The 55,155-nt window shown below is 68.7% G+C and carries 55 protein-coding genes, 2 pseudogenes and 2 riboswitches (2 of these 59 only partly in view); of the genes and pseudogenes, 25 read left to right on the forward strand and 32 right to left on the reverse strand.

Going from position 1 to position 55,155, the window contains the following annotated elements; translation table 11 throughout:
- Positions 1–530, forward strand: the 3' portion of a protein-coding gene (locus tag FXO19_RS10220) for an alpha-ketoglutarate-dependent dioxygenase AlkB (RefSeq protein WP_149195052.1). It extends 52 nt beyond the left edge of the window; 530 of the gene's 582 nt are visible here — the last part of the coding sequence; its start codon lies beyond the left edge, outside the window; the stop codon is at positions 528–530.
- A 174-nt stretch (positions 531–704) separates the two neighbouring features.
- Positions 705–1,217: pseudogene (locus tag FXO19_RS10225) on the forward strand (DNA-binding protein); the annotation flags it as partial.
- 187 nt (positions 1,218–1,404) lie between these two features.
- On the opposite strand, the gene FXO19_RS10230 reads toward FXO19_RS10225, so the two are convergent.
- Positions 1,405–2,100: an aspartate/glutamate racemase family protein gene (locus FXO19_RS10230; protein WP_149194991.1), complete on the reverse strand. Its 696-nt coding sequence runs from the start codon at positions 2,098–2,100 to the stop codon at positions 1,405–1,407.
- A gap of 141 nt (positions 2,101–2,241) precedes the next feature.
- Positions 2,242–2,874: a glutathione S-transferase family protein gene (locus FXO19_RS10235; RefSeq protein WP_149194992.1), complete on the reverse strand. Its 633-nt coding sequence runs from the start codon at positions 2,872–2,874 to the stop codon at positions 2,242–2,244.
- A 110-nt stretch (positions 2,875–2,984) separates the two neighbouring features.
- Here FXO19_RS10235 and FXO19_RS10240 point away from each other — a divergent pair, with 110 nt between their 5' ends.
- Positions 2,985–3,944 carry a helix-turn-helix transcriptional regulator gene (locus FXO19_RS10240; protein WP_149194993.1) on the forward strand — a complete coding sequence of 320 codons (960 nt, stop codon included), beginning with the start codon at positions 2,985–2,987 and terminating at the stop codon, positions 3,942–3,944.
- A 351-nt stretch (positions 3,945–4,295) separates the two neighbouring features.
- Here the strand turns inward: FXO19_RS10240 and FXO19_RS10245 are convergent, their stop codons facing one another.
- From FXO19_RS10245 to gcvP, 3 genes are all read right to left on the reverse strand, one after another.
- On the reverse strand, positions 4,296–4,919 hold the full coding sequence (locus FXO19_RS10245) for a hypothetical protein (protein ID WP_149194994.1): 624 nt from the start codon (positions 4,917–4,919) through the stop codon (positions 4,296–4,298).
- A gap of 121 nt (positions 4,920–5,040) precedes the next feature.
- The gene (locus FXO19_RS10250; RefSeq protein WP_149194995.1) at positions 5,041–7,161 is read right to left on the reverse strand and encodes a catalase; all 2,121 of its coding nucleotides are present in this window, start codon (positions 7,159–7,161) and stop codon (positions 5,041–5,043) included.
- A gap of 440 nt (positions 7,162–7,601) precedes the next feature.
- A complete protein-coding gene (gcvP, locus tag FXO19_RS10255; protein WP_149194996.1) occupies positions 7,602–10,490 on the reverse strand; it encodes an aminomethyl-transferring glycine dehydrogenase in 2,889 nt (962 codons plus the stop codon).
- 53 nt (positions 10,491–10,543) lie between these two features.
- Positions 10,544–10,634: riboswitch (glycine riboswitch) on the reverse strand.
- Positions 10,635–10,732, reverse strand: a riboswitch (glycine riboswitch).
- 340 nt (positions 10,733–11,072) lie between these two features.
- Here gcvP and FXO19_RS10260 point away from each other — a divergent pair.
- The gene (locus FXO19_RS10260; RefSeq protein WP_149194997.1) at positions 11,073–12,371 is read left to right on the forward strand and encodes an alpha/beta hydrolase family protein; all 1,299 of its coding nucleotides are present in this window, start codon (positions 11,073–11,075) and stop codon (positions 12,369–12,371) included.
- A gap of 161 nt (positions 12,372–12,532) precedes the next feature.
- On the opposite strand, the gene FXO19_RS10265 is transcribed toward FXO19_RS10260, so the two are convergent.
- Entirely contained in the window at positions 12,533–12,853 is a 321-nt protein-coding gene (locus tag FXO19_RS10265; protein ID WP_149194998.1) for a hypothetical protein, read from the reverse strand.
- A 409-nt stretch (positions 12,854–13,262) separates the two neighbouring features.
- A complete protein-coding gene (locus tag FXO19_RS10270; protein ID WP_149194999.1) occupies positions 13,263–14,165 on the reverse strand; it encodes a LysR family transcriptional regulator in 903 nt (300 codons plus the stop codon).
- Between the two features lie 126 nt (positions 14,166–14,291).
- On the opposite strand from FXO19_RS10270, the gene FXO19_RS10275 reads away from it, so the two are divergent.
- The 5 genes from FXO19_RS10275 to FXO19_RS10295 all read left to right on the forward strand — a co-directional run bounded on the left by FXO19_RS10275 (position 14,292) and on the right by FXO19_RS10295 (position 19,258).
- Positions 14,292–14,843: a carboxymuconolactone decarboxylase family protein gene (locus FXO19_RS10275; protein WP_149195000.1), complete on the forward strand. Its 552-nt coding sequence runs from the start codon at positions 14,292–14,294 to the stop codon at positions 14,841–14,843.
- 67 nt (positions 14,844–14,910) lie between these two features.
- Positions 14,911–15,375, forward strand: a complete 465-nt coding sequence (locus FXO19_RS10280) for a nuclear transport factor 2 family protein (RefSeq protein WP_149195001.1) — start codon at positions 14,911–14,913, stop codon at positions 15,373–15,375.
- 42 nt (positions 15,376–15,417) lie between these two features.
- Positions 15,418–16,035 carry a glutathione S-transferase family protein gene (locus tag FXO19_RS10285; RefSeq protein ID WP_149195002.1) on the forward strand — a complete coding sequence of 206 codons (618 nt, stop codon included), beginning with the start codon at positions 15,418–15,420 and terminating at the stop codon, positions 16,033–16,035.
- 93 nt (positions 16,036–16,128) lie between these two features.
- On the forward strand, positions 16,129–18,165 hold the full coding sequence (locus FXO19_RS10290; RefSeq protein ID WP_149195003.1) for a 2Fe-2S iron-sulfur cluster-binding protein: 2,037 nt from the start codon (positions 16,129–16,131) through the stop codon (positions 18,163–18,165).
- Positions 18,166–18,322: 157 nt separating this feature from the next.
- Positions 18,323–19,258 carry an MBL fold metallo-hydrolase gene (locus FXO19_RS10295; RefSeq protein ID WP_223115472.1) on the forward strand — a complete coding sequence of 312 codons (936 nt, stop codon included), beginning with the start codon at positions 18,323–18,325 and terminating at the stop codon, positions 19,256–19,258.
- Between the two features lie 201 nt (positions 19,259–19,459).
- On the opposite strand, the gene FXO19_RS10300 is transcribed toward FXO19_RS10295, so the two are convergent.
- Together FXO19_RS10300 and FXO19_RS10305 are read right to left on the reverse strand one after the other, a co-directional pair.
- Complete coding sequence (locus FXO19_RS10300; RefSeq protein WP_149195004.1) at positions 19,460–21,889, reverse strand: TonB-dependent receptor; 2,430 nt, start codon at positions 21,887–21,889, stop codon at positions 19,460–19,462.
- A gap of 87 nt (positions 21,890–21,976) precedes the next feature.
- Positions 21,977–22,264 carry a TIGR02391 family protein gene (locus tag FXO19_RS10305; protein ID WP_149195005.1) on the reverse strand — a complete coding sequence of 96 codons (288 nt, stop codon included), beginning with the start codon at positions 22,262–22,264 and terminating at the stop codon, positions 21,977–21,979.
- A gap of 198 nt (positions 22,265–22,462) precedes the next feature.
- Here FXO19_RS10305 and FXO19_RS19580 point away from each other — a divergent pair, with 198 nt between their 5' ends.
- The 3 genes from FXO19_RS19580 (at position 22,463) to FXO19_RS10320 (ending at position 24,563) form a co-directional block, all read left to right on the forward strand.
- Positions 22,463–22,594, forward strand: a complete 132-nt coding sequence (locus FXO19_RS19580) for a hypothetical protein (protein ID WP_425481461.1) — start codon at positions 22,463–22,465, stop codon at positions 22,592–22,594.
- A gap of 278 nt (positions 22,595–22,872) precedes the next feature.
- Positions 22,873–23,307 (forward strand): VOC family protein, encoded by a 435-nt coding sequence (locus tag FXO19_RS10315; protein WP_149195006.1) that lies wholly within the window; start codon positions 22,873–22,875, stop codon positions 23,305–23,307.
- A gap of 38 nt (positions 23,308–23,345) precedes the next feature.
- Positions 23,346–24,563: a multidrug effflux MFS transporter gene (locus tag FXO19_RS10320; protein ID WP_149195054.1), complete on the forward strand. Its 1,218-nt coding sequence runs from the start codon at positions 23,346–23,348 to the stop codon at positions 24,561–24,563.
- A 272-nt stretch (positions 24,564–24,835) separates the two neighbouring features.
- Here the strand turns inward: FXO19_RS10320 and FXO19_RS10325 are convergent, their stop codons facing one another.
- The 7 genes from FXO19_RS10325 to FXO19_RS10355 form a co-directional block, all read right to left on the reverse strand.
- Complete coding sequence (locus FXO19_RS10325; protein WP_149195007.1) at positions 24,836–26,800, reverse strand: M2 family metallopeptidase; 1,965 nt, start codon at positions 26,798–26,800, stop codon at positions 24,836–24,838.
- A 41-nt stretch (positions 26,801–26,841) separates the two neighbouring features.
- On the reverse strand, positions 26,842–27,528 hold the full coding sequence (locus FXO19_RS10330; protein ID WP_149195008.1) for a YrbL family protein: 687 nt from the start codon (positions 27,526–27,528) through the stop codon (positions 26,842–26,844).
- A gap of 11 nt (positions 27,529–27,539) precedes the next feature.
- Entirely contained in the window at positions 27,540–28,073 is a 534-nt protein-coding gene (locus FXO19_RS10335; protein ID WP_149195009.1) for a hypothetical protein, read from the reverse strand.
- A gap of 151 nt (positions 28,074–28,224) precedes the next feature.
- The gene (gene minE, locus FXO19_RS10340; protein WP_149195010.1) at positions 28,225–28,488 is read right to left on the reverse strand and encodes a cell division topological specificity factor MinE; all 264 of its coding nucleotides are present in this window, start codon (positions 28,486–28,488) and stop codon (positions 28,225–28,227) included.
- A 3-nt stretch (positions 28,489–28,491) separates the two neighbouring features.
- Positions 28,492–29,301, reverse strand: a complete 810-nt coding sequence (gene minD, locus FXO19_RS10345; RefSeq protein ID WP_149195011.1) for a septum site-determining protein MinD — start codon at positions 29,299–29,301, stop codon at positions 28,492–28,494.
- 108 nt (positions 29,302–29,409) lie between these two features.
- Complete coding sequence (gene minC, locus FXO19_RS10350; protein ID WP_149195012.1) at positions 29,410–30,204, reverse strand: septum site-determining protein MinC; 795 nt, start codon at positions 30,202–30,204, stop codon at positions 29,410–29,412.
- A 2-nt stretch (positions 30,205–30,206) separates the two neighbouring features.
- Positions 30,207–30,803, reverse strand: coding sequence for a GNAT family N-acetyltransferase (locus FXO19_RS10355; protein ID WP_149195013.1), 597 nt, complete (start codon positions 30,801–30,803; stop codon positions 30,207–30,209).
- 253 nt (positions 30,804–31,056) lie between these two features.
- Here FXO19_RS10355 and FXO19_RS10360 point away from each other — a divergent pair, with 253 nt between their 5' ends.
- The 6 genes and pseudogenes from FXO19_RS10360 (at position 31,057) to FXO19_RS10380 (ending at position 36,008) form a co-directional block, all read left to right on the forward strand.
- Positions 31,057–32,262, forward strand: a complete 1,206-nt coding sequence (locus tag FXO19_RS10360; protein WP_149195014.1) for a sensor histidine kinase — start codon at positions 31,057–31,059, stop codon at positions 32,260–32,262.
- A gap of 38 nt (positions 32,263–32,300) precedes the next feature.
- Positions 32,301–32,942, forward strand: coding sequence for a response regulator (locus tag FXO19_RS10365; RefSeq protein WP_149195015.1), 642 nt, complete (start codon positions 32,301–32,303; stop codon positions 32,940–32,942).
- An 82-nt stretch (positions 32,943–33,024) separates the two neighbouring features.
- Positions 33,025–33,093, forward strand: a pseudogene (locus tag FXO19_RS19585) (DNA-binding response regulator); the annotation flags it as partial.
- A 569-nt stretch (positions 33,094–33,662) separates the two neighbouring features.
- Positions 33,663–34,874, forward strand: a complete 1,212-nt coding sequence (locus tag FXO19_RS10370) for a polyketide cyclase (RefSeq protein ID WP_149195016.1) — start codon at positions 33,663–33,665, stop codon at positions 34,872–34,874.
- A gap of 85 nt (positions 34,875–34,959) precedes the next feature.
- Complete coding sequence (locus tag FXO19_RS10375; protein ID WP_149195017.1) at positions 34,960–35,316, forward strand: DUF423 domain-containing protein; 357 nt, start codon at positions 34,960–34,962, stop codon at positions 35,314–35,316.
- Positions 35,317–35,333: 17 nt separating this feature from the next.
- Positions 35,334–36,008 carry a DNA-3-methyladenine glycosylase family protein gene (locus FXO19_RS10380; RefSeq protein ID WP_149195018.1) on the forward strand — a complete coding sequence of 225 codons (675 nt, stop codon included), beginning with the start codon at positions 35,334–35,336 and terminating at the stop codon, positions 36,006–36,008.
- A 227-nt stretch (positions 36,009–36,235) separates the two neighbouring features.
- Here FXO19_RS10380 and FXO19_RS10385 read toward each other — a convergent pair whose 3' ends face one another.
- The 6 genes from FXO19_RS10385 to FXO19_RS10405 form a co-directional block, all read right to left on the reverse strand.
- Entirely contained in the window at positions 36,236–37,039 is an 804-nt protein-coding gene (locus tag FXO19_RS10385) for a M15 family metallopeptidase (protein WP_149195019.1), read from the reverse strand.
- A gap of 330 nt (positions 37,040–37,369) precedes the next feature.
- Entirely contained in the window at positions 37,370–37,504 is a 135-nt protein-coding gene (locus FXO19_RS19595; RefSeq protein WP_255516376.1) for a hypothetical protein, read from the reverse strand.
- An 85-nt stretch (positions 37,505–37,589) separates the two neighbouring features.
- Positions 37,590–37,769 (reverse strand): DUF4177 domain-containing protein, encoded by a 180-nt coding sequence (locus FXO19_RS10390; RefSeq protein WP_149195020.1) that lies wholly within the window; start codon positions 37,767–37,769, stop codon positions 37,590–37,592.
- Positions 37,766–37,954 carry a type II toxin-antitoxin system antitoxin gene (locus tag FXO19_RS10395; protein ID WP_149195021.1) on the reverse strand — a complete coding sequence of 63 codons (189 nt, stop codon included), beginning with the start codon at positions 37,952–37,954 and terminating at the stop codon, positions 37,766–37,768. The genes FXO19_RS10390 and FXO19_RS10395 overlap by 4 nt, the downstream gene beginning before the upstream one ends.
- Complete coding sequence (locus FXO19_RS10400; RefSeq protein WP_149195022.1) at positions 37,951–38,226, reverse strand: hypothetical protein; 276 nt, start codon at positions 38,224–38,226, stop codon at positions 37,951–37,953. Before FXO19_RS10400 ends, FXO19_RS10395 begins: the two co-directional genes overlap by 4 nt.
- 7 nt (positions 38,227–38,233) lie before the next feature.
- Positions 38,234–39,103, reverse strand: coding sequence for an SPFH domain-containing protein (locus FXO19_RS10405; RefSeq protein ID WP_149195023.1), 870 nt, complete (start codon positions 39,101–39,103; stop codon positions 38,234–38,236).
- Between the two features lie 141 nt (positions 39,104–39,244).
- On the opposite strand from FXO19_RS10405, the gene purT reads away from it, so the two are divergent.
- Both purT and FXO19_RS10415 read left to right on the forward strand, forming a co-directional pair.
- Positions 39,245–40,444, forward strand: coding sequence for a formate-dependent phosphoribosylglycinamide formyltransferase (purT, locus tag FXO19_RS10410; RefSeq protein WP_149195024.1), 1,200 nt, complete (start codon positions 39,245–39,247; stop codon positions 40,442–40,444).
- A gap of 111 nt (positions 40,445–40,555) precedes the next feature.
- Positions 40,556–40,843: a hypothetical protein gene (locus FXO19_RS10415; RefSeq protein WP_149195025.1), complete on the forward strand. Its 288-nt coding sequence runs from the start codon at positions 40,556–40,558 to the stop codon at positions 40,841–40,843.
- Positions 40,844–40,977: 134 nt separating this feature from the next.
- Here the strand turns inward: FXO19_RS10415 and FXO19_RS10420 are convergent, their stop codons facing one another.
- The 3 genes from FXO19_RS10420 to FXO19_RS10430 are packed head-to-tail and all read right to left on the reverse strand — an operon-like array spanning position 40,978 to position 43,585.
- On the reverse strand, positions 40,978–42,234 hold the full coding sequence (locus tag FXO19_RS10420; protein ID WP_149195026.1) for an endonuclease/exonuclease/phosphatase family protein: 1,257 nt from the start codon (positions 42,232–42,234) through the stop codon (positions 40,978–40,980).
- A gap of 56 nt (positions 42,235–42,290) precedes the next feature.
- Positions 42,291–43,010: an arginyltransferase gene (locus FXO19_RS10425; RefSeq protein ID WP_149195027.1), complete on the reverse strand. Its 720-nt coding sequence runs from the start codon at positions 43,008–43,010 to the stop codon at positions 42,291–42,293.
- On the reverse strand, positions 43,007–43,585 hold the full coding sequence (locus FXO19_RS10430; RefSeq protein ID WP_149195028.1) for a phosphatase PAP2 family protein: 579 nt from the start codon (positions 43,583–43,585) through the stop codon (positions 43,007–43,009). Before FXO19_RS10430 ends, FXO19_RS10425 begins: the two co-directional genes overlap by 4 nt.
- 146 nt (positions 43,586–43,731) lie before the next feature.
- Here FXO19_RS10430 and FXO19_RS19250 point away from each other — a divergent pair, with 146 nt between their 5' ends.
- On the forward strand, positions 43,732–44,406 hold the full coding sequence (locus FXO19_RS19250; protein ID WP_187775727.1) for an EF-hand domain-containing protein: 675 nt from the start codon (positions 43,732–43,734) through the stop codon (positions 44,404–44,406).
- A gap of 113 nt (positions 44,407–44,519) precedes the next feature.
- On the opposite strand, the gene FXO19_RS10450 is transcribed toward FXO19_RS19250, so the two are convergent.
- From FXO19_RS10450 to FXO19_RS10465, 4 genes are all read right to left on the reverse strand, one after another.
- Entirely contained in the window at positions 44,520–45,680 is a 1,161-nt protein-coding gene (locus FXO19_RS10450) for an RNA polymerase sigma factor (RefSeq protein WP_149195029.1), read from the reverse strand.
- Positions 45,681–46,010: 330 nt separating this feature from the next.
- Positions 46,011–46,421 carry a putative signal transducing protein gene (locus FXO19_RS10455; RefSeq protein ID WP_149195030.1) on the reverse strand — a complete coding sequence of 137 codons (411 nt, stop codon included), beginning with the start codon at positions 46,419–46,421 and terminating at the stop codon, positions 46,011–46,013.
- 4 nt (positions 46,422–46,425) lie between these two features.
- Positions 46,426–47,322 (reverse strand): acyl-CoA thioesterase II, encoded by an 897-nt coding sequence (gene tesB, locus FXO19_RS10460; RefSeq protein ID WP_149195031.1) that lies wholly within the window; start codon positions 47,320–47,322, stop codon positions 46,426–46,428.
- Positions 47,323–47,532: 210 nt separating this feature from the next.
- Positions 47,533–48,111, reverse strand: a complete 579-nt coding sequence (locus FXO19_RS10465; protein WP_149195032.1) for an N-acetylmuramoyl-L-alanine amidase — start codon at positions 48,109–48,111, stop codon at positions 47,533–47,535.
- A 65-nt stretch (positions 48,112–48,176) separates the two neighbouring features.
- Here FXO19_RS10465 and FXO19_RS10470 point away from each other — a divergent pair, with 65 nt between their 5' ends.
- The 4 genes from FXO19_RS10470 (at position 48,177) to FXO19_RS10485 (ending at position 52,550) form a co-directional block, all read left to right on the forward strand.
- Positions 48,177–48,638, forward strand: a complete 462-nt coding sequence (locus FXO19_RS10470; RefSeq protein ID WP_149195056.1) for an MOSC domain-containing protein — start codon at positions 48,177–48,179, stop codon at positions 48,636–48,638.
- Positions 48,635–49,165 (forward strand): hypothetical protein, encoded by a 531-nt coding sequence (locus tag FXO19_RS10475; RefSeq protein ID WP_255516378.1) that lies wholly within the window; start codon positions 48,635–48,637, stop codon positions 49,163–49,165. The genes FXO19_RS10470 and FXO19_RS10475 overlap by 4 nt, the downstream gene beginning before the upstream one ends.
- 196 nt (positions 49,166–49,361) lie before the next feature.
- Positions 49,362–51,605 carry a bifunctional 23S rRNA (guanine(2069)-N(7))-methyltransferase RlmK/23S rRNA (guanine(2445)-N(2))-methyltransferase RlmL gene (gene rlmKL, locus FXO19_RS10480; protein ID WP_149195034.1) on the forward strand — a complete coding sequence of 748 codons (2,244 nt, stop codon included), beginning with the start codon at positions 49,362–49,364 and terminating at the stop codon, positions 51,603–51,605.
- 84 nt (positions 51,606–51,689) lie between these two features.
- Complete coding sequence (locus FXO19_RS10485) at positions 51,690–52,550, forward strand: pirin family protein (protein ID WP_149195035.1); 861 nt, start codon at positions 51,690–51,692, stop codon at positions 52,548–52,550.
- Between the two features lie 233 nt (positions 52,551–52,783).
- Here FXO19_RS10485 and aqpZ read toward each other — a convergent pair whose 3' ends face one another.
- From aqpZ to FXO19_RS10500, 3 genes are all read right to left on the reverse strand, one after another.
- Complete coding sequence (gene aqpZ, locus FXO19_RS10490) at positions 52,784–53,527, reverse strand: aquaporin Z (RefSeq protein WP_149195036.1); 744 nt, start codon at positions 53,525–53,527, stop codon at positions 52,784–52,786.
- 204 nt (positions 53,528–53,731) lie between these two features.
- Positions 53,732–54,193 (reverse strand): hypothetical protein, encoded by a 462-nt coding sequence (locus FXO19_RS10495; RefSeq protein ID WP_149195037.1) that lies wholly within the window; start codon positions 54,191–54,193, stop codon positions 53,732–53,734.
- A 106-nt stretch (positions 54,194–54,299) separates the two neighbouring features.
- Positions 54,300–55,155 carry the 3' portion of a pirin family protein gene (locus FXO19_RS10500; RefSeq protein WP_149195038.1) on the reverse strand. Its footprint extends 11 nt past the window's final position, so the window shows 856 of its 867 coding nt (coding positions 12–867); the start codon falls outside the window, past its right edge — the gene reads right to left on this strand; it ends in the stop codon at positions 54,300–54,302.

Here is a 55,155-nt window from a genome sequence, read left to right on the forward strand (position 1 = left end):
GCGTCCGCTACTGGCCCGCCTTTGCCGGCGCGGCCGACGCCGATGCCTGGTTCCGCACCCTGTGGCAGCATGCCGACTGGCACAGCGAGCGCCGCAAGATGTACGACCGCATCGTCGACGTGCCACGCCTGCTCGCCGGCTATCGCACCGACGCCCTGCCGCCGGCACTGCCGTTGGCCGAGATCCTCGCCCGCGTGCAGGCCGTCGTGCCGGCGCCGTACAACGCCGTTGGCCTGAACTTCTATCGCGACGGCAGCGACAGCGTCGCCATGCACAACGACAAGCTGCACACCATCGTCCCCGGCCAGCCGATCACGCTGCTCTCGCTCGGCCACCCGCGCCGCATGCTGATCCGCGCCAAGGCCGGCGACCGCGGGCGCCTCGCCGTCGATCTCGCCCACGGCAGCCTGCTCGGCATGAGCCATGCCTCCCAGCTCACCCATGAGCACGGCATTCCCAAGACCGCGCGACCGGTCGGCCCACGCATGAGCATCGTCTTCCGCGTGCGGCCCGAGGCGCATCTGCCCTGACGCGGGAGAAGCCATGCCCGACAACTCCGATGCCGGGACCAATGCCGACCGACTCGCGCGGTGCTACGGGCGGCGGTCTGCAGGTGGCTGAGCCATCGAAATTCGCTTCGTCTTGACCTGCCCCCTGCTAGAGCTGGCCTGTGTTCACAATCGCAAGCCGGCAAGGGAGGCGTCATGCCCGAGAAGAAGACCATCGAGCGCGCGAAGAAGGACAAGCGCGAAGGCAAGTCCGCCAGCACGCAGGCGGGAGAGTTCGTGCGCGAGGAGATCGAGCACGTCCGCGAGGGCAAGCACGGGGCCAAGTCGACCAAGCAGGCGGTCGCGATCGGCCTGTCCAAGGCGCGCCGCGCCGGGGTGAAGGCCGGGACGCCGAAGTCGGCGTCCAAGGCGACCAAGAAGAAGGCCGCCCAGGACCGCGCCAAGGCGAAGTCCGGCGACAAGCCCTCGCCGACGCGCTCGCGCGGCGCCAAGAAGGCGCTGAAGACCGCGAGCAAGAAGACCACGGCCAAGAAGGTCGCCGGCAAGAAGGCGCTGTCGAAGCAGGCCAAGAAGGCCGCGTCCAAGCGCAGCGCCAGCAGCCGGTCGAAGGCGGCGAAGAAGGCGGCCAAAACCAAGGGCCCGAGCGTGCGCAAGGCCGCGGCCAAGAAGGCGGCGAAGACCAGGAGCAAGCAGGCCCGCAAGACGGCCGCGAAGAAGTCGACGAAGAAAGCAACGAAGAAGTCGACGAAGAAGTCGTCGAAGACGCGCAAGCGGTCGGGCTGACGGCGGCGCAGGCTGCGTCCGCCGGTATTCGCGGCGCAGGCACAGGCGGCCCGGCTGTCCGGCGGGCGATGGGCATCGCCTCCGGCTCAACCCATCCTACGGGCTGCCACCTTCAGGCGCTCCACGTGGCCCGGCGCAATGCCGCCCGCGCCAGCATCCGGGTGGAGTCCAGCGTCGGCAGCGGTGAATTCGAATCGTCCATGATCAAGGGGATTTCGGTGCAGCCGAGCACGACGGCATCGCAGCCCCAGTCCTTCAGGCGCGCGATGACCTGCCGGTGGTAGGCGACCGCTTCGGGCTTGTGGATGCCGTAGACCAGTTCCTCCATGATGATCCGGTCGATTGCGTCGCGCTCCGAATCGTCGGGGCGCATGTACGCCAGTCCGTACGCCGAGAGCTTCTCCGGATAGACATCGCCGTCGACCAGCCACCGCGTCCCCAGCAGGCCAAGGCGGTGGAACCCGCGTTGCGACGCCTCCGCCGCCACGACCTCGGCGATGTGCAGCCAAGGCAACGGCGACCGCGACTCGACGAGGGGAAGCGCCTGGTGGATGGTGTTGTCGGGGCAGATCAGGAAATCCGCGCCGATCTTCGCGAGCTTGTCCGCGGAACGAAGCATCAGTTCGCCCACGCCGTCCCAATCGCCCCGGTCGAGGAAACGCACATAGTCGGAAAGTGGCGGCGTGTGCACGGAGACCTCGGGATGCGCGTGGGCACCCAGCAGCTCCGCGCCTTCCACGCAAATGGTCCGGTAGCAGAGGGCGGCCCCTTCGGCAGAGCAGGCAACGATACCGATGTGAGCAGGCATGCGGCTTGAACTCCAGGTCAAGGCGGATTGTCAGGACATCGTACGGTGTTGATCGCCATGCACCGGCGGTCTCGTACGAAGGCGTTCGCCGACCATCCGCCTCGAGCAGGGCTTGGCATCCGGACAAGCCCTGTGTATCGCTCAGGCGGCGGACGCGGCGCTCCAGGTCTTCACGTAGGCCGGCCGCTGCTGGAAGCGCTGCAGCCATGCCTTCACGTGCGGATGCGCGTCGACGGATACGCCGCAATAGGTGCTGTAGGCGACCACGCTGGCGACGATCATGTCGGCCAGCGAGTACGCATCGCCGAGCAGGTTGGGGTGCTCGGCCAGGCGGGCGTCGAGGCGCGAGAGCAGCTTGCCGAATTCGCCCTGCGCGTGCGCGGCCAGTGGCGGGTGGTGCAGCGCCGGGTCGGCGTGCGGGCTTTGCGCGTGGTTGAGGATGTTGATCATGGTGCCGTAGGTCACGTAGGCCCACGTCGTCCACGACAGGGCGGTCAGCCGTTCGGGCGTGTCGGTAGCGGGCCACAGGCCGCGCTCGACGCCGTAGCGATCGCCCAGCCACTGCATGATCGCCACCGCCTCGAACATCGGCGTGCCGTCCACCACCAGGGTCGGCACCACGCCGTTGGGATTGAGGGCCAGGTACTCGGGCTTCTTCTGGTCGCCGGCGGCCAGGTCCAGCATCACCAGTTCGTGGGGGACGTCGAGCTCGGCCAGGGCGCAGACCACGGGGGTGGCGCTGGACATGGGGGCGGCGTAGAGGGTGAGCGACATTGCGGATGTTCCCTTGGTTGATCGGTCCCGCGGGATGCGTCTGACCGTTGCGACAAGCTAGCAAGCATTGAGGACAGATTCTGTCCTCGACCTGGGCTAGTCTTGTCCCCATGCTCGACACATCGGCCCGCCTGCTCCGCCTGCTCACGCTGCTCCAGGTCCGCCGCTTCTGGTCCGGCGCGGAGCTGGCCGAACGCCTGCAGGTCACGCCGCGCACCGTGCGCCGCGACGCCGACAGGCTGCGTACCCTCGGCTACCCGGTGCGCTCCAGCAGTGGGCTGGCGGGCGGCTACCAGCTTGGCGCCGGGGCCACCCTGCCGCCGCTGCTGCTGGAGGACGACGAGGCGCTGGCGGTCTCGCTGGGATTGCGGATGGCCGCCACCGGCACCGTCGCCGGCATGGAGGAAAGCGCGGTGCGTGCGCTGGCCAAGCTCGAGCAGGTGCTGCCGACGCGGCTGCGCAAGCGCGTTCGCGCGCTGCATGCCGCGGTCGCGCCGCTCGGCATGGCAGGCCCCCGGGTATCGTCCGAGGTGCTGACCACCCTCGGCGGCGCGTGTCGCGGCGAGCAGCGCGTGTCGTTCCGGTACCGCGCCCACGACGGCGAAAGCAGCGAGCGCGATCTCGAGCCGCACGGCCTGGTCTGCACCGGCGCGCGCTGGTACCTGGTCGGTTGGGACCTGCAGCGGCAGGACTGGCGCACGTTCCGGGTCGACCGGATCGAGGCGCGGATCGCGACCGGGCAGCGGTTCGTGCCGCGGCAGATCCCGGGCGGCGACCTGGCTGCTTACGTGTCGCGCACGGTCTCGTCCAACCCTTATCCGGTAAGGGCGCGCATCGTGCTGCACGCGCCGCTGGCGCGGATGGCCGAGGAAATCCCGCCGACGGTCGCGCGGCTGGAACGCATCGACGACGAGCGCTGCCTGCTCGAGGCGGGAGCGCACTCGCCGGAAGTGCTGGCGTATCACATCGCGCTGCTCGGGGTGGAGTTCGAAGTGCTGGATCCGCCCGAACTGGCCGAACATCTGGCCGCCATGGCGGGCCGGCTTGCGCGCGCCGCCGCACGCGCCTGATCCGTCCGTGCAGGTCGCGCCGACGCGTCTGCGTCAGGGCTGTTCGAACGCGACGGCCATGCCGCGCTTCCTCGGTCGCCTCTCCGTAGGAGCGCGCCATGCGCGCGATACCGCGGGTGTCGGCCGGATCCGGGGGATGCCGCGATTCCGGACCGGCAGGCGCTCCGGTCACCGAGATTCGCGGGCGGCGAAATGCCCGCGGCATCGCGCGCATGGCGCGCTCCTACGGAGGGTGGCAGGCCCGGGTCCGGAATGCATCGTCTCCCGGATGGGAATGCGCTTCCCGTGGATCGGGAGAAGCACCAAAAAAAGCGGCGGCCATCGGCCGCCGCTTCCAACAAGGACGCCATGTCAGTCGTCCTTGCCCTTCCCTTTGTTTTTGCCCTTGCCTTTGCCTTTGTCTTGCCCGGGTCGATCGGCGGGCTTGTGGTTCGTGTGCGATGCCGGGTGCGCGCCGGACCTGCCAGCCCTTGCACGCTGGTCCGGGCCGCGTTCGGACCAGTCCACCCGGACCGGGCGGTCGATCTCCACCGGATGCCCCCAGCGGTCGTACGTGCGGGCGGTGCCGCGCTTGAGCGCGTGGAACTCCGATGAACCGGGTTTGATGCCCAAGCGCTGGGCGACCGCGCCCCAACCCTGGCCGGGATTGCGGTCGTACTCGCGCACCACGTCCAGGCACGGCATCCCCAGCGCGTGCGCGATCGCACAGGCGTAGTAGACATCGCCCGGAGCCCAACGACGCTCATCCAGCAGTTCGAGCACTAGCGGGCGCGGCGCGCCGTAATGGGTCGTCATCTCGTCGATGAAGGGGTCGCGATAATGCCTGCCGTAGTCGTTGATCTCACCCAGGCGGTTGTCGACCCACACATCGCCGGTCCTGACGTTGTAGCCAACGGTTTGTGCACTGGACGCCGCCGGCAGGCCGAGGCCGATCGCCAACGCGGCGGCCAGGGTGGCATTTCTGATCGTGTGCATGGGACGCCTCCTGCATGACGGGAATACGGGTGCAGTCTCGTTGCGTCGGCATGAATACGGGCTGATGTCCGCGGGCGTCCGTTCATCTCGAGAAGCCGGCCGTCGAAGGGCGCTCGTATGGCTACGGCAGCATCCGCACCTTCGGCTCGCGCGCCCACTGCCGGGTCTTGGCCGTGGCGATGAACGCCTCGATGTCGGCGGCGTCGACCACGCCCGGGTCCTTGCCGACGTTGCCGGCCTTGAGCAGCGGCTGTGCGCCGGTGTCGGCGGCGATCGCCTTGAGGTGGGCGAAGGCATCGCTGACGAAATCGACGGCCGCCGATTCCTTGACCAGTTGCTTGCAGCCGTCGGGCGAGAGCACCACGGCCACCGCATCGAACACGATCGACGGGGTGCCGGCCAGCTGGCCGTCGGCGGGCAGCTTCTTGCCGTCGCTCAAGGTGGCGCCGCCGACCTTCGGCGCGACGATCTTGGCCAGCGCGCCGGCGCGCTCGGCGGCCTTGCGCAGCGCCTTGACGGTGGCGGCGTCGGAGCCGTCGTGCACCAGGATGCCGATCGTGCGTCCCTTCAGTGTGTGCTTCATGCGGCCGATGATCTGCAGCGCGGGCGAGGGTTCCATGTCCTGCGGTGCGACCGCGGCCGGCGGCGCCGGGGGCAGGGCATCCATGCCCAGGCCGTCGGCGACGCGTTGCGCCAGGTCGGGATCGATATGGCGCAGGTGGCCGACCATGCGCTCGCGCACGTGCGGCGTCTCCACCTTCGACAGCTCGAACACCAGGGCGTAGGCGATATGCGTCTGTTCGACCGGCGTCTGGCTGCGGTAGAACAGCCGCGCCTGGGTGTAGTGGTCGGCGAAGCTCTCGGGGCGGATCCGGCCCTTGGCGCCGTCCTCGGCCGGGGTGGCGTGGCTGCGGAATCCCGCCGGCGTCTCGCGCGGCGTGTCGTCCTGCAGCGAACTCGGTTCGTACGCCACCCGGCCCTTGGGCACGAAGGTCTGCATGTGGCCGTCGCGTTGCATGTTGGCGAACGGGCACTTGGGCGCGTTGACCGGGATCTGGTGGAAGTTGGGCCCGCCCAGGCGGATCAGCTGGGTATCGAGATACGAGAACAGCCGCCCCTGCAGCAGCGGATCGTTGCTGAAGTCGATGCCGGGCACGATGTTGGCCGGACAGAACGCCACCTGTTCGGTCTCGGCGAAGAAGTTGTCCGGCCAGCGGTCCAGCACCATGCGGCCGATGACGGTCACCGGCACGATCTCCTCGGGGATCAGCTTGGTCGCGTCGAGGTGGTCGAACGGAAGCGCGTCCGCCTGCTCCTGGGTGAAGATCTGCACGCCGAACTCCCACTCGGGGAAGTCGCCGGCCTGGATCGCGTCGAACAGGTCGCGGCGCTGGAAGTCGGGATCGGCGCCGGCCAGCTTCATCGCCTCGTCCCAGGTAGTGGACTGCAGGCCCAGTTTCGGCCGCCAGTGGAACTTGACGAAGGTGCTTTTGCCCGCGTCGTCGAGCAAGCGGAAGCTGTGCACGCCGAAGCCCTCGATCATCCGCAGCGAGCGCGGGATGGTGCGGTCGGACATGATCCACATGATCATGTGCATCGACTCGGGGGTGAGCGAGATGAAGTCCCAGAAGGTGTCGTGCGCGGTGGCCGACTGCGGGAAGCCGCGGTCCGGCTCCATCTTGACCGAGTGGATGATGTCGGGAAACTTGATGGCGTCCTGGATGAAGAACACCGGGATGTTGTTGCTCACCAAATCGAAGTTGCCTTCCTTGGTGTAGAACTTCACCGCGAAGCCGCGCACGTCGCGCGGCGTGTCCACCGAGCCCGCGCCGCCGGCCACGGTGGAGAAGCGGCAGAACACCGGCGTCTTCTCCCCGACCTCGGTCAGCATGCACGCGGTGGTGTACTGCTTCAGCGACCTGGTCAGCTCGAAGTAGCCGTGCGCGGCCGAGCCGCGCGCGTGCACGATGCGCTCGGGGATGCGCTCGTGGTCGAAGTGGGTGATCTTCTCGCGAAGGACGAAGTCCTCCAGCAGGGTGGGGCCGCGTTCGGTGGCGCGCAGCGAGTTCTGGTTGTCGCTGACGGGAATGCCCAGGTTGGTGGTCAGCGGCGGGTGCTCGCCGCGCCCCTGCTGGTGCAGTTCGTCGCCCTGGCCGCGGCTTTCCTTGCTCGCGGCGGCGCGGGCGAGCTTGGCTTTCACGGTTGATTTTTCGGGTTTGCCGGACGGCTTCCTGGCGGCCATGACGGGGCTCCTCGGTGCGCGTGTGGACGGGAGCGTGCGCGCAAGTGCGACGCAGCACCGTTCAGGCTGCACGCATCGTCGTGAATGCCCCGTCGAACTTTGCAGAGAAGTGCCGTGCGATGCGTCGCAGTCCGGCCATCTCGCAGGCCCCGCTACGGATGAATGCGCCGGGCCGCACCTCGCGGGAAAATGCCTGCGTGCAGGGCATCGGCCACGGTATTGCACGTGGTCCGTAGGAGCGCGCCACGCGCGCGATGCCGCGGGTGCCGGCAGGATCCGGTGGACGCCGCGATTTCGAACCGGCAGGCGCGCCGGTCACCGAAATCCGCGGGTGGCGCCGTGCCCGCGGCATCGCGCGCATGGCGCGCTCCTACGGGGCACCGGCGCTGGCCCGGCGGCATTCGCGCCTCGCGCTGGCGAGGCGCGCGGGAAAGCCGCGGTCAGGCCGCGGCGTCTGCTTCCTTGTAGGCGTCGACCGGGATGCAGGCGCACATGACGTTCTTGTCGCCGTGCACGTTGTCGACGCGCGCCACCGGCGGCCAGTACTTCGTCGTCTTCAGCACCGCCAGCGGGAATGCGGCCAGCTCGCGCGGATACGCGTGGGTCCATTCGCTGCCGGCGACCATGGTCGCGGTGTGCGGCGCGTTGCGCAGCGGGTTGTCGTCGCGGTCGAGCTTGCCGTCCTCGATCGCGCGGATCTCGTCGCGGATCTCGATCATGGCGTCGATGAAGCGGTCGAGCTCGTGCAGCGACTCGCTCTCGGTCGGCTCCACCATCAGCGTGCCCGGCACCGGGAAGCTCAGCGTGGGCGCATGGAAGCCAAAGTCGATTAGGCGCTTGGCAACGTCCTCGGCGGAGATGCCGGTCGCGTCCTTGATCGGGCGCAGGTCGAGGATGCACTCGTGTGCGACCAGGCGATTGCGGCCGCTGTAGAGGGTGGGGTAGTGGTCGGCCAGCCGCTTGGAGACGTAGTTGGCGTTGAGCATCGCCACCTGGCTGGCCTTGCGCAAGCCCTCGCGGCCCATGAGCGTGATGTACATCCAGCTGATCGGCAGGATGCTGGCGCTGCCGAAGGTGGCCGCGCTGACCATGCCGCCGTTGCCGACCCCGCCGGTGCGCGCGCCGCCGGTGCCGAACGCCGCCGGCAGGTACGGCGCCAGGTGCGATTTCACCGCGCACGGGCCCACGCCCGGGCCGCCGCCGCCGTGCGGGATGCAGAAGGTCTTGTGCAGGTTGAGGTGGCTGACGTCCGAGCCCCACTTGCCTGGCTGCGCCAAGCCGAGGATGGCGTTGAGGTTGGCGCCGTCGGTGTAGACCTGGCCGCCGTGGGCGTGGACGACCTCGCAGATCTCCACCACGTCCTCCTCGAACACGCCGTGCGTGGACGGGTAGGTCATCATGATTGCCGCCAGGCGGTCCGAATACTGTTCGGCCTTGGCGCGGATGTCGGCCACATCGACGTTGCCGTCCTTGTCGCAGCGGGTCACCACCACCTTCATGCCGCACAGCTGCGCCGAGGCCGGATTGGTGCCGTGCGCGGACTCGGGGATCAGACAGATGTCGCGCTGCCCCTCGCCGCGCGCCTGGTGCCAGGCGCGGATCGCCAGCAGGCCGGCGTACTCGCCCTGGGCGCCGGAGTTGGGCTGCAGGCTGATGTTGTCATAGCCGGTGCAGGCCACCAGCATCGCCTCCAGGCCTTCGATCAGCTCGCGGTAGCCCTGGGTCTGCGCCGGCGGCGCCAGCGGGTGGATGTTGGCGAACTCCGGCCAGGTGACCGGAATCATTTCGGCGGTGGCGTTGAGCTTCATGGTGCACGAGCCCAGCGGGATCATGGTGCGGTCCAGCGCCAGGTCGCGGTCGGCCAGCGTGCGCAGGTAGCGCAGCAGCTCGTGCTCGGAGTGGTGGGTGTTGAACACCGGGTGGGTGAGGAAGTCCGAGGTGCGCAGCAGCGCCGCCGGCAGCGCGTCGGGCGTGGCCGCGTCCAGTGCGTCCAGGTCGCCCAGTTCGACCCCGAACAGGCCGGCCAGGCGGCTGACGTCCTCGCGGGTGGTGGTCTCGTCCAGGCTGATGCCGAGGCTGTTGGCGTCGATGTGGCGCAGGTTGATGCCGGCCTCGCCGGCGTGCGCATGCACCTGGCCGGCGTCGATGCCGGTCACGTGCAGGGTGTCGAAGAAGTCGCCACCCACTTCCACGCCGGCCTCGCGCAGCACCGCAGCCAGGATGGCGGCGAAGCGATGGGTGCGACGGGCGATGCGCACCAGGCCGTCGGGGCCGTGGTAGACCGCATACATCGACGCCATCACCGCCAGCAGCACCTGCGCGGTGCAGATGTTCGAGGTGGCCTTCTCGCGGCGGATGTGCTGCTCGCGGGTCTGCAGGGCGAGGCGATAGGCGGGGTTGCCCTCGGCGTCGATCGACACGCCGATCAGCCGGCCCGGCATCGAGCGCTTGTAGGCGTCGCGGCAGGCCATGAAGGCCGCGTGCGGCCCGCCGAAGCCGAACGGCACGCCGAAGCGCTGGGTATTGCCCACCACGATGTCGGCGCCCCATTCGCCCGGCGCCCGGAGCAGGGTGAGGGCGAGCAGGTCCACCGCCGCGCAGACCACGCCCTGGCGCGTGTGCACCGCATCGGCCAGCGCGGCGTAGTCGTTGGCGCGGCCGAAGGTGTCCGGGTACTGCAGCAGCACGCCGAAGACATCCGCTTCGGCGGCCTTGTCGTCGTCGCCGATCAGCAGCTCGATGCCCAGCGGCTCGGCGCGGGTACGCAGCACCTCGACGGTCTGCGGGTGCACGCCGGCCGAGACGAAGAACACCTGCGACTTCGCCTTCGACATGCGCCGCGCCAGGGTCATCGCCTCGGCCGCGGCGGTGGCCTCGTCCAGCAGCGAGGCGTTGGCGATCTCCATGCCGGTGAGGTCGGCGCACATGGTCTGGAAGTTGATCAGCGCTTCCAGCCGGCCCTGCGAGATCTCCGCCTGGTAGGGGGTGTAGGCGGTGTACCAGGCCGGATTCTCCAGGATGTTGCGCAGGATGACATTCGGGGTGTGGGTGCCGTGGTAGCCCTGGCCGATGAAGCTGCGGAACACCCGGTTGCGATCGGCGACCTGGCGGATGCGCGCCAGCGCCTCCTCCTCGGTCACCGACTCGGGCAGGTCCAGCGGGTCGCGGGTGCGGATGGACCCCGGCACGATCGCATCGGTGAGCGACTCCAGCGAATCGAAGCCGACCGCCTCGAGCATCTGCGTGATCTCGGCGTCGTTGGGGCCGATGTGGCGCGCGATGAATGCGTCGTGCTGCTCGAGCGAGCGGAGGGATGTGGACTGGGACATGGCTTCAGACTCTGGCGGGCGCGGAAGGGCCGCGTGCGGCTGCACGCAGGGCGCCCCTCTGTCCTTTTGCCTGAGAGTTCGGAGAGGGGACGAACCCCTCCCATGCACCTTCGGCGCCGGATCGAACCGGTCTCTCCAGAGTTGTCCCCGCCGGCGGTACGTGAGCCTGAGCGATTACGGGCGTTGCGCCTTCGGCAGCGGGCATCCGGTGGGCCGGGGCCAGCTTCTCCCGTCGGGGGGTGTTGCGGGAACGATTATAGGCGTTCCGGCGGATGCCGCGCCGGCTCCCGCCATTCATCAGTCGCGCGGCGCTCCCCCCGTAGGAGCGCGCCACGCGCGCGATGCCGGCGCGCCGGCATCGCCCGGGCTCGTTGCCAGTCCGGCCGAAGACGCCCGCGATCACCGCCATGGGGCCGTGCCCACGGCTTCCGATCCCGCTTCGCGGCGATCCGTCGCCGTCTCCGGCGTTTTGTCGCCGACCGGTGGCGCGGCGCGGGCAGGCCGTGACAGGCTGCGGACGTCACCGCGAGAGAGGTCGCCAGCTTGAAAGGCATACGTTCGAAGCGATCTTGGTTCGTTGCCATGGCGCTCGCAGGCGCACTGCTTTCGGGGCAGGCGCTGGCATCGGACCCGTCGCCGCCCTGCGAGGTCGGCAGCTATCGGCTGGACAACGGCGACCTGCTCGACATCGGCCCCGGTGCCGAGGGCCAGCTACGGTGGCGCACCACGGACGGCCGCACCGGGGCGCTCTCGCTGCAGGACGATGGCACCTGGACCAGCACCCTGGGCTGGACGGAGCGGCCGGACGGCCACCGCGTGAGCTTCACCGACTGCGGGCGCGGCGGCATTCGCTTCGACCAGACGTCCGGGCAACGCGTGCCGCTGCAGCAGACCGATACTCGCTTCCAGGGCAGCGGCGTCACGCTCGCCGGGCGCTTGACGCTTCCCCCCGGCAACGACCCGGTGCCGCTGGTGGTGCTGGTGCACGGCGCCGAGCGCGACTCCGCGCTGGCGCGGTACTCGCTGCAGCGCGAATTCGCCAGCGCTGGCATCGGCGTGTTCGCCTACGACAAGCGCGGCACCGGCGCCTCGGGCGGCCGCTACACCCAGGACTACCTGACGCTGGCGGTCGACGCCATCCACGCCATGCGCGAGGCGCGGCGCCTGGCCGGCGCGCGCGCCGGGCGCGTCGGCTACCAGGGCGGCAGTCAGGGCGGCTGGGTGGCGCCGCTGGCGGCGCGCATCGAACCGGTGGACTTCGTCATCGTCAGCTTCGGGTTGGCGGTCTCGCCGCTGGAGGAGGACCGCGAGGCCATCGCCTTCGACATGCAGCGCGGCGGCTTCGGCCCCGTGGTCACCGCCGGCGCCATGGAGATTGCCGATGCCACCGCGCGGGTGATCGCAAGCGGCTTCACCGAAGGCTACGAGCAGCTCGAAGCAGTGAAGGCGAAGTACGGCGATGAACCCTGGTATCCGTCGGTGCGCGGCAACTTCACCTGGTACCTGCTCGGCAACGACGAGGCGACCGTGCGCAAGGAGGCCCCGCAGCTGGTGTACGGCATCCCCGCGCACTACGACCCCATGCCGGTGCTGGAGACGCTGGACGTCCCGCAGCTCTGGGCGCTCGGCGGCCAGGACCGCGACGCCCCGCCGGGCGAGACCCTGCGCCGCCTGGCCGCGCTGCAGCGCGACGGCAGGCCCATCGTCACCGCACTGTTCCCCGACGCCGACCACGGCATGTACGAGTTCGAGACGGGACCCGACGGCGAGCGCGTCTCCACCCGCCAGCCCGAGGGCTACTTCCGACTGATGGCCGATTTCATCCTCGACAGGCCGCTGCAGCCGGACTATGGGGCGGCTGAGTTGTCTTCGCCCCCTTAGCGCTATCCGCTATGGCCTACGGGATGCCGTTCGGCTCGGGATGCCGTTGCCTAGTAGGGCGGGGAGGGCAGGTGCACGTCCAAAAGGGCGGCTCGATCCAAAGTAGATGGCCGGCCGGAGTGTTCATCTCCTCCGTCGCTTTGTCTCTGCGCCGGGCCGCATCAACGGCTCTGGAACAGTCGGATCGGACGGATCCCATGCCCGCGTTCAGCCGCATCAGCCAGCAGCGCCAGTTCGGCCAGCTCGCGCCGGTACAGGTCGAGATAGGCGTCCTCCACGGGTGCGGTGACGTGGACGAACGCGAACGGGTCGCCGTCGGCCGACGACATGCGGCCACAGCGGCTGCGCAGGCGCCGGCCGAGGCTCGAACCATCCGCCAGCATGACCTTGTCGAATTGCGACAGCGCACCCTCGAAGTCCCGCCGGTACTGCTCTGCCATCGCGTAGACGCGCACGCGCAGTTCATCCGCGTCGCGCGTCATGGCCCCCCTGCAGGCGGAGGCAGACGCGGCCTTCGGACAGCAGGCGCTCGACCTTCGGCCAGCCATCGTGCAACTGCTGCAGCAGCGCCAGCTTGGCCTGCGCCTGCGAGCGCTCGGGCTCGGCCAGTGCTGCGACTGGCTACTCGCAGCGCCAAGGTCGGGCAACCGGCGTCGTCTGGGACGAGTATCTGTTGAGCGTGACGGTGACCCGGGGGCCTAGAGCGAGATCGATTTCAAGAACATCGACGCACTGGATCCGGCAATGGCGCTGGAGCGATTCGATCTGAGGCGGAAGGTGAGCAAGAGCGGGTGTTCTCTGCAGTGGAGGCGTGGCGGTGACCGTTTTCGACTCGAAACGGTCACTCAACGCCAGAATTAGGCCGAGCCGCGAACCGGTGCGGGGACCGCGTTAGTCGGCCGTGGCGAGTCTTTCCCGCAGTCGGGGTGTCGCGTAATCAAGGAATGCGCGCAGCTTCAATGGCAGGCGGCGTTGGCCGGTATAAACGAGGCTGGCGGGCATTGCCGGCGGCTCGAATTCGCGCAGTGCGGTCTGCAACTGACCGCCGCGTTTCCATTCCTCGATCTGGTAGGAAAGCACGCGCGTGACGCCGACACCGGCGATCGCCGCATCGATCGCTGCTTCCGCGGTGTTCACCACCAGCGTCGAACGCACCGGCACCGCGATCTCGGTGCCATCCACCGGGAACCTCCACACTTCGGTTGAATTGATCGCGTCGAACGTGACGCACCGATGACCGGCCAGGTCGCGTGGCACGTTCGGAAGCCCATGCGCGGAAAAATAGTCCGGGTGGGCGCAGACCACGCGGCGGATGGCGCCGATGCGCGTCGCCGTCAGCCGGCTGTCGGGTAGCTCGCCGACGCGCACGGCGAGATCGATGTGCTCTTCGAGCAGGTGAGCGATGCGATCTCCCTGGATCAGGCGCACGTCGATCTCGGGATAGGCCGCCAGGAATTCGACGACCACCGGCAGCACGTGCATTCGGCCCATCACGAGCGGGGCGGTGATCACCAACTCGCCTCGTGGCTCGGAAAACTCGCCCGCCGCGGCCCGTTCGGCTTCGGTCACGTCTTCGAGGATCCGCTTGCACGCGACGAGGTAATCGCGCCCGGCGTCGGTCAGCGTGAGCCCCCGGGTGGAGCGATTGAGCAGGCGCGCCTTCAGGTGCGTTTCGAGGTCCGACAGCTTGCGGCTGACGGTGGCCAGCGGCATGCCGAGCCTGCGGCCGGCGGCGGACAGGCTGCCTTCCTCCACGACGCTCTTGAACACGCTCATCGTTTCCAGACGGTCCATGTTTATTTCATATTTCGGAAGATTGGTTCCAATGTTTACATGCTAGTGCCGAAATGTGGAAGTGCTTAGGCTCTTTCTCCGACGGGCCCCACGACCGTTTCCCACTACCCCCAAGGAGAGCCAGACATGTCTCGTATCGCCATCCCCGCCGACATCGGATCCGCCCCGGCCGCCGCCCAGCCCCTGCTGCAGGCCGTGAACCAGCAGCTCGGTTCAGTGCCCAACCTGTTCCGCCTCGTGGCCATCAGCCCGGCCGCGCTCGAGGGCTACCTCGGCATGTCCGGCGCCCTCGGCAAGGGCAGCCTGCCCGGTCCGACCCGCGAGCGGATCGCCCTGGCCGTCGCCGAGATCAACGACTGCTCGTACTGCCTGTCGGCACACACTTATCTCGGCAAGCACCTGGCGAAGCTGGACGACGCCGAGCTCGCCGCCAACCGCAGCGGCACCTCGAACGATCCCAAAGCCGCCGCCGCGGTGCGCTTCGCCGCGAAGGTGGCCCACGCCCGCGGCCACATCGGTGATGAGGACGTGCAGGCCGTGCGCATGGCCGGTTATAGCGACGAGCAGATCGTCGAGATCGTCCAGCACGTCGCGCTCAACACCTGGACGAACTACATCAACGAGGTGGCCAGGACCGAGGTCGACTTCCCGGTAGTCGCCCCGCGCCAGGCGGCCTGATTCCCGAACGAGGTTGCCGGCCGTGATTCGCGCGACCGGCGTCCTCCCTACCGCCGAGGAGTCGACCATGGATAGACCCCCACTGCCACCATTCACCCGGGCCACCGCCGCGCAGAAAGTGCGGCTGGCCGAGGACGCCTGGAACACGCGCGAACCCGCTCGTGTCGCACTGGCGTACACGACCGACAGCCGCTGGCGCAATCGCTCGGAGTTCCTGCAGGGCCGCGACGAGATCGAGTCCTTCCTGACCCGCAAGTGGCAACGAGAGCGCGAATACCGGCTGACGAAGGAGTTGTGGGCCTTCCACGAGAATCGCATCGCCGTGCGCTTCGCCTACGAGTGGCAGGACGCGCATGGTGCCTGGTTCCGCAGCTACGGCAACGAGAACTGGAAATTCGACCCGCACGGCCTGATGCGCACGCGCATCGCCAGCATCAACGACCTGCCGATCAGCGAGGACGAGCGCCTGTTCCGCTGGCCGCTCGGCCGTCGCCCCGACGACCAGCCGTCGCTCGGCGAACTCGGGCTCTGATCGATCACCCCGCAATCCACTTCCCACCCAAGGACCATCGACATGGCAATCAAACTCTATCGCCACCCGCTTTCCGGCCACTCGCATCGCGCGCAACTGCTGCTCTCGCTGATCGGCCTGGAAACCGAACTGATCGACGTGGACCTGAGGAACGGCGCGCACAAGCAGCCCGGGTTCCTGCGCCTGAACAGCTTCGGCCAAGTCCCCGTCCTGGATGACAACGGCGTGGTGGTCGCCGACTCGAACGCCATCCTCGTGTACATCGCCAAGAAGCATGGTGGCGGCCAGTGGTTGCCTGAAGATCCGGCAGGCGCGGCGCGCGTCCAGCGCTGGCTGTCGGTGGCCGCAGGCCAGATCGCGTTCGGCCCTGCTGCTGCGCGCGTTGTGACGGTGTTCGGGGCGAAGTTCGACGCGAACGACCTGATCACACGCAGCCACGCCCTGCTCAAGGTGGTCGATGGCGAGCTGCAGGACCGCGACTTCCTGGCAGGAGACAAGCCGACCATCGCCGACGTGGCTGCGTATTCCTACATCGCACACGCGCCGGAGGGAAACGTCGCGCTCGACGCATACGGCAACGTCAATACGTGGTTGAAGCGCATCGAGCAGCTGCCGGGCTTCGTCGCCATGCAGGCGACGAAGGTGGGGCTTGCGGCGTAAGCGTCGCCCCACCGACCTGCACGTGGCAGGCGCACGCCGGCCTGCCACGCAAACCACCCCCTGTGCTCACCGATACCTGACGAGTCACTGGCAATGTCGGCCGAACTGTCTCCCTCTCCCTTCCACGAAGGCGAACTCGCGATCCAGCGCCAACTCGGCGTGGCCGAGCGCATGGACGCATTCGCAAGGAAGGTGGTGCGCGACCACATGCCTGACCAGCATCGGACCTTCTTTGCGCAGCTGCCCTTTCTCGTCGCTGCGAGCGTCGGCCGCCAGGGCTACCCCGCGGTCACGCTGCTGGCGGGCACGCCCGGCTTCGCGCATTCCGCCGACGCGAAGTTCCTGCAGATCGATCGCATGCCCGACCTCTCGGACCCGGTCGGCGAAGGCTGGCTTCCCGGCGAACCCGTCGGCCTGCTCGGCATCGAACTGCACACGCGGCGCCGCAACCGAATGAACGGCACCCTGGCCCGTAACGAACACGGGATGATCGGCGTGACCGTCGGTCAATCCTTCGGCAACTGTCCGCAATACATCCACGCACGCGACATGGCATTCGTCCGCGACCCCGCGCAGGCCTGGCAGGGCGACATCGAATCCGGGCAGGACCTCGATGAGGCGGCGCGGAGGATGATCGCGGCCGCCGACATCTTTTTCGTCGGCAGCCATACCGAACACGGAGAGCAGGGCAAGCGCTCGGTGGACGCTTCCCATCGCGGCGGCAAGCCGGGTTTCGTCAGGATCCAGGGCAACCGGCTGACCATTCCGGACTTCGCCGGCAACCTCCACTTCAACACGCTCGGCAACTTCCTGCTCAACCCGAAGGCAGGCCTGGTGTTCGTGGACTTCGCCAACGGCGACATGCTCCATCTGTCCGGCGATGTCGTGCTCGATTTCGACGCGGAAGAAGTCCGCACCTTCCGGGGCGCGGAACGGCTGTGGCACGTGGACGTTCGTCGCTGGACCAGGCGGAAGGGTGCGTTTCCGCTGCGCGGCCGCGACGGCGAGGCGTCGCCGAACACGCTGATGACCGGCTCGTGGGAGGAGTCCGACGCGCGCCGCGAGGCCGAGCGGATACGCGAGCAATGGCGGGACTTCCGCATCGTCGAAATCGTGCAGGAGTCATCCGTCGTCAAGTCGTTCTGGCTCGAACCCATCGACACATCGGGGCTGTGGCTGCACGAGGCCGGCCAGTACCTGCCGGTTCGACTGCAGCTGCCCGGTGACGAGCGCCATACCTCACGCGTGTACACGGTGTCGGTCGCCCCGTCGGACGGCATTTACCGCATCAGCGTCAAGAAGCAGGGTGTCTTTTCCGCGCACCTGCATGACCGCTGCCGCGTCGGCGACGTGATCCAGGCGCGGGCACCACGCGGCGAGTTCGTCGTCGATGCGCTGGAGCAGCGGCCCCTGGTGCTGATCTCCGCCGGCATCGGCATCACGCCGATGATGGCGATGCTCAGGCACGTGGTCCACGAAGGAGTGCGGAAACGCCGCGTGAGGCGAACCTGGTTCATCCACGGCAGCCGCAGCGTGGCCGAGCGCGCGTTCACCGGCGAGCTGAGCCGGCTCGCCGGATCCACCAACGGCGCAGTGCGCGTCGTCCAGGTCCTGAGTGACCCCGGCGGTGGCATCGAAGGAATCGATTACCACGTGAAGGGCCGCATCGACATGGGACTGCTGCAGGCGGTGCTTCCATTCGGCGACTTCGATTTCCATCTGTGCGGGCCGCCGAGCTTCATGCAGTCGGTCTACGCACAACTGCGCAGCGCCCACGTGCCGAATGAACGCATCCACGCCGAGGCGTTCGGGCCGGCCGGCATCCGCCGCGACAACGAGGCCGGTATGCCGCCTGCGGCAACCGATGCGGTCAGCGTGCTGTTCGCGCGTTCGGGCAAGGAAGCGCGATGGACACCGGACTCCGGAAGCCTGCTCGAACTGGCCGAGGCGCGCGGACTCAGCCCGCCGTACTCCTGCCGCTCGGGCACCTGCGGGAGCTGCAAGCACGTGCTCGCGCAGGGCTCGGTCACTTACCCACGCAATCCGTCCACCCCCTGCGGCGACGACGAACTGCTGCTGTGCCAGGCGCTTCCGGCGCAAGGCAGCGAACCGCTGATCATCGAGGCATAACCGAACAAGGAGACACCATGTCGAACATCATCGACTTCATTCTGGGCATTGCTTCGCGCCCATTAGGTCGGCGTGCCGCTTGCCCCCCAAGCGGAAGCGGATGCGCTGCAAGAATCGATCCATCCCTGGTGATCGAATCGCTCGCCATGCCCCGGCAATGGAATACGGGAGCCGATCTGGCGGATGCGTACCAGAGCGGATACTGGCAGCGGCAGGGGGAACGGGCATGAACAACGACGACCGTGTGTCCAGGCACCGCATCTCGCGTCGGCGGTTCCTGTCCGGCAGCGCCGGCCTGGCGGCCTCCGCCCTGCTTCCGGGCAGTCACGTCTTCGCAGCAACCAATGCGGAAGGCTTGCGCATCCAGCGACTGGCATGGGCGGGCATCCGTCTGCAGCTCCCGCAGGCGACGTTGTTCATCGATCCGCTGGTCAATCCGGATGCGTGGGGATCCACACTCAAGGATCCGCTGATTCCCGTCGGCGATGCCGTTGGCGACACCTATGTCCTCATCACCCACGCGCATCCCGACCATTTCGATGCGAAAGCCGTAGGGGAAGCGCTGGGCAATGGCGGCGCCCTGGTGTACCCGGCCGGAACGAACCCGCTGCCGATTCCACGAGGCGCCCGTGCACGGCCGAGCGCGCTCTGGGAGCCACAGCTGCTCGGCGACTTCACCGCCACTCCGGTGCCGGCCTCGGATGGTTATGGCGACCCGCAGGTCTCCTGGGTGGTGTCGGCGGGAGGTCGGCGCATCTTCCATGGCGGGGATACGCTCTGGCATGGACACTGGTGGCGGATCGGCCGCCAGTTCGGCCCATTCGATGCGGCATTCCTGCCGGTCAACGGTGCGCGCTTCGGATGGCGCAAGCCGGTCAGCGGCCACCCGGGTGTGTTGACGCCCGAGCAGGCGTTGGCGGCTGCGACCATCCTGGGTGCGCGCCGTCTGGTGCCCATCCACTACGGCGTATCCGGCCTGGAGGAATATGTAGAGGTCGAAGACCCGATCGAACGGTTGCGCAAGGCGGCGCGCGAGACGTCCGTCGGAATCCAGGTAATCGCGCCGGGCGCATGGATGGGCTGGAGGCAATGACAAGGATGCCGCCCTTCGTTAGCACGATCGCCTTCGTGGGTTGACGCCCTTGGGGAAGTCTGCCTCAACAGCCCGTTGGTGATCTCGTTCGTATTCGTGTGCGCCAACATGCCCCGCGCCGATGCTTACATCCACTTGTTGACGGAACGAAACGGGCGGCGCCTGGCCGCCGCCCCGGTGGATGCTCTTGTGACTCAAGAGTTACTCAAAGCGCATGTCCAGACGCATGCCTATGGTGCGGCCATCCCCATAGATTTCGTTGAGCGGCTGGCTGCTGGATGTGCGGCTGCGCGCGGAACGATAAGTAACGTACTCCTTGTTCAACAGATTGTTCGCGAACAAGCCCAAACTCACGTCGTCATTCAAATGGATGCGGCCGGACAGGTTGATCGTGGTATAGCCCGCGGTGCGATCCTCGTCGCGAACGTTGAAATGCGACTTGAACGGTCCGTAGGTCGCCACGTCGATGCGGGCGGAGGCGTCGCGATCGAACAAATTGAAGCCGTGGTCCAATGCCAGGTAGCCGTTGTACTTGGGCACCATGGTCATGTCATCGCCGGCTTTGGCGCCAAGTGCGGGTACATCGTCTAGCATGGTCGAATCGGTATAGGCGGCGTTGAAGGTCAGTGTCGTGTTGTTGCCAAGCCAGGCTTGGCTCTCCAACTCGACCCCGCGCGAGCGTGCATTGGCGGCATTCGCGGTGAACGAGAATCCACAGGTTGGCATGTAGATGCTGGTGCGTACGTCGGTCCAATCGATTTGGTAGATCGCAGATGCTATGCGCAAACGGCGATCCCACAGATTCCCTTTGAAGCCAAGCTCGTAGTTGTCGATCTTGTCGCTGGTGTAGCGGTCGCGATGCGACGGCGCGAATTCATCGTCAAGGCAAGCGTTGGGCAGCGGCCCATTGTTGCCACCTGGGCGATAACCTTCCGAATACAGCGCGTACAGGTTCATGTCGCTGTTCGGTATCCAGGCCACGCTGAGCTTCTTGCGATTGCCAGATTCCTGTCCGCCCGTAGTGGCGGTGTTGGCTTCAGGTCCGATCCAGATGCCACTCTGCGTGTAGCTGGTGGCATCGTCCAGCCTGAAGTAGCGGATGCCGCCGGTGATCTCGATCCGTCCCGAACCGGCATCGAACGAGTAGCTGAGTTCGCCGAACGCAGCTTCTTCCTTGCTGCTTACGTGGTGATAGGTCAGGTTGTAGTTCTTGCTGGGATCTCCATACAAAATCCGACCCAGGTCGCCAACGTTGTGGATTCCTTGCGCCGCCCATGCTGGATCGAACCATGCCCAGTCGTTCCAGTCGGAGAATAGCGCGATGCCCTGCGGGGTGATTTCGTGGTACTGCCACTGCGCGTTCGGGTTGTAGCCCTCCCAGTCGCGGTCCTGGAACAGGCCAACGGTCCAGTCGAACCCACCACGGCGTTCGTTGCTCTGGAAGCGAAGTTCGTGGGTGACCCGGTTGGTCTTGTTGTGGTTGATGATCCAGGTCTTCATCATGTCGGCCATGTCCAGGCGTGACCAATTGTCCAGGGAGTCGTCCTTGATCTCGCGCCAAGAGCCGACATAGCTGGCCGATGCGATGCCGAACAGATCGTCATGCTCGAACGTCAAAGAAAACAGATCGGTGCCTGACTTGGACCACGGATCCATGATCTCGTAGATGGTGTAGCGCGATGGCGCATCGACTCCGGGATTGCCATCAGTGAAGCACGCGGGGCGCTCCCAGGTGGCGTCGCACGAGACGACGTCGTAGTCGACGTCGTAACCCCAGGGGGAATCTGGATTCTCGGTGAAATTGGGGACGTAGTATCCGCCCGGTTGCGAGCGGTCCGCGAGACGGGTCCCTTCGGTCCGCGACTTCTGGTTGATATACCCCAGGTTGAAGCGAGTATCCTCGGTGGGCTCCCATTGCAGTTGCATCCGCAGCAGTTCCCCGCTGATGCTCCGCTGGGTTCCGGTGGCGGCGTTGACGATCTTGCCCGGTGTCCTGTAGGTGCTGCCAGCCACACGTAGCGCCAACTTGTCCTCGATCAACGGCGCATTTGCGCCGAATTCAAATCGCTTGGCGAGTCCAGGCACGTCGCTTTCGTTGCTCGCACGCAGCGTACTGAAGATCTCGAAATCGTTGACGCGCGGCTTGTTGGTGATGATCTGCACCGTACCGCCGATGGCGTTGGACCCCCATAATGTCCCCTGTGGTCCGCGAAGTACTTCCACGCGGTCCACATCGAAGATGTTCGACGACTCGAACGGCACGCCGTCGACGAACTGGCTGGTGGTATCCGGGGATGGCGAATTGCTTCCGCTCAGGCCTCGCAGGATTAGCTGCCCGGTCGCACTGGCGCCACCGGCGATCGTTCGATAGATCTCCTCGACGCTGGTCAGGTTCCTGGAAGTAAGCTCCTCGGCCGAGATGGCAGTGATATTCATCGGCACTTCCATGATGGATTCCGTGCGCTTGCGTGCGGTGACAACCACGGCGTCCAGCTCTTTTGCTTCCAGTTCAGGGGAGCCTTGGTCCGTTTGCTGCTCTTGGGCGAATGTTGTACCGCTCAGGACAATGGCGGAGGACAGTGCGGTGGCCAGCGCACTGCGGCGAAGGCTGCGATTATGACGGGTTGGCATATTCGAGATTCCCCGGAGTTGATAGACATTACGCGATGTCGCTTCCCCACATCGGCAAGCCGAGATTAAGGCGATATTTCACGTTTGTCACCTAGACAATATTCCGGTTGTCCAAGTCATGGACGAGCGAATGAGCCTTTGGTTGCGTATGCCTGCATATGCATCAGCGATCATTTCCATGAACTTTTCTGAGAATTCCGGCCTGACTCTCAAGGGCTCGCTAAAGATCAGCCTTGGCCGGCCTAACGAAGACGCCTCTGTGGCGATGGCGTTGCCATCTGCCTCGAGGCCCGTTTGGTGGCGGATAAAGCCGGACAGCGCGAGCATCCCATCGAGCATTGCATTGCGGTAATCACCTTCCAAGTAGTGGCGCATGGACCGAAGAACGGGGTCAGGTTGAGCCACGCCTGATTCCTCGGAACACGGTCCTCGCACGGAGGTGTTCGATGCAGAAGCGTCAGTGGTTCGCGGCGGAGCTCAAACGGGAAGCGGTGTGGTTGCTCGAGACGGGTGACCGACCGGCGGCGGCGATCGCTACCTCGCCCTTCAGCTGCCGCAGGGCTGAGGGCGGGGATGCATTCTGCGGGAGCTGACCATCGCTTCGGCGCAACCGGCGACGTGGCGCTGTTCGAGATCGAGGATCCTTACGCCGTAGCGGTGCTCGCGGTCCGCCACCCGCGCGAGGACGATTACAGTATCCGCTGAAGCGCTGCACTGAGCTTGCGATCAGGACGCGGGCATGGCGCGCGCCGACAGAGCACGGCAGACCCCCGGGGCAGGGTCGGCGCGGTTCGGGCGCGGGCATCGCGCGCATGGCGCGCTCCTACGGGCGGCGGCAGGCCGCGGGCAACGTCGGCGCGCTCGGGGTGCGGGCTTCGCGTATATGACGTTTGCCCGCGGGAGGCGGGGCCTGCCTGCCGAACGTTCCGTTTTCGTCGCAAGGCTTAAACTGTCCCGCCCTCGATCGCATGATGGTTGCCGCTATGACCAGACCACCGTTCCGCCCCCTTCGCATCGACCACATCGTGCTGCGCGTGCGCGACGTTGCGCGCATGCAGGCGTTCTATTGCGACGTGCTCGGCTGCACGGTCGAGAAGCGGCAGGAGGCGATTGGGCTGCTGCAGCTGCGCGCCGGCGATGCGCTGATCGATCTGGTCGATGTCGACGGCAAGCTCGGCCGTACCGGTGGCGCCGCACCCGGCAGTGAGGGTCGCAACATGGACCATCTGTGCCTGCGCGTGGATCCGTTCGACCGCGCGACGATCGTCGCCCACCTGCAGGCGCACGGCGTCGAGGTCGGCGAGTTCGGCTCGCGCTACGGCGCCGAGGGCGAGGGGCCGTCGCAGTACCTGCTCGATCCGGAAGGCAACGCGGTCGAACTGAAAGGCCCGCCCGACGCGGCGCGGCCGGCGGCGTGAACGACGCCGCGCAGAAGCCGATCCCGCCCGGACGTCGCCTGGCCTGGCTGCTGGCCGGGCTGGCGATGTTCGGGCCGTTCTCGATCGACACCATCTTTCCGGCGTTCGCACAGATGGGCGGCGAGTTCGGCGCCGACAAGCTGGCGATGCAGCAGACGATCAGCGTGTACCTGATCGCCTATGCGCTGATGAGCATCGTGCACGGGCCGCTGTCGGACGCGATCGGGCGCCGCGGGGTGATCCTGGGCGGGCTGGTGGTGTTCATCGCGGCATCGGCGGGCTGCGCGCTGGCGCCGGACCTGACCACGCTGCTGGTGTTCCGCGCGCTGCAGGGGCTGTCGGCCGGCGTGGGCCTGATCGTCGGGCGCGCGGTGATCCGCGACGTCTACCAGGGCGACGATGCGCAGCGGCTGATGAGCCAGGTGATGATGATCTTCAGCATCGCGCCGGCGATCGCGCCGGTGATCGGCGGCTGGATCCTGGGCTGGGAGCGCTGGCCGGCGATCTTCTGGTTCCTGGTGCTGTTTTCGATCGCGCTGCTGCTGGCGACCTGGGCCTGGCTGCCGGAGACGCATCCGCGCGAGGCGCGCGGCACCCTGGTGCCCCGGCGCCTGCTGCGCGACTACGTGGCGATCTTCACCAACCCGCGCTTCCAGCGGCTGGCGGCGGCCGGCGCGTTCAATTTCTCGGCGCTGTTCCTGTTCATCGCCTCGGCGCCGGCGTTCGTGATGGATATCCTGCGCCTCGACGAGCGCCAGTTCGGCTGGTTCTTCATTCCGATGATCAGCGGGATGATGATCGGCTCGTTCGTGTCGGGGCGGGCGGCCGGCCGCATCACCGGCATCCGCCTGGCCAACATCGGCTTCGCCTGCAGCGGCGTGGCGATTGCCGGCAACATCGTCTACTACCTGGTCGTCGCCGAACCCGCGGTGCCGTGGGCGGTGTTGCCGATGGTGCTCAACGCGTTCGGCATCGCGCTGGTGTTTCCCATCATCACCCTGGCGATCCTGGACATGTACCCGCGCCAGCGCGGCTCGGCCTCGTCGCTGCAGGCGTTCACCGGGCTGGTGCTCAATGCGATCGTGGCTGGCGTGCTGTCGCCGCTGGTGAGCCACCACGGCCTGCCCCTGGCATTGACCGCGGCGGGCTTCCTGCTGGTCGGCTGGGGGTTCTGGCGCTGGGAGATCCGCCGCGATCGCACCCGGCCGCAGTGCCCGAAGGCGCCGACCGGGATGGAGCCGACGGAGCACCTGTGACCGCTCGCCCGCGGGCGTAGGCAGTGCACGGCTCCCGTAGGAGCGCGCCATGCGCGCGATGCCGCGGGTGCCGGCAGGATCCGGTGGATGCCGCGATTCCGAACCGGCAGGCGCGCCGGTCACCGGAATTTGCGGGCGGCGAAATGCCCGCGGCATCGCGCGCATGGCGCGCTCCTACGACGGGCGGGAATCCGCATGACCTTGCCCGTGTCGTGGTGCCATCTTCGCAGGGGCGCGCCAGGACCGGTGGATGCCGGCCCTTCGCATCGTCGCTATTGGGACTCGGTGTTCGCGCCCGCGTCGGCCACCGGTGCGGCGGCCGGCCAGCCGCAGGCCTGGCCTTCGTTCTGGTCCTCCAGCCAGTCCTGCAACGGCGCGAAGTATTCCAGCACCGCCGAGGCGTCCATGGTCTCGGTGCCGGTCAGTTCCTTCAGCGTCTGCTGCCAGGGCTGGCTGGCGCCCTTGCCGAGCATCGCCCAGAACTTCTCGCCCGCGGCCTTGTCGCCGTAGAAGCTGCAGTCGTACAGCGGGCCGTCGTAGCCGGAGGTGTCGCACAACGCGCGGTAGAACTGGAACTGCAGGATGTGCGAGAGGAAGTAGCGCGTGTAGGGCGTGTTGCCCGGCACGTGGTACTTGGCGCCCGGGTCGAAAAAGTCCTCGCCGCGGGGCACGGCCGGGGCGACGCCCTGGTACTGCGCCTTCAGGTCCCACCAGGCGCGGTTGTACTCGTCCGGCGCGATCGAGCCGTCGAACACGCCCCAGCGCCAGCGGTCGATCATCAGCCCGAACGGCAGGAACGCCACCTTCGCCAGCGCCATGCGCATCTGCGAGTTGATCAGATCGGCCTGGCTCTGCTGCTGCTCGTCGACCAGCCCGATCGAAGACAGGTACTGCGGCGTCATCGCCAGCACGATGGTGTCGCCGATGGCCTCATGGAAGCCGTCGTGGGCGCCGCTCTGGAACAGCGGCGGCTGGTCCTCGTAGGCGAGGTAGTAATAGACATGGCCGAGTTCGTGGTAGACGGTGGTGAAGTCCTCCTCGTTCGGCTGGATGCACATCTTGATGCGCACGTCGTCGGTCATGTCCATCGGCCAGGCGCTGGCGTGGCAGACCACGTCGCGGTCGCGCGGCTTGATCAGCTGGCTCCGGTTCCAGAACTTCTCCGGCAGCTTGGGCATGCCCAGCGAGGCGTAGAAGTCCTCGGCGCGGCGGGTCATGGCGATGGCGCTGTCGACCTGCGCCTGGCGCTCGATCTCGACCCGTTCGGCGGCCTCGGGCAGGCCGGGCAGGGCGGCCAGGCGCTTGTCCAAGCCTGCGCGGTACTGTGCCTCCAGCGCGCCGGTGATGTCGAGGCTGCCGGTATTGGGATAGGGCTCCAGGATGTCCCACAGGTTGCTCCAGTCCTGCTGCCACATATTGCCCATCAGGTGCGCCGGCAACAGGCCTTCCACCGAGCCGCGATCCGGGTACTTCGCCTCCAGCCGGGTGCGGGCGTAGCAGTGCAGCTGCTCGTACAGCGGCTTGACCTGGCCCCACAGGCGATCGGTCTCGGCGGCGATCTCGGCCGGGCTCATGTCGTAGCCGGAACGCCACATCTCGCCGGCATCGGCGAAGCCCATGTCGCCGGCGCCCTCGTTGACCAGTTCGACGAAGCGGGTGTAGTCCTTGCGCATCGGCTGGGCAATCGAGTGCCAGCCGCGCCAGGCATCGAGCTGCTCGTCGTAGTCGCGGCTCCTGCGCAGCACGTCCTCCAGTTCGCCGAGCTGCCGGCAGCGCTCGGCGTCGCCTTCGCCTACGCAGTAGGCGCCGCTGCCGTACATGCCTTCCATCTTGGTGGCGATGCGGGTCAGCTCGGCCAGTCGCGCCGGATCCTTCGGCGCGGGCATCGAGGTGCTGAGCTTGAGCAGGTTGATCGCACGGGCGGTGGCCGGCGCCATCTTCTGGCCTTCGAAGCGGCGCGCCTGTTCGATCCATGCGTTCAGCTGCGTCAGCCAGCGCTCGTTGCCCTTGGCGGCCAGCAGCTGGCTGTCGTCGTTGATGTAGGTCGAAGACAGCCATTGCGAGGCGGTCAGTTCCGGATACATCTCCCGGATCTCGTCGTTGACGCGGGCGATGAACTGGTCCGCGGTCTCGTCCTCGGGAACGGTCGGCCCGGCTGCGGGCGCGGCGTCGCGCTTGCAGGCGGAGAGCGCCAGGCCGGCGACGAGGGCGAGGAGACAGAGCTTGCGATAGGTCACGGGCGATTCCTGGATGAGAGCCGGCTGAACGAAGCGGCAGGCTAGAGCGGTGCCGGGGAGGCCGCAAGTGCGTAAGGTTCCATCGACGCGCGGATGCGGTCGCGCAGGCGTGCGGCGCGGCGCCGGATCTTGCGGCGCATCCAGGTCCACGACCAGTGCGACACCGGAATCAGCTCCTTGCCCGCGATCACCGACTTGACGTCGACGCAGACCAGCGCCAGCGCACCGTCGCGCCGGACCACCACGAAGTTGCCGGGATTGAGGTCCGACAGCGGCACCCGTTGCGCCAGCAGCCAGGCCTCGAAGCGGTCGACCGCCGCGCATAGCGCTGCCGCGGACGCGCCTGCGGCGGGCGTGGTCAGGCAATGCAGCAGGCTGGGGGCGACGTCGCCGTTCCCGTCGGCCACCATGCGGCAGCGCAATGCGCGGCCGGCCGGCGTCGCCACGATGCCTTCGCATTCGGCGACATGCAGCGACAGCCCGTCGTCGAGCCGCGCGCGCAGGCGCTGCCAGGCGCGCAGTTCGCGGTGGTTGTCGCCGAACCAGGCAAGACGCGAGGACAGCAGATGGCGGAGTTGGCGCCGCCGGCGATCGCGTGCACCCGCGGCCGGTGGCAGTTCGTACTTGAGGCAATGACCGGGCGCGCCAGGATCGCGCACGCAGATTCGGCAGGCGCCGTGCGCGATGACCTGCATGTCCCTCCATTGGCCTGCGCCGTTGGTGTGCACGCCTTCCTCCGTCAGGGCGCCTTGGCCGGATCCAACGGTGCGGCCAGGCCGCGCACGGACAGCCAGTGGCGCGCGTCGTCGGCGTCGCGCTCGAACCAGGCGCGGGTGCTGCCGAGTCGGAAGCTGTAGCCCCAGGCATCCATGTCCGCCATCAGCCGGTCGCGGCCGACGCCGGGCAATCGGTCGGCGAGCAGGATCTGCAGGTAGCAGGTGGCATCCTCCTCGGCGTCCGAGTCGCTAGCATCGGTGTGCACGAGCGCGCGGCGCTCGGCCGGCAGCACGATCAGGTGGCAGGCCTCGTGCAGCAGCGAGTGCACCGGGGTGTCGGCACGGACATGCACGGTGGCGCCGATGACCCCGGCTTCCGGCTCGCCCCAGTAGCTGCCGGGAATCGGCGCGCCGTCGGCCACGCGGTGCAGGGCCAGGCCGTACCGCGCCAGCAGCGCGGCGGCGGCCTCGAAGCCGATGTCGCACAGGCGCAGCACCGGGCCCGATGGCGCGGCAGCGGCACCGACACCTGGGGCAGCGTCGTGGGAGCGACGCAAGTCGCGACCTGCGTCCGCTCCTGGGCCCGCAATCGTGACTTCCCGGCGGGGGCTTGCCGCCGCCACTCCCACGCGCGCACTGTCGGGCGCGGCGCCCGTCGGCGGGATCGCTGCCTCCGCGGGAGACCCCGGGTGCCGCGGGATCATGCGTTCAAACGGCCGATGGCCGCCCGTCGGGCAGCGAGACCGAGATGTCGAGCACGTCGTGGGAGCCGTCCTTGACCAGGTCGACCTTGACCGCCTCGGCATCGACGCTGACGTACTTGCGGATCACTTCCAGCAGTTCGCGCTGCAGCATCGGCAGGTAGTCCGGGGCGCCACGGCTGCTTCGCTCCTGGGCGACGATGATGCGCAGGCGCTCCTTGGCGATCGAGGCGGTGTTCTTCTTGGCTTTCAGGAAATCGAACAGACCCATGCCTCAACCCCCGAACATCTTGCTGAAGAATCCCTTCTTCTCCACTTGGGTGAAGCGCATCGGCCGCTCCTCGCCCAGCAGGCGCGCCACTGCGTCGTCGTAGGCCTGTCCGGCGCTCGACTCCATATCCAGGATGACCGGCTCGCCCTTGTTGGATGCGTTGAGCACGTCGTTGGATTCCGGGATCACGCCGATGGTCTTCAGTCCCAGCACTTCCTCGACGTCACCGATCGACAGCATCTCGCCGGTATGGACCCGCGACGGGTTGTAGCGCGTGAGCAGCAGCGATTCCTTGACCCGCTCGCCGGTCTCGGCACGGCGCGTCTTCGACGCCAGCAGCCCGAGGATGCGGTCGGAATCGCGCACCGAGGACACTTCCGGGTTCACCACCACCACCGCCTGGTCGGCGAAATACATCGCCAGGTACGCGCCCTTCTCGATGCCCGCCGGCGAGTCGCAGACGATGTAGTCGAACTCGTCCGCGGCCAGGTCGTTGAGCACCTTTTCCACGCCTTCCTTGGTCAGCGCGTCCTTGTCGCGGGTCTGCGAGGCGGCCAGCACGTGCAGGCTGTCGAAGCGCTTGTCGCGGATCAGCGCCTGCTTCAGCGATGCCTCGCCGGTGACGACGTTGACGAAGTCGTAAACCACCCGGCGCTCGCAGCCCATGATCAGGTCGAGGTTGCGCAGGCCGACGTCGAAATCGATCACGGCAACCTTGTTGCCGCGCCGCGCCAGGCCGCTGGCAAGGCTGGCGCTGGTGGTGGTCTTGCCGACGCCGCCCTTACCGGACGTGACTACGATGATTTCGGCCAATGTCTTTCTCCAGGTGATTCGTGATTGGTGATTGGTGATTCGTCGTTGGAGTTCGGGATTCGTGGCGGGAGGTTGCGCTTGTGTCGAATCACCAATCCACGAATCACGTCACGCCAACTCGGCGATCTTGAGTTCTTCGTTTTCCAGCCAGACCTGAACCGCCTTGCCGTGCAGGTCCTTAGGGATATCTTCCAGCACTTTATAGTGCCCGGCCACGGCCACCAGCTCGGCCTGGAAGGCGCGGCAGAAGATCCGCGCCTTCTCGTTGCCCTGGGCGCCGGCCAGGGCGCGACCGCGCAGCGGGCCGTAGATGTGGATCGAGCCGTCGGCGAGGACCTCGGCGCCGGCGCCGACGGCGCCGAGCACGGTGAGGTCGCGGTTGTCGGCATAGACCTGCTGGCCGGAGCGGACCGCGCCGTTCTGTACCAGTCCGGGCTGCGCGGCGGCCGTTTCCGTGGCGGCGGGTGCGGCCCCTTTGACGGAGGAGTCCGCCGGGGCGGGCGCCCGCGCGGCCGGTGCGGGCGCGGCGGCGGTCGCCGGCTCGGGGCCGGCCCCCTCGCGCTCGTACTGGGCGCGGAACTTGGCCAGCAGCGGCAGTCCGATCTCCTGGGCCAGCTTCTCGTTGTCGCTGCTGCCCCAGGCTAGCGCCACCGGCAGCACGCCGGCGCCACGCAGGGCCTCGAGCAGGGCGCGCGCGCTGGCGGCATCCGGGGTGGCGGGCAGGCCGCCGAAATCGATCACCACCGCGGCGCGGCCGAACAGCTTGGGCGCGCGCGCGACCCGGTCGCGCATTTCCGCCGCCAACCGTTCCGGATCCAGCGTGCGCACGCGCAAGTTGGCGATGCCGACCTGGCCGAACTTGAGTTCGCCCGCTGGCTCGAAATCCACGTTCGTCGCCGCCACGCTCAGGTTCCCGTCGAGCGCTGAGCGGGCGCCGCCACCTGCCGCGCGCGTCGCAGCCAGGGCATGTCGGGCAGTTCGTCGCCGTAACGGTCGCGGACCCAGGCGTAGCTGCACAGCTCCTTGGTCAGCATCGAGGCGCGCACGCCGGTCTCCGGCATCACGTGCTGGCCGACCTCGTGGAAGCCGAAGCTGCCGTGGAACAGCCGCGCCGGGTCGTTGTCGTGCTCGATGAACACCTCGCAGGCCAGCAGCGGGTAGCGCACTTCGGCGTAGCTCTGCACGTCGGCGTAGAACGCGCGGCCGACGCCGCCGCCGCGGCGGCGACTGGCCACGACGATGCGGTCGATGTAGAAGAACGCCTCGTGGTGTTGCCGGAACCAGCGGAAATTGCTGCTTTCGTGGCCGGATCCGGAGCCGAAGCCGACCAGGAAACCCGTCAGGTTGCCGTCGCGCTCGGCAACCCGGAAATATTCGGCGGCATCGAAGAACCGCCTCAGGCGGGAGGCGTCGAGCGGCAGGATGGTGGGGCCGGCGGCATTGTTGAGGGCGAGGATGGAATCCAGCTCGTGCTCACGCACGTCGCGGATGACGATCGACATTACCTGACTTCCTCGCTGCTTGGCACACGAAAACGACCGCGGCTTCGTGCGGCCGGCCCGACGGAATGCGGTGCATGCCGGCCGGGCAGGGGATTATCGCACGCCGGGCAGTCGTCGGCGACTCGGCGCACATGACTTCTGGTGGGCTCGCGGCGGCGCATTTGCGCCTACCATCGCAACGGCGCGTCGCCACCTGCCGGGCAGGTGTGGCGCGGCCCGTGCCGCCCACCGCTGGATCGACAGCTCCGAGAAGATGATCGCGCACCTGAACCACAACCGCCTGCTGCGCTACGCCGGCATGTTCACCTGGGGCGTGACCGGCCTGCCGTTGCTGCTGTTGACGATGCCCGAGGTCGAACAGGCGGTGATGGGCGAGGAATCGGTGCTGATGGTGAGCCGCTGGCGCGCCTGGATCGCGTGGGCGCTGTTCGGGTTCTGCTACGCCTGGCTGACCCGGGCGCTCGGCGAGCGCCGGGTGACGCCGGTCGACCATGGCCTGGTGCTGTTGCTAGCCAGCAGTTCGATCGCGATCAGCTACTACAGCCAGAGCGGCCTGGGCAGCATCCTGCTGATGGTGGTGGCCTGCGTGCTGCCGTGGCTGCTGCCGCTGTGGATCGGCGTGGCGCTGCTGGTGCTGTGCGAGTTCGTGATCGTCCCGGTGTACGTGCGCGGCTTCGACTTCTCCTGGGGGGAGGCGGTGGTGCAGGCGAGCCTGTACGTCGGCTTCACCGGCTTCGCCTTCGTCACCGGTTTCGTGGCGCGGCAGCAGGCGCAGGCGCGCGACGAGCAACGCCGGCTCAATTCCGAACTGCGCGCCACCCGCGCGCTACTGGCCGAGAGCGTGCGGGTCAACGAGCGCACCCGGATCTCGCGCGAGCTGCACGACCTGCTCGGCCACCACCTGACGGCGCTGAGCCTGAACCTGGAAGTCGCCAACCACCTGACCGAAGGCCGCGCGCAGGAGCACGTGGGCCAGGCGCATACCATCGCCAAGCTGCTGCTCAGCGACGTGCGCGAGGCGGTCAGCCAGCTGCGCGACGACGACGCCATCGACATGGTGGCCACGTTGCGGCCACTGGCCGAAAACGTGCCGCGGCTGCACGTGGACATGGAGTTGCCCGAACCGTTCCTGATCGACGATGCCGAGCGCGCGCACGTGCTGCTGCGCTGCACCCAGGAGATCATCACCAACGCGGTGCGCCACGCCCAGGCCGGCCGGCTGCGACTCGGCTACAGTCTGCGACAGGGCGTGGTGTGGCTGGACGCGCGTGACGACGGCCGCGGCGCCGAGATCGCGGCGATCGGCAACGGCCTGCGCGGCATGCGCGAGCGGCTGGCCGCGTATGGCGGTACGGTGGAGATCGAGACCGCGCCGGGGGAGGGATTCGCCCTGCGCATCCGCCTGCCCCTGCGCGAGCCGGCCGAGACCGGCGTGGTCGCGGCGGCGGCAGGTCAATGAACGCGCCGCGAGGCGATGGCGAGCAACGGGAGAAGACGATGATCCGCGTATGTCTGGTGGACGACCAAACCCTGGTGCGGCAAGGGATCCGCTCGCTGCTGGCGCTGGACGGGGACATCGAGGTGATCGCCGAGGCCGGTGACGGCCGGCAGGCGGTGGAGACCATTCCCCAGCTGGCGCCCGATGTGGTGTTGATGGACATGCGGATGCCGGTGATGTCGGGCCTGGAGGCGCTGCAGCATCTCTCGCGCAACGGGCAGTTGCCGCCGACCATCATCCTGACCACCTTCGACGACGACCAGTTGGTGCTGGCCGGTCTGAAGGCCGGGGCCAAGGGCTATCTGCTCAAGGACGTGTCGCTGGAGCAGCTGGTCGGCGCGATCCGCACGGTGGCGGGCGGTGGATCGCTGGTGCAGCCGGCGATGACCCAGCGCCTGCTGTCGGGGCTGGAGCACATGCGCAACGATTTCGTCAGCCTCGACCGGCCGGACCCGCTGACCGATCGCGAGACCGAGATCCTGCGGCTGATGGCGGGCGGCTTCTCCAACAAGGAGATCGCCAATTCGCTGGGGGTGGCCGAGGGCACGATCAAGAACCATGTGTCCAACATCCTCAGCAAGCTCGGCGTACGCGACCGCACCCGGGCCGTGCTCAAGGCCTTCGAGCTCAAGCTGGTCTGACACGGAGGATGTCCCGCCCGGCGCAGCGCGCCGGGCGTTCGCGGCCCCGCGCGCCATGGCGCGCAAGCCGGTGCCGCTCACCCTCAGCAAGCTCGGCGTACGCGACCGCACCCGGGCCGTGCTCAAGGCCTTCGAGCTCAAGCTGGTCTGACACGGAGGATGTCCCGCCCGGCGCAGCGCGCCGGGCGTTCGCGGCCCCGCGCGCCATGGCGCGCAAGCCGGTGCCGCTCACCCTCAGCAAGCTCGGCGTACGCGACCGCACCCGGGCCGTGCTCAAGGCCTTCGAGCTCAAGCTGGTCTGACACGGAGGATGTCCCGCCCGGCGCAGCGCGCCGGGCGTTCGCGGCCTCGCGCGCCATGGCGCGCAGGCCGGTGCCGCTCACCCTCGGCAAGTTCGGCGTACGCGACCGCACCCGCGGCCGTGCCCTAGACCTTCGAGCTCAAGCTGGCCTGACACGGCCCGGCGCGGCACCCTCGCCGAATCCCGGCAGGCGCGACCGCACCAGATCGTGCTCGAGGCATTGGGGTCCGGACGGTCCGACGGCCGTCGGCGGCCATGCGCCGCCATGGCGCTCCAGGCCGATGTGTTCGGGTGAACGGTCCGCGGTCGTTCCGGGTGTCGTGATAACGTTTCCGGCTTGCTCGCCGATGGCCACACAAGTTGGTAGGATTGCCGATCTGCGCCCCGGCATGGCCGGGTCCGGTCCTGGAGAACCCTGAATGACCCGTTTGCTTGAGATTTTGATTTCGCTGCTGATCGTGGCCGTGCTGTTCGTGGTGGTGGGCGTCCTGCTCCCCTCCGAGCGCAACCTGGTCGAGAAGGTGGAAACCAACCGCCGCCAGACCATCGTTTTCGACACCCTCAACAGCTTTCGTCGTTTCGACGACTGGCACCCGTTGGTGCTGCGCGATCCGCGCATGCAGCTGAAAATCTCCGGCCCGGAGTCGGGCGTCGGCGCGCGTCTGGACTACAGTTCGGACAACTCGAACGTCGGTAGCGGCAGCTGGGAGATCGTCAACTCCGAACCGCGCGACCGCGTCGATTTCGAGCTTCAGGACCACCGCCGCGGCCGCGACAAGCGCACCAGTTTCGTGCTCCGTCCTACCGGCCGCGCCGGCCGCAACATCGAGATCACGCAGTCCTATCATGTCGCCTACGGCTGGGACTTGATCGGCCGCTACGCCGGCCTGTACGTCAGCCGCAACGTCGGCGACGACATGCAGCTCGGCCTGCGCCGGCTGTCCAACATGCTGGCTTCGGTGCCGAACGTCGACTACGCGGTCGAAGGCACCACCCTGCGCAACATGACCGTCGAGGAGCGTCCCGCCGAGGACCTGCTGGTGGTCAAGGCCGGCGCGGTCGAGCGCAACAACCAGGTCATCCAGGAATCCATGAAGAGCAACATGGAGTGGATCAATCGCACCATGGCGACCAACGACCTCGAGGCGGCCGGGCCGATGCGCATCGTCTCCACCGAGCTCGGCCGCGATACCTACACCTTCGACGTGGTGCAGCCGGTGCGGCGCCAGGGCGACGACGATGACAACGGCGACAACGGCGACGACGAGGACCAGCAGGACGAGGACCAGGTCGCCGATGAAGAGGGCGAGGAAGGCGAGGAAGGCGACGCCCCCGCGGAGCGCAAGCTCGACAACACCCCGGTGCCCGTGGTGGCCGCGCAGGGCGAAGAGCTCGAAGTCGAGACCATGGGCCCGGTGGAGTACGTGCGCAGCGAGCCGACGCTGGTCGCCAAGGCCCGCTACACCGGCTACATGGCCGAACTGGAAAACGTCCGCAACGCCCTGCGCGCCTGGGCCATGACCCAGGGCTATGAGGCGATCGGCCGACCTTACGAGAGCTACATCCGCGGCGTCGACGACTCGTTCACCGAGAACGGCGAATACGAGGTCTTCTGGAATCTCAAGCAGTAGGCTGCCGCTTGCCGGCAGTCGCCGCCCGCGTCACGACACGCCGCATCCTCCGGGTGCGGCGTGTCGCGTTTGTGGACCGCGCAACATGAATCCAGCCGCCCGCCGTTCGCCGCTTGCCGCCGCGGGCGCGCTGTCCGCGGCCGCCGCCATTGCGCTGGCGGCCTACGCCGCCCATGGCGTCGACGGCGAGGCGCAGCAGCGGCTGCAGACCGCCGCCGTTTATGCGTTCGGGCATGGCGTCGCGCTGGCGCTGCTGGCGACGACGGTCGTGCGCAGGCTCGGCCGTGCAGCCTTGTCCGGGCTGCTGCTCGGCATGCTGCTGTTCTGCGGCAGCCTGGCCGGCAACGTGCTGTTCGGATGGCCGACGGCAGCGGCGCCGTTCGGCGGCATGCTGCTGATCGCCGGCTGGCTGCTGCTGGCGGTCGATTTCCTGCGACGCTGAGAGAAGAGGGTCGGACCATGCCGCGTCATCGCCGTGGATTCGACACCGAGCAGGCGCGCGCGCACCTGGGCCGCCGCGACCGCCGGCTCGGCGGCTGGATGAAGCGGATCGGCGTCCTGGAACCCGAGCCGCGCTGGCGGCGGGCGTTCGATCCGGTCGACGCGCTGGCGCGGGCGATCCTCTATCAGCAGCTCAGTGGCAAGGCTGCGGCCACCATCGTCGGTCGGGTGGAAGCGGCGATCGGCAGCCGTCGCCTGCATGCGGACACCCTCGGCTGGGTCGACGATGCCGCCCTGCGCGCCTGCGGCGTGTCCGGCAACAAGGCCCTGGCCCTGCGTGATCTTTCGGCGCGCGAGGCGCGGGGCGAGATTCCGACGCTGCGACAGATGTCGACCCTGCACCAGGACGAGATCGTCGCCGCGCTCACGCCGATCCGCGGCATCGGCCGCTGGACCGTGGAGATGATGCTGATGTTCCGCCTCGGCCGGCCCGACGTGCTGCCGGTCGACGACCTCGGCGTCCGCAAGGGCGCGCAGGTGATCGACCGCCTGGAGGTCATGCCGACGCCGAAGGAACTGCTCGCGCGCGGCGAGCGTTGGGGACCGTATCGCACCTACGCCAGCCTGTACCTGTGGCGCATCGCCGATTTCGCCACCGGCGCCAAGGCGCCGACCAAGCGCTCGCAGGAGTGAGCCCGCATTCGCCGGCAGCGTCACCGGCCGCGTAGGAGCGCGCCATGCGCGCGAAGCCGCGGGCATCTCCAGTCCCGGTCATCGGCGGTCTGCTGCGAACCGGGAGGCACGCTGGTCGACGGGATCACATGGCGGTGCAGTGCCCGCGGCATCGCGCGCATGGCGCGCTCCTACGTTGGTGCGGATCCCACGAATGGACGTCCGGTGATCGGACCCCGGGCCTGCGCCTAAGGAGGGGCGTAACGCCAATGCCACGGCTCGTAGACGATGCCGTGCGGGTTGCCGCGCGGATAGCTCATGGTGAAACCGTAGTCGCCGGCGTTGCCGGTCAGCCAGGCAAACGCCTCGGTGGCCTCGAACGATTCCTCCGCCGGCGGCTCGCCCGGCGCGCCGATGTCGAGCGCGAGGCCGGAATGATGCTCGCTGTAGCCGGGCGCGGCGTTGATCGGCAGGATCTCGTCCAGCGCCAGGCCGCGGGCGCGTTTTCTTTCGAAGATGCCAAGCTGGTAGTCGTGGCTGCGGTAGCCGGAGATCGCGTCCAGCACCACGCCGTCGCGGTGCGCGGCAGTGTGCAGATGGGCCCAGGCGCGTGCGGCATCCACCTGCAGCCACAGCGGGCGCCGGAAGCGGTCGAACCCGGCCAGCGCGAGCCAGTCGGGCTCGGCCACCAGCGGCAGGCCGGTGCGTTCGGCGTAGGCGTCGGCGTCGATGCCCAGCGCGTCCAGGCGTTCGTGCAGGCGGTGCAGCGGCAGCGTGCCGACGTGCTCGAGGCCGGCGCGGGCGTGCTCGGGCACGGCGTCGAGCGCATCCAGGGCGTCGTCGATGCCGGTCTCACGCATCCAGCGCGGCCGCAGCGGCATCAGGCCCTCGGGCAGCTCGGCGACGAGATAGCGGCCGTCGCGCTTGCGCCGCAGCACGTAGCGTGCGCGGGCGAGGATCCGGGCGTCGCGGTTGCCGCGCGCGCGCAGCAGGGCGGCCGGCCACAGCTCGATGTCCGGTGTATTGATCAGGATGCGTGGATGCCTGCGCATGTGCCGCAGCTTAGCCGTGCGTGGCCTCGGCCGCCAAATTCCGCCGCGACAGCAGCGCCTGCGGCGGTTCGGCAGTCACGGCCGATCGAAATGGAGCGAACCACAGCGGCGCTGCATGGCTTGCCGCTTGCAAGGACTTCGGCTTGTCGGACGGTTCGCCGTCGCGACTTCCGTCGCACCCAGGGTGCAGAAGTCAGGGCGAACCCGCCGGCTGTGGGAGCGACGGAAGTCGCGACGCTACGCGCCGGCCAGCTCGGACAATCCAAGGATGCCGCAACCATCCGTTCGTGCGATGCAGGCCGTGCGGCCGCGCCTGCGCGGCAGCCGCCTTCAGGTGCCGCCCCGTAGGGACACCAGCAGCGTCCCCGCCAGCAGTGCCAGCAGGGACGCCAGCAGCAATACGATCGCGACCGTGCGGCCGCGTCCGGGAAAACGATGCTCGACCAGTTTCACGATGTGCAGCATGTGCTGTCCTCACTTCGATGTGCGGGCCGGATCCTGCGATCCTGGCGGCAATGCCGCCGATCAGCGTGTCACTGGCCTCGTCCGGTCATTGCGGCTTCTTCAGTACCAGCGTTGCCGGTGCCATCGGGCCCGGGAAGGCGAAGTTCACCAGTTCCCAGCCCTGTGCGCCGAGACGGTTGAGTTCCGCCTGGATGTTCTCGGCCTTTACCCTGCTCAGGAGCGAAGGCTTGACCTCGACTACCTGGTATGTCCAGCGATGGCTCATGACGTCGTCTCCCTGTTCGATGGTTTGGCGCCCTTGTCCGGCAGCCGGCCGGCCTTGCGCAGGGCGTCGCGCAACACGTACTCGATCTGTGCGTTGAGGCTGCGCAGTTCGTCGTCCGACCAGCGTTGCACGGCGGCCAGGATCTCGGCGTTGATGCGCAGCGGATAGCTCTTTTTCTCGCTCATCGCGGCCCGCCCCGGCGCCTGCGCAACGCGTCGACCAGCACCACCAGCCCGAGGCCGTTGACCGCCAGCGCCAGCACCACCGCGACCGCGAGCATCCGCGTGCGGTCGCCGCCGGCCCAGGCCAGGCCGATCGCGCCGGCCAGGATGGCGAAACCGATCAGCCGCATCAGCGTCGCCAGCCGGCGCCGGTCGCGCGCGAACGCACGCGCGGCCAGAAACGCCGGCAGGCTGCTGGCGGCCACGATCAGCGGCAGGAGCAGGCCGTCGGTCATCCCTGGCTCAATACAGCGATCCGGTGTTGACCACCGGATGGGCGGCGCGGTCGCCGCACAGCACCACCAGCAAGTTGCTCACCATCGCCGCCTTGCGCTCCTCGTCCAGCGAGACCACGCCGCTCTTCTGCAGTTCGGCCAGCGCCATCTCGACCATGCCGCAGGCGCCGGCGACGATCCGCGCACGCGCCGCCACCACCGCATTGGCCTGCTGCCGCTGCAGCATCGCCTGGGCGATCTCGGGGGCGTAGGCGAGGTGGCTGATGCGCGCTTCCAGCACGTCGACGCCGGCCGAGGTCAGGCGCTCGTCCAGGTGCTCCTTGAGCCGCTCGGAGATCTCGGCGGCGTGGCTGCGCAGCGAGATCTGGCCGTCCTCGTGCTGGTCGTAGGGGTAGGTGGTCGCCATCGCCCGCAGCGCCGCCTCGGACTGGATGTGCACGAAACTCTCGTAGTCGTCGACGTTGAACACCGCCTCGGCCGAGTCCACCACCCGCCACACGATCACCGCGGCGATCTCGATCGGGCTGCCGTCGAGCTCGTTGACCTTGAGCCTGCCGCTCTCGAAATTGCGCACCCGCAGCGACACCTTGCGCTTGGTGAAGAACGGATTGTTCCAGCGCAGGCCGTTGTCGCGCGCGGTGCCGATGTACTTGCCGAACAGGCTCAGGACAGCCGACTGATTGGGCTCGACCATGTACAGGCCGACCAATCCGAACACCGCGACTGCGCTGACGACGACGGCACCGACGAGCCGCAGCACGCCGCCGTCGCCGGTGACGACCACGGTGAAAAAGGCGTAGGCGCAGGCCAGCAGCACGGCCAGCAGCGCCAGCAGCATCGGAATGCCGGGCAGCGAGCGGATCGGGTTCTCTTTCATGACGACGTCTCCTCCGCCCCCCTTGGGCGAGTGAGAGATTGATATCTAATTGATATCACTTTGTCAATGGCGCTGCCGTCGCCATCGGCTGGCGGCGATGGCCGCCGCATACAATATTCGGCCGTCCATCCAGGAAGACTCATGGTCAGTCTCGGCACGCCGTTGTCCCCGCGCGCCACCCGCGTACTGCTGCTCGGTTCGGGCGAGCTGGGCAAGGAAGTGGCGATCGAGTTGCAGCGGCTGGGTGCCGAGGTCATCGCCGCCGACCGCTACGCCGATGCGCCGGCGATGCAGGTCGCGCACCGCAGCCACGTACTCGACATGCTCGACGCCACGGCGCTGCGTGCGCTGATCGCAGCGGAAAAGCCGCAGCTGATCGTGCCCGAGATCGAGGCGATCCACACCGCGACCCTGGTGGAACTGGAGCAGGGCTTCGCCGAGGCCGGCGACGACACCCGCGTCATTCCGACGGCGCGCGCGGCATGGCTGACCATGGACCGCGAGGGCATCCGCCGGCTGGCCGCGGAAACGCTGGAGCTCCCGACCTCGTCCTACCGCTTCGTCGACACGCTCGAGGACTACCGCGCCGCGGTGGCGGAGATCGGCCTGCCGTGCTTGGTCAAGCCGGTGATGTCGTCGTCCGGCAAGGGGCAGTCGCTGGTGCGGGGCGAAGCCGACATCGAGCGTGCGTGGGAATACGCGCGCACCGGCGGCCGCGCCGGCGCCGGACGGGTGATCGTCGAAGGCTTCGTCGATTTCGATTACGAGATCACCCTGCTCACCGTGCGCCATGCCGGCGGCACCGATTTTTGCGCGCCGATCGGGCACCTGCAGCGCGATGGCGACTATCGCGAGAGCTGGCAGCCGCAGCCGATGTCGCCCACCGCGCTGGCGCGTGCGCAGGACGTCGCGCGGCGCATCACCGACGATCTCGGTGGCTGGGGCGTGTTCGGCGTGGAGCTGTTCGTCAAGGGCGACGACGTCTGGTTTTCCGAGGTCTCGCCGCGGCCGCACGATACCGGCCTGGTCACGCTGGTATCGCAGGAACTGAGCGAGTTCGCGCTGCATGCGCGGGCGATCCTCGGCCTGCCGATTTCGCTGATCCGGCAGGCGGGCCCGTCGGCGTCCTGCGCGCTGTTGGCGGAAGGGTCCGGGGTGCCGGTGTTTTCGAACATCGAGGCGGCGCTGCGGGCGCCGGATTCGGCGCTGCGCCTGTTTGGCAAGCCGCGCGTGGAGGGCCAGCGCCGGGTCGGCGTGACCCTGGCGCGCGGGCGCGACATCGATGGTGCGCGACGCAGCGCCCGCGAGGCGGCCGAGGCGATCGCGATCACGTTGGAATAACCATGGCGCCGGCCGCTTCAGCTGCACACCTTTCGCAGATGAAGCGCAGTTGTGCCGCTCCCGTGCGTGAGCGCGGATCCGGCAATCGAACATTTCTGGAGAATCGAAGCGATGAACGCACACAACGGCTACGCCGTCTTCTTGTACCCGCAGGCGCTGGAGGTGCTGGGCGAGGCGATCAAGCCCTACCTGCGCGAGAACCCGATGGGCGCGCACGTGGCTTGCGACGAGATCGACACCGGCGGCGCGCTGATCGAGATGACGCTGCGCGGCCGCACCGAGCAGGGCGCCGACGTCACAGTGGAACTGATGGTGCCCGGCACCATGGTGCGGATGATCGTCTCGACCCAGGGCGACGGCGACTTCGGCTTCGGCCCGCGCACCGCCCCGATTCCGTAGGAGCGCGCCATGCGCGCGATGCCGCGGGTGCTGGCAGAATCCGGGGGATGCCGCGATTCTGAGCCAGCAGGTGTGCCGGTCGCCGGAATTCGCGGGCGATGCAATGCCCGCGGTATCGCGTGCATGGCGCGCTCCTACGGAAGGCGCAGGTCGACCCAGACCAGGCGGTGGTCGCTGCCGTCGATGATGGCGGCAGCCGGATCGCTCGGCGGCGGCCAGAACACGCCGCTGTCCACGAACTCGAAGCCCGTCGACGGCAATACGTAATCCAGTCGTAGCGGCCCGACCCGCGGCCCGAAATCGCCGGTCGCGTGTGCGGGCGCGCCGCGGCGTGCCGGGCCGGTGCCTTCGGTCGCCGCATCCGCGCCTGTCGCCGCGGCGATCGCCGCGCCTTCGCTGGCCGGCGTGGGGTAGCGCAGTACGCGTGGATGTTCCAGCAGTTCGACGATCGCCTCGTGACGGCCGTCGCCGTCCACCGGGTCGTTGTTGAGATCGCCCAGGATCACGAAGCGCGCGTCCGCCTCGAGCCCGCCGCAGCGACCACGGTCGTCGCACAGCCAGGGCTTGTCGCCGGGCGAGAGGTACTCGGTCCACAGCCGGATCTCGTCGGCGTTGCGGGCGCCGTTGCGATCCTCCGGGCCGTCGAACACCGGCGGCGTGGGGTGCGAGGCGAGCACGTGCAGCACGCCGGCCGGCGTGCGCACCGGCACGTCCCAGTGCGACTTCGACGACAACCGCAGCTGCGACCACACCGCGTCCGGGTGCCACCACTGTCCGCTGTCCGGATCGCGCGGCCGATGAGCGCCCGGCATCGCGCTCCAGCGCAGTTGCCGGAACGTGCGTGCGGCGGCGGTGTCGATCGGGTACTTCGACAGCAGCAGCATGCCGTACTGGCCCGGATGCAGGCCGTAGCCCCAGGCATCGTTGCCGCGCTCGCGCCCGTCGCCGCCGACCGTGCCGTTGCCGTCCAGGTCCAATCCGCTCGGCACGCCGGTGTTGACCGGCGCGAAGTAACGGTACGGATAGCGCAGGCCTTCGCCGCCGCCGGCCTGCGGCGTCTCCAGGTACCGGCGCTGGAACAGGTCGGCGGCACGGCCGTCAGCGTCGTAGTCGAACTCGTTCAGCAGCACGACGTCCGGACGCACCCGCTGCAGCACCGCGGCGACCTTGCGAGCGCCGGCATCGCCGGCTTCCAGCCGCGCACGCAGGCCATCGGTCTCGTCGGCATACAGCGATGCGTTGTAGGTGGCGATACGCAAGGAAGCGTCGGCGGACATCGTGGTTCGGTAGCTTTCAGGATCGCCGTGGACGTTGACGCGCACGCAGGCGGTGCAGGCGAGCAGCGCGACGGAGAGCAGGGCCAGGGCGACGGAGCGGGCGGATGGACTCATGGCGGGATTGTATAGGGCGATATCACCGCCCCCACATCGTCATCCCGGCGCCCGTCTCATCCTTCATCAAGCGGTTGCCAGCCGCGCCCGTCGAAGGCCTCCAGCGGGCGGAACCTGCGCTTGTAGTCCATCTTGCCGTGGCCGGCGATCCAGTAACCCAGGTAGAGATGGCTGCGACCCTCGCGTCGGGCCCATTCGATCTGGCGCAGGATCGCCAGCGTGCCGGGGCTGCGCGCGGCGGCGTCGGGATCGTAGAAGGTGTACACGGCCGACAGTGCATCGCCGGTCAGGTCGGTCGCCGCCACCGCGAGCAGCCGCTGCTGTACGCGCAGTTCCAGAAAGCGCCCCTCGGTCCAGCTGCCGAGCAGGAACTGATCGAATTCGGCGGCGCCATGCCCGTCCATGCCGCCTTGCGGATGGCGCGCGTGCAGATAGCGGCGGTACAGCGCCAGCCGCTCGTCGTCGCGCTCGGCTGGCACCACCCGCGCCTCGACGTCGGCGTTGCGCGCCAGGCAGCGGCGCTGGCTGCGGTCGGGGCGGAACGCCGCCACCGGGATCCGCACTGCCACGCAGGCGCGGCAGCCCTGGCAATGCGGCCGGTAGACGATGTCGCCGGAGCGGCGGAAACCCCACTGCAGCGCCTGTGGGTAGAACTGCGCCAGGCGCGGGTCGCGCGGATCCAGGACCAGGTCGCGCGCGGTCCGGTCCGGCCAGTAGCCGCAGGGATGCAGGCCGGTGTGGAACAGGCGCAGCGAATCGGGCTCGCCCAGGCTCATGGCGAAGGCCAATACGGCGCCAGCGGCCACGACAGCAGCGCGGCCCCGGTTCCGGTGGCGATACCGGCGCCGAGGTCGCGCGGACGATGTCGCGCCAGCGCCAGCCGCGACCAGACCACCAGGGCCGCGAACACCAGCGCCGCCGCGCCGGCCCACCACGTCCAGCGCAGCAGCATCAATGCCGCGAACACGGCGAAGGCGGCGTGCAGCGACAACGTGCACCAGCGCGCGAGCAGCATCGCGACGGCGACGATCAGTGCCGACAGGCCCAGGTACAGCGCGACGCCGGCCGGCGCCCACAGCGCCAGCAGCATCGCCGCCACCAGCACCGGCAGCAGGAACCGGTGCAGCGAGCGGCGTTCGTCGCCGGCGCTGGCGTCGACATGCGCCCAGCTGCCCTGCCGGACCCGGCGCCAGGACCAGCCCATCACCAGCGCGGCGGCGAGCGCGAAAGCGATCGCGACGCCGCCCGTCCCCGGCAGGCCGCCCGCCACGGCCGGCAGCAGCAATGCCAGCGGCAGCATCAGCAGCGGATGGCCGAGGATCGAGACGGTGCGGGCGAGCGGGCGGGTCACGTGCCCAGCATACTGCGGCCGATCGCAGGCGCCGCGACTGTCCGCTGCCTGAACGTGGCCATCGCGCTGTCAACCGCGTGCCCGGGGGCCGCGTTGATCCGTGCACAGGCGGCGCGTTGCCGCCCCTGCACATCGGAGAGACACACATGAAATCCAACCGTCTGTTTGCCGCGACCCTGTTGGCCCTGGGCGCGTTCGCCACTGCCGCGGCGGTGGCGCAGCCGGCGGCGGGCGAGGCCCGTCCGGCGCGCATGCAGCTCGACAGCAACGGCGACGGTGCGATCGACCGCAGCGAGGCGGCCGCGCATCCGCGACTGGCAGAGAGATTCGACCGGCTCGACAAGAACGGTGACGGCCGCATCGACGCCGACGAAAGGCCGCGACACGGCGGCAAGCGCATGCAGGGTGGCGGTGGCCACGACCGTATGGGCTTCGACCGCATCGCCCGGCTGGACGCCGACGGCGACGGCCGCATCAGCCGGGCCGAGCTCGAGCAGGCCGCGGGCGCGCGCAAGGAGGGCCGCGGCGCCCGTTTCGATCTGGGGCAGCACTTCGACGCCATCGACACCGACCGTGACGGCCAGATCGCGCGCGGCGAACTGCGTGCCTGGCACGCGCGCCAGCTTCCGCAGCGCCGGGCCGAGATGGCCGAGCGCGCCGACCAGCGCTTCGCCGCCGCCGATCTCAACGGCGACGGCAAGCTGAGCCGGGTCGAGGTCGAGGAAAAGATGCCGCGACTGGCAAGGAATTTCGCCTGGATGGACGAAAGCCGCGACGGTTTCCTGAGCCGGGAAGAGCTCCGGCCGCAGCGGGCACATTGAACAGGGAGCGTTGCAGCAAGGGGTAAGTCGGTAGTCTCCGCCCGCGTGTTCGTCGCACGCGGGCTTTTTTTTCGCGATCGCGATGGTCGAGCGACAGGCCGAGCCCGCGCGCGTCACGCTGAACCGTATCCGCGCAGGAAGCCGATCACGAACATGCCGATCAGGCCGATGTTGGCGATCAGCAGGCCGCTCGGGCCGAAGGTGAGGCGGTAGAGCAGCGCCCGCCGTTCCGCGCTCTCCGGATTGCGCTTGGCATCGCGCCGGAGCAACGGGTTCATGATCCGCGGCAGCGGCACCATCAGCTGGTAGTTCAACACCAGGAAGCCGGCGACCGCGATCGCCAGCGCCGGGACCGGGCTTTCGAACAGCCAGACCGCAGCGAGCACGCCCAGGCACATGACCGTCGCCATCGCCAGGTAGGCGTTGTAGCAGCGCAGAATCCGCCGCCGTTCCTCGGCGTCGTCGGCATAGCGCTCGAGCAGCTTGCGGCACAGCCAGGCGGTGATTAGGCTGGCCAGCACGCTGCCGCCGACCACGCCGGCGGACCCGAAGAACAGCTTGCCGAGCACGCCGCCGGCCAGTGTCGAGCCGGCCGTGGTCAGGCCCGCCGCCGCCGCCGGCTTGCTGAAACTTCCCAGCGCGGTGACCACGGTGAGCGCGAACGCGGTTCCCGGGGCGCTGCCGCGTGCGAACTCGCTGAAGCGCGCCAGCAGCTCGGTGCGCAGGCAGCTGCGGGCGCGCGAGAGCCGCTTGCGCACCGCGGCCTCGGACAGCCCCAGCAGGGACGCCACCTGGCGCGAGTTCCGGCCCTCGCGGTAGTACAGCAGCAGCACTTCGCGGCTGTCCTCGGGCAGTTCCGAGATCAGTTCGGCCGCCACGGCTTCGCGTTCATGGTCGATCAGCTGCCGCATCGGGGTGCCGGCCGGGTCCGCGGCCTGGGCGATCGCCAGTTCGGCGACTTCGCCGTCCAGCGGCCGGTGCCGGTTGGCGCGCAGGTGGTCGTGCGCCAGGTTGCGCGCGATCTGCCGCAGCCACGGCAGGAAGCTGGTGGGGTTGTGGAGCCGGCCCAGCTGCTGCCAGGCCTTCAGGAAGGCTTCCTGGGCAATGTCCTCGCTGGCCGGCACGTCGCGGGTGATCGCCAGCGCCACCGCGGTCACGGTGTTCTGGCTGACGGCGACGATGCGGCCGTAGGCGTGGCGATCGCCGGAGGCGGCGGCCGCCAGTTCGCGATGGATCAACTGTTCGATCGGCTGTTCGAGCGTATCGGCGGACATGGCATCAACCGGTTCAGGCCTGCATCCTGGACGGATCCGGGCGTCGAGTGTGACGTATCCGGCCCGGCCGAGGCATCAGCCTGGCGTCCGCGAGAGACCGGCCGTCCCGGTACAACGATGTGGCATCCGTAGGAGCGCGCCATGCGCGCGATACCGCGGGCATTTCGCCGCCCGCGAATTTCGGTGACCGGCGCGCCTGCCGGTCCAGGATCGCGGCATCCACCGGATCCTGCCGGCGCCCGCGGCATCGCGCGCATGGCGCGCTCCTACGAGGCAGGCGGCGGGCGGATCAGAACGAACGCACCAGCGCCCGAGACGGGTGCAAGCGGATCAGAACGAGCGCACCAGCACCAGCGCGACCAGGATCGCGATCCCGACCAGCAGCATGCGCCGGTAGCGGATGATCTTCCGCTGCGTCGGCTCGGGCGCGGCGCGGCTCGAACCCATCTTGCCGGGCGTATAGGCGGTGGAGAGGTAGCTGTCGCTGACCGGGCGCGTGGTCGGGCCAGAGAGTCCGGTTTCGCGCATGATCGCGCGCGCCCGCGGCTGGTCCTCCGAATGGGTCACCCAGACCGCTGGCTGCGGCCCGTGGTTGGCGCCCTCGCGGTAGCTGAAGGTGCGGCGGCGCCCGCTCTTGTAGGAGCGGCCGTTGGTGATGCGCACCTCGATGCCTTCGTCGCGCAGCAGCTGCGCGACCTTCTCGACGTTTTCGAGGCGTTGGCTGCTGAAGATCTGTCTCATGGCGTCATTCTTTCACGGGAACCTGCGCGGCGGCATCGACGTCCGCCACCACCCGGATCAGCCCCTCCTGCACGGTGCTGGCGACCAGGCGCCCGGTGCGATCGTAGATCAGCCCGCGTGCCAGTCCCCGTGAATCCTGCGCACTGGGGCTGTCGATCGAATACAGCAGCCAGTCGTCGGCGCGGAACGGCCGGTGGAACCAGAGGCCGTGGTCGAGCGAGGCCATCTGCACGCCGGGCTGGTAGTAGCTGATGCCGTGCGGAAAGGTGGCGGTGCCGAGCAGCTGGAAGTCGGAGGCGTAGGCGAGCAGCGCGCGATGCAGTTCCGGCGCGTCGCCGACCGCTTCAGACAGGCGGAACCAGACCTGCTGGTAGGGCGGGCGTTTGGGCGGATCGAGCTCGTCGCGGGGATAGACGTGGCGGAACTCGAACGGGCCGGTGCGGTCGAGCCAGCGCTGCACCTTGGTCGGCAGCGTCTCCAGCACCGACACCGGGACCGACGGCGACGGTGCAATGTCCTCGGGCGCCGGGACCTCCGGCATCGCGAACTGGTGTTCGGCGCCGGCCTCGTGCTGCTGGAACGACGCGGCGCAGAAGAAGATCACTTTGCCGTGCTGGATCGCGGTCACCCGGCGCACCGAGAAGGTGCCGCCGTCGCGGGTGCGGTCGACCTCGTAGACGATCGGATGCTCGATGTCGCCGGCACGCAGGAAATAGGCGTGCAGCGAGTGTGCGTCGCGCGCGTGCGTCATCGTCGCCTGCGCCGCCGACAGCGCCTGCCCGAGCACCTGGCCGCCGAACACGTACTTGGTGCCGATGTCGCGGCTCTGGCCGCGGAACAGGTTGTCCTCGAGCCGCTCCAGCGACAGCAGTTCGATCAGTTCGGAGACGGGCGATTGCATGCGGATACGGGGCGGCGGCGGACCGGGGATTATAGGCGGTGCCGCGGTATGTCCCGTCCTAGGGAGCGATGCCCGATGTCCGGGTCACTGTGGCAATGGCGGCGGTACGCCGCCATCGGGAAGCCGACAGCGCCGGTGCCGTTGTCGTCCGGACTTGGGTCGGTTCGCGGCGTCGCGACTTCCTTCGCTCCCACGAGGGAGACGGGCGACCTACGGGATCAGCCGCTGCAGCGGTACCGCATCGAGCACCCTCGGCCACGGAAACTGCGGCCCGGGATCGCATTTGCGCGCGACCATCCGCGCAGGGTCGTCGCTGGCCGCGACACGCGCGGTATCCAGGTCCTCGTGTCCGGCGACCAGGCGCAGCGCCGGCAGCACGTGCGCCAGGTGCCGCAGCAGCCGCACCAGCGCATCGACCTGCGCGTCCGGATAGGTTTCGTCCATCGCCTGGTGGCGCGTGTCGTACCAGTGCGGAAAGCGTCCGCGATTGACCAGTTCGATACCCACCGAACGCGGGTTCCAGCCGCGCACGTGATGCGCGATACGTTCCGCCGGAACGAACTCGACGATCGCGCCGTCGCGGTCGACGTACCAGTGGCCGCTGGCGCCGGTGCCGACGGCGGGATACAGCAACCGCTCGCCGTACTCGCGCGCCAGTGCCATGTCCGGCAGCTCGGTGCAGTGGATCACCGCCAGATCGATGTCCGACAGCGACCGTGGCCCCAGCCGGTCCACGTAGGGCAACGGCTGCGACACGATCTGCGGGGCGGAGGCCGGGCCGGACGACATGCAGCGGATGCTAGCATTCACGGATGACCCAGCTGCCGCCTCCGGGCACCGAACTGCACCGGTTGATGACACGCTTTCCCCGCCGCGGCAGGCTGGATTGGATCGGCCTGCGCCCCGCGCGCGAGGCGCCGATGCGCGAGGTCGGATCCGTCCAGGCGAGCGCCGGTGGCGGCCTCGACGGCGACCGCTATCGCGGCGGCAGCGGCAAGCGCGGCGCCACCCTGATCCAGGTCGAGCACCTGCCCGCGATCGCCGCACTGGCCGGCCTGCCCGCCGTGCAGCCGGTGACCCTGCGCCGCAACCTGGTGGTGTCCGGCATCGCGCTGATCGCGCTGAAGGGCTGCCGCTTCCGCATCGGCGAGGTCGTGTTCGAGGGCACCGATCCCTGCGATCCGTGCTCGCGCATGGAAGACGCGCTCGGCCCCGGCGGCTACAACGCCATGCGCGGCATGGGCGGGCTGTGCGCGCGCATCGTCGCGGGCGGCGTGCTGCGGGTCGGCGACGCCGTGGAATGGATCGAACCGTGAGCGCGCGCGGGCACTGCATCCTGTCGCACGGTTTCGAGAGCGGGCCGGATGCGACCAAGGTCACCGCGCTCGCCGAGGTGGCCGAGCGCCTGGGCTGGAGCCACGAGCGCCCGGACTACACCGACCTCGACGCCCGGCGCGAGATCAGCGATCTCGGCGATGTGTCGTCGCGGCTGCAGCGGCTGCTGGTGAAGGCACGCAGCGCGGCTGCGCGTGGACCGCTGGTGCTGGCCGGCTCCAGCCTCGGCGCCTGGGTATCAGGGCAGGTGTCGCTGCAGGTGCCGGTGGCGGGCCTGTTCCTGATGGCGCCGCCGGTGCGGATGGGCGACGCGCCGCCGCTGCAGGCGGCCGAGGTGCCGACGTCGCTGGTGCACGGCTGGGACGACGAACTGATCCCGGCGGCGGAGGTCGTGGCCTGGGCACAGGCGCGGCGTGCGCGGCTGCTGCTGGTGGACGACTCGCATCGCCTTTCCGGCCATGTCGAGGCATCGGCGCAGGCCTTCGCGCAGCTGCTCGAAGCGCTGTGAGTCCGGTCATGCCGGCCCTGGACGCATTTTTCCGTAGGAGCGCGCCATGCGCGCGATGCCGCGGGTATTTCCCCGCCCGCGAATTCCGGCGACTCGCGCGCCTGCCGGTCCGGAATCGCGGCATCCGCCGGATCCTGTCGGTACCTGCGGCATCGCGCGCATGGCGCGCTCCTACGGGCGGCCACGGTCGTTTGACATGAAATTCTTCGCCTCCTGCGCCAAGGGCCTCGAATACCTGCTCGTCGACGAGCTGTCCGCGCTCGGCTGCGCGCACGCCACCGCGGCGGTTGCCGGCGCCAACGTCGACGGCAGCCTTGCCGACGCCCAGCGCGCGGTGCTGTGGTCGCGCATCGCCAGCCGCGTGCTGTGGCCGCTGACCGAATACGACTGCCCCGACGAACAGGCGCTGTATGCCGGCGCGCACGCGCTGCCCTGGCACGAGCACCTGGCGCCGGGCATGACGCTCGCGGTCGACGCCCATGTCTCCGGCGAGGCGATCACCCATGCGCGCTACGCGGCGCAGCGGATCAAGGATGCGGTGGTCGACGCCATGCGTGCGCACGACGGCACCCGTCCCGACGTCGACCTCGACGCGCCGGACCTGCGACTGAACCTGGTGGTGCGCAAGGGCAGGGCGGTGCTGTCGGTGGACCTGGGCGGCGGACCGCTGCATCGCCGCGGCTGGCGCCGCGCGCAGGGCGAGGCGCCGCTGAAGGAGAACCTTGCCGCGGCGGTGCTGCTGCGCGGCGGCTGGCCGCAGCGCCATGCCGACGGCGGCGCGCTGCTCGACCCGATGTGCGGCAGCGGCACGCTGCTGATCGAGGGTGCGCTGATGGCGGCGGACGTGGCGCCCGGATTACAGCGGCTGCGCGCCATCGCCATGGATGCCGGGGTCGAAACCGACGACGGCGCGCTGTTGCCGACGCGTTGGCCCGGATTCGACCGCGATGCGTGGCGCGCGCTCTGGCGGGACGCGCGCGAGCGCGAGCGCAACGGGCGCGCCGCGCTGCAGCCGGCCTTCTTCGGCAGCGATCTCGATCCGCGCGCGATCGACGCCGCGCAGGCCAATGCCGCCGCGGCCGGCGTCGCCGATGCCCTGGTGCTCGAAACGGCGGCGGTCGACCGGCTCGAAACGACGTTCCCGCTCCTCCGCGGACCGGCTGGCGAAGGCGGGGAGCCGGCGCCCGGTCTCGTCGTCTGCAATCCGCCCTACGACGCACGGCTGGCCGCCGATCCAGCCCTGTACCGCGCGCTCGGCGCTGCCCTCAAGCGCGCCGTGCCCGGCTGGCGTGCAAGCCTGTTGTGTGGCGACGACGCACTCGCCTTCGCCACCGGCCTGCGCGCGCGCAAGCGCTACAAGGTGTTCAACGGCGCGCTGGAATGCGCCCTGATCGTGTGCGATTCGGTCGCGCACGAAACCGCCGCCGCGGACGTGCCACGCACGCTCTCCGAAGGCGCACAGATGGTCGCCAACCGCCTGCGCAAGAACCTGCGTGGCCTCAAGGCCTGGCGCCGGCGCGATGGCGTCGACTGCTTCCGCGCCTACGACGCCGACCTGCCCGAATACGCTGCCGCGATCGACGTCTATGCCGAGGCCGACGATCCGGGCCGCCACTGGCTGCACGTGCAGGAATACGCCGCCCCCGACGAGATCCCGGAGCAGGTCACTCGCCGCCGCTTCAACGACCTGCTGGCTGCCGCGCGCGAGGTGTTCGAACTGCCGCGCGAGCGCATCGCGCTGAAGACCCGCAGCCGCGGCAAGGGCGGCAGCAAGTACGGCCGCTTCGACGCGCGCGGCGAGTTCCTGGTGGTGCGCGAAGGCGATGCGCGGCTGCGCGTGAACCTGTTCGACTATCTCGACACCGGCCTGTTCCTCGACCATCGCCCGCTGCGCGCGCGTATTGCCGCCGAGGCGCGCGGCGCGCGTTTCCTCAACCTGTTCTGCTACACCGGCGCGGCCACCGTGCAGGCGGCGGTGGGCGGCGCGGAACAGACCACCAGCGTCGACCTGTCGGCGACCTACCTGCAGTGGCTCGCCGACAACCTGCGCGAGAACGGTTTGGGCGGCAGCGCCCACCGGCTGGTGCAGGCCGACGCGCTGCAGTGGCTGGAGGCCGAGCGTGGCCGCTACGACCTGATCTTCTGCGATCCGCCGACCTTCTCCAATTCGGCGCGGGCGAAGGACTTCGACCTCCAGCGCGAGCACGTGCGCCTGTTGCGCGCCGCGGTGGCGCGGCTGGCGCCGGACGGGGTGCTCTATTTCAGCAACAACTTCCGCCGCTTCCGGATGGACAGCGGTGCGGTGTCGGCGTTCGCCGATTGCGAGGACATCAGCGCCGCGACCATCCCGCCCGACTTCGCCCGCAACCCGCGCATCCACAAGACATGGCGCCTGCGGTGGCGTACTCCAATGGAATCGTCCGGCGATCCGCCCGCGTAACCTTCCGTTCCACCGATGGAGATGCCATCACACCGCCGCGTCCCCATCTTGAGCGGCACACACGTTTTCGCCACAGGAGCCGCCATGAGCGCCACCGCCCCGATCCGCCATGCCCGCATCGCCCGCAAGATCCGCGGCAGCGCCGCGTCCGACGGCGCCGGCGTCAAGCTCACCCGGGTCATCGGCGCGGCCGAGCTGCCGGACCTCGATCCGTTCCTGCTGCTCGACGAGTTCGGCACCGACCGTGCCGAGGACTACATCGCCGGTTTCCCGGACCATCCGCACCGCGGCTTCGAGACCGTCACCTACATGCTCGACGGCCGCATGCGCCATCGCGACAACCATGGCAACGAGGGCCTGCTGGTGCCCGGCAGCGTGCAGTGGATGACCGCCGGCCGCGGGCTGGTGCATTCGGAAATGCCGGAGCAGCAGGCCGGCCGCATGCGCGGCTTCCAGCTGTGGGTCAACCTGCCGGCGAAGGACAAGATGGCCGAGCCCCGCTACCAGGAATTCGGGCCGGAGCGGATCCCGGTGGTCGCGCCCGCCGCGGGCGTGGAGGTGAAGGTGATCGCCGGCCGCGTCGGCGAGGTGTCCGGCCCGATTGCGCAGCCGGCGACCGATCCGGTCTACCTCGATGTCGCGCTCGCGCCGGGGGCCGGTTGGCGCCATCGCCTGCCAGAGGGCCACAACGCCTTCGTCTATGCCTTCGAAGGCGCGCTGACGATCGGCGAGGGTGAGGACGCGCGCGTGCTGGAAGCGCGGGAACTGGCGGTGCTCGGCGGCGGCGAGGCGCTGGCGCTGCAGGCCGGCGACGCCGGTGCGCGGCTAATCCTGGTCGCCGGGCGGCCGTTGCGCGAACCGGTGGTGCGCCATGGCCCGTTCGTGATGAACACCCGGCAGGAGATCATGCAGGCCTTCGTGGACTTCCAGGAAGGCCGCTTTTGAGGAGCAGAAACGAGTGAAGAGGAGTGAGAAACGAGAGAAGGCAGCAGCCTCCGCAGCTCGCGATGCGGCCGTCTCCCGCTCTTACTCGTTTCTCACTTCTCTCCACTCACTCCTGTTTGAAAGAGTAGAAACGAGTGAAGAGGAGTGAGAAACGAGAGAAAGCAGCCTGCACCATCCGCGATGCTGCCAGTCCTCGCTCTCTCTCATTTCTCACTCCTCTCCACTCACTCCTGCTATACGGTCGCGGCTTTCGGCGACGGATCGGCCGTTTCGCTTCCGAGCCACTTGTAGGTGATGCCGCCGATCACGCCGCCGAGGATCGGCGCCAGCCAGAACAGCCACAACTGACCGAGCGCGCCGGAGCCGGCGAACAGCGCCACGCCGGTCGAGCGCGCCGGATTGACCGAGGTGTTGGTCACCGGAATGCTGACCAGGTGGATCAGGGTCAACGCCAGGCCGATCGCGATCGGCGCGAACGCCGCCGGCGCCAGTTTGTGCGTCGCGCCCATGATGACGACGACGAACATCGCGGTCAGCACGACCTCGGTCAGGAACGCGGCCGCGGCGCCGTAGCCGCCGGGCGACAGCGCGCCGTAGCCGTTGCTGGCGAAGGCGCCGGGCGCGATGGGATCGATCGCGAAACCCGTGACGTCGCTGGCGATCAGGAACAGGATCCAGCCGGCGAAGACCGCGCCGACGACCTGCGCGACGATGTAGAGCAGCAGATCCTTGGCCGCGAAGCGTCCGCCGGCCCACAGGCCGAAACTCACGGCAGGGTTGAAGTGACCGCCGGAGATGCGGCCGAACGCGTAGGCGCCGGTGAGCACGGCCAAGCCGAATGCCAGCGACACGCCGAGCAGGCCGATGCCGAGCGGATTGCCGTCGCCGCCGAAGTTCGCCGCCAGCACCGCACTGCCGCAACCGCCGAGCACCAGCCAGAACGTGCCGAGGAACTCGGCCGCAAGACGCTTGATCATCACACTTCCCCCTAAGCAGACAGCCGGAATGGCCGCTGCGAACGCTAGATCAAGACCGTGATCCTGATGTTCGGATTTCGTTAACGCGCACGTGTTGCCGATGTCCGGCCGGGAAGGCGACGCGACATCTCGATCCCGGCTCTCGACCCGGGGCTGGCCGATCGGCAGGCCGTGAACGGCGAACGTGGGAACCGGACGCTCAGTTCAGTTGCTGCTGAAGCGCGTGTCCTCGAAGCGCAGCTCTTCCACCAGGCGCATGCTCTGCTGCATCTCCTGCGCGCTGTCGGCGTGCAGCCAGATGTGGACCACGCGGTCCTTGTCCAGCTCGAGCAGGGTCTCGCGCACCAGCTTGTCCGGATCGGTCGCGACCTCGCCGCTGTACCAACGGATGTCCTGGCCGTTGATCACCCCGCGTTCCTCGCGATTGGCGCGGCGTGGCTGGAACGGTGAGTCGGCGGCGAGGTAGAGGCCGAAGACCTCGCGACCGCCCTCGGCCACCGCGCGGCAGATGACGAAGGCATCGCTGCTGCGTTCGGTCCAGGTCAGCCCCGAGTCGCCCGGCAGCCGTGGACAGGCTTCCGTGACCTGTGCCCGGGCCGGTGCCACAGTCGCAAGCAGTAATCCCAGCGCAGCCAACGGCGCCAGGGTGTGGATCGTGAACTTCATGAAAATATCCCCTTGAGTCCGGATGCGGCGTGTGGTCCACCGCAAGAAATGAGGCCTCCCGGGTCCCGACGATAGTCGGGCATCGAAGGTCGAATTGTGATGTATATCACTTTTCCGGCAAGGGAATGAACTCCTCCTCGTCGCCGGGGATGCGCCCGAACCGGCCCTGGCGCCAGTCTTCCTTGGCCTGTTCGATGCGTTCGCGCGAGGACGAGACGAAGTTCCACCACACGCGGCGATCGCCGTCCAGCGGTTCGCCACCGAACAGCATTGCCTTGAGCGGGGTCATGGCGCGCAGCGTGGCCGGAGCGCCGGGGTCGATCGTCACCAGGTGGCGGGCCGGGATGTCGGCGCCGTCGAGTTGCGCACTGCCTTCGAGCACGTACAGCGCGCGTTCGCGGTGGCCGGCGTCGATGCGGGTTTCGGCGTCAGGCGCCAGATCGATGGCGACGTTGAGGATCTCGCTGAAGGAGCGCACCGGTGATTCCTCGCCGTAGGCACGCCCGGCGATCACCCGCAGCAGTGCTCCGCCGTGCCGTAGCTGCGGCAGCGTGGCCGCTGCGTGGTGGTGGAACGCCGGCGCGGTTTCCTCGTGCGCCTTCGGCAGCCCGACCCAGGTCTGCATGCCGTGCGCCGGATGCGCGTCCGCGCGCACCTGCGGCGGCGAACGCTCGGAATGGGCGATGCCGCGCCCGGCGGTCATCCAGTTGACGTCGCCCGGCTCGATGTCCTGGATCGAGCCGAGGCTGTCGCGGTGGCGGATCGTGCCGGCCCAGAGGAAGGTCACCGTCGCCAGGCCGATGTGCGGGTGCGGGCGAACGTCGATGCCGGTGCCGGGTTCGAACACCGCCGGGCCCATGTGGTCGACGAATACGAATGGACCGATGCTGCGCGCCTGCAGCGTCGGAACGGCGCGGCGTACGATGAAGCCGCCGCCGAGATCGTGTTCGCGTGGGGCGATG

The sequence above is a fragment of the Luteimonas suaedae genome (genome assembly GCF_008312895.1).
Taxonomy (GTDB): Bacteria; Pseudomonadota; Gammaproteobacteria; order Xanthomonadales; family Xanthomonadaceae; genus Luteimonas; species Luteimonas suaedae.

Bases quoted from the DNA above. Each gene is read 5' to 3' on its own strand.
- FXO19_RS10230 (WP_149194991.1), bottom strand. From the start codon at position 2,100: ATGCCTGCTCACATCGGTATCGTTGCCTGCTCTGCCGAAGGGGCCGCC.
- FXO19_RS10235 (WP_149194992.1), bottom strand. From the start codon at position 2,874: ATGTCGCTCACCCTCTACGCCGCCCCCATGTCCAGCGCCACCCCCGTG.
- FXO19_RS10240 (WP_149194993.1), top strand. From the start codon at position 2,985: ATGCTCGACACATCGGCCCGCCTGCTCCGCCTGCTCACGCTGCTCCAG.
- FXO19_RS10245 (WP_149194994.1), bottom strand. From the start codon at position 4,919: ATGCACACGATCAGAAATGCCACCCTGGCCGCCGCGTTGGCGATCGGC.
- FXO19_RS10250 (WP_149194995.1), bottom strand. From the start codon at position 7,161: ATGGCCGCCAGGAAGCCGTCCGGCAAACCCGAAAAATCAACCGTGAAA.
- gcvP (WP_149194996.1), bottom strand. From the start codon at position 10,490: ATGTCCCAGTCCACATCCCTCCGCTCGCTCGAGCAGCACGACGCATTC.
- FXO19_RS10260 (WP_149194997.1), top strand. From the start codon at position 11,073: ATGGCGCTCGCAGGCGCACTGCTTTCGGGGCAGGCGCTGGCATCGGAC.
- FXO19_RS10265 (WP_149194998.1), bottom strand. From the start codon at position 12,853: ATGACGCGCGACGCGGATGAACTGCGCGTGCGCGTCTACGCGATGGCA.
- FXO19_RS10270 (WP_149194999.1), bottom strand. From the start codon at position 14,165: ATGGACCGTCTGGAAACGATGAGCGTGTTCAAGAGCGTCGTGGAGGAA.
- FXO19_RS10275 (WP_149195000.1), top strand. From the start codon at position 14,292: ATGTCTCGTATCGCCATCCCCGCCGACATCGGATCCGCCCCGGCCGCC.
- FXO19_RS10280 (WP_149195001.1), top strand. From the start codon at position 14,911: ATGGATAGACCCCCACTGCCACCATTCACCCGGGCCACCGCCGCGCAG.
- FXO19_RS10285 (WP_149195002.1), top strand. From the start codon at position 15,418: ATGGCAATCAAACTCTATCGCCACCCGCTTTCCGGCCACTCGCATCGC.
- FXO19_RS10290 (WP_149195003.1), top strand. From the start codon at position 16,129: ATGTCGGCCGAACTGTCTCCCTCTCCCTTCCACGAAGGCGAACTCGCG.
- FXO19_RS10295 (WP_223115472.1), top strand. From the start codon at position 18,323: ATGGAATACGGGAGCCGATCTGGCGGATGCGTACCAGAGCGGATACTG.
- FXO19_RS10300 (WP_149195004.1), bottom strand. From the start codon at position 21,889: ATGCCAACCCGTCATAATCGCAGCCTTCGCCGCAGTGCGCTGGCCACC.
- FXO19_RS10305 (WP_149195005.1), bottom strand. From the start codon at position 22,264: ATGCGCCACTACTTGGAAGGTGATTACCGCAATGCAATGCTCGATGGG.
- FXO19_RS19580 (WP_425481461.1), top strand. From the start codon at position 22,463: ATGCATTCTGCGGGAGCTGACCATCGCTTCGGCGCAACCGGCGACGTG.
- FXO19_RS10315 (WP_149195006.1), top strand. From the start codon at position 22,873: ATGACCAGACCACCGTTCCGCCCCCTTCGCATCGACCACATCGTGCTG.
- minE (WP_149195010.1), bottom strand. From the start codon at position 28,488: ATGGGTCTGTTCGATTTCCTGAAAGCCAAGAAGAACACCGCCTCGATC.
- FXO19_RS10355 (WP_149195013.1), bottom strand. From the start codon at position 30,803: ATGTCGATCGTCATCCGCGACGTGCGTGAGCACGAGCTGGATTCCATC.
- FXO19_RS10360 (WP_149195014.1), top strand. From the start codon at position 31,057: ATGATCGCGCACCTGAACCACAACCGCCTGCTGCGCTACGCCGGCATG.
- FXO19_RS10365 (WP_149195015.1), top strand. From the start codon at position 32,301: ATGATCCGCGTATGTCTGGTGGACGACCAAACCCTGGTGCGGCAAGGG.
- FXO19_RS10370 (WP_149195016.1), top strand. From the start codon at position 33,663: ATGACCCGTTTGCTTGAGATTTTGATTTCGCTGCTGATCGTGGCCGTG.
- FXO19_RS10375 (WP_149195017.1), top strand. From the start codon at position 34,960: ATGAATCCAGCCGCCCGCCGTTCGCCGCTTGCCGCCGCGGGCGCGCTG.
- FXO19_RS10380 (WP_149195018.1), top strand. From the start codon at position 35,334: ATGCCGCGTCATCGCCGTGGATTCGACACCGAGCAGGCGCGCGCGCAC.
- FXO19_RS10385 (WP_149195019.1), bottom strand. From the start codon at position 37,039: ATGCGCAGGCATCCACGCATCCTGATCAATACACCGGACATCGAGCTG.
- FXO19_RS19595 (WP_255516376.1), bottom strand. From the start codon at position 37,504: ATGCTGCACATCGTGAAACTGGTCGAGCATCGTTTTCCCGGACGCGGC.
- FXO19_RS10390 (WP_149195020.1), bottom strand. From the start codon at position 37,769: ATGAGCCATCGCTGGACATACCAGGTAGTCGAGGTCAAGCCTTCGCTC.
- FXO19_RS10395 (WP_149195021.1), bottom strand. From the start codon at position 37,954: ATGAGCGAGAAAAAGAGCTATCCGCTGCGCATCAACGCCGAGATCCTG.
- FXO19_RS10400 (WP_149195022.1), bottom strand. From the start codon at position 38,226: ATGACCGACGGCCTGCTCCTGCCGCTGATCGTGGCCGCCAGCAGCCTG.
- FXO19_RS10405 (WP_149195023.1), bottom strand. From the start codon at position 39,103: ATGAAAGAGAACCCGATCCGCTCGCTGCCCGGCATTCCGATGCTGCTG.
- purT (WP_149195024.1), top strand. From the start codon at position 39,245: ATGGTCAGTCTCGGCACGCCGTTGTCCCCGCGCGCCACCCGCGTACTG.
- FXO19_RS10415 (WP_149195025.1), top strand. From the start codon at position 40,556: ATGAACGCACACAACGGCTACGCCGTCTTCTTGTACCCGCAGGCGCTG.
- FXO19_RS10420 (WP_149195026.1), bottom strand. From the start codon at position 42,234: ATGAGTCCATCCGCCCGCTCCGTCGCCCTGGCCCTGCTCTCCGTCGCG.
- FXO19_RS10425 (WP_149195027.1), bottom strand. From the start codon at position 43,010: ATGAGCCTGGGCGAGCCCGATTCGCTGCGCCTGTTCCACACCGGCCTG.
- FXO19_RS19250 (WP_187775727.1), top strand. From the start codon at position 43,732: ATGAAATCCAACCGTCTGTTTGCCGCGACCCTGTTGGCCCTGGGCGCG.
- FXO19_RS10450 (WP_149195029.1), bottom strand. From the start codon at position 45,680: ATGTCCGCCGATACGCTCGAACAGCCGATCGAACAGTTGATCCATCGC.
- FXO19_RS10455 (WP_149195030.1), bottom strand. From the start codon at position 46,421: ATGAGACAGATCTTCAGCAGCCAACGCCTCGAAAACGTCGAGAAGGTC.
- tesB (WP_149195031.1), bottom strand. From the start codon at position 47,322: ATGCAATCGCCCGTCTCCGAACTGATCGAACTGCTGTCGCTGGAGCGG.
- FXO19_RS10465 (WP_149195032.1), bottom strand. From the start codon at position 48,111: ATGTCGTCCGGCCCGGCCTCCGCCCCGCAGATCGTGTCGCAGCCGTTG.
- FXO19_RS10470 (WP_149195056.1), top strand. From the start codon at position 48,177: ATGACACGCTTTCCCCGCCGCGGCAGGCTGGATTGGATCGGCCTGCGC.
- rlmKL (WP_149195034.1), top strand. From the start codon at position 49,362: ATGAAATTCTTCGCCTCCTGCGCCAAGGGCCTCGAATACCTGCTCGTC.
- FXO19_RS10485 (WP_149195035.1), top strand. From the start codon at position 51,690: ATGAGCGCCACCGCCCCGATCCGCCATGCCCGCATCGCCCGCAAGATC.
- aqpZ (WP_149195036.1), bottom strand. From the start codon at position 53,527: ATGATCAAGCGTCTTGCGGCCGAGTTCCTCGGCACGTTCTGGCTGGTG.
- FXO19_RS10495 (WP_149195037.1), bottom strand. From the start codon at position 54,193: ATGAAGTTCACGATCCACACCCTGGCGCCGTTGGCTGCGCTGGGATTA.